36 protein-coding genes are annotated in these 41335 nt (G+C 69.3%); 13 read left to right on the top strand and 23 right to left on the bottom strand.

Going from position 1 to position 41335, the window contains the following annotated elements:
- Window positions 1–702 precede the first annotated feature (702 nt).
- The 14 genes from ABZ906_RS43295 to ABZ906_RS43230 form a co-directional block, all read right to left on the bottom strand.
- Window positions 703–1416, bottom strand: a complete 714-nt coding sequence (locus tag ABZ906_RS43295) for a hypothetical protein (protein WP_361392540.1) — start codon at window positions 1414–1416, stop codon at window positions 703–705.
- Window positions 1417–2446: 1030 nt separating this feature from the next.
- Window positions 2447–3256 (bottom strand): TIGR02391 family protein, encoded by an 810-nt coding sequence (locus ABZ906_RS43290; RefSeq protein WP_361392537.1) that lies wholly within the window; start codon window positions 3254–3256, stop codon window positions 2447–2449.
- A 121-nt stretch (window positions 3257–3377) separates the two neighbouring features.
- A complete protein-coding gene (locus ABZ906_RS43285; protein ID WP_361392534.1) occupies window positions 3378–3581 on the bottom strand; it encodes a hypothetical protein in 204 nt (67 codons plus the stop codon).
- 20 nt (window positions 3582–3601) lie between these two features.
- Window positions 3602–4168 carry a mobilome CxxCx(11)CxxC protein gene (locus ABZ906_RS43280; protein WP_361392531.1) on the bottom strand — a complete coding sequence of 189 codons (567 nt, stop codon included), beginning with the start codon at window positions 4166–4168 and terminating at the stop codon, window positions 3602–3604.
- 271 nt (window positions 4169–4439) lie between these two features.
- Window positions 4440–5849 (bottom strand): hypothetical protein, encoded by a 1410-nt coding sequence (locus ABZ906_RS43275; protein WP_361392529.1) that lies wholly within the window; start codon window positions 5847–5849, stop codon window positions 4440–4442.
- 878 nt (window positions 5850–6727) lie between these two features.
- On the bottom strand, window positions 6728–7117 hold the full coding sequence (locus ABZ906_RS43270) for a DUF6009 family protein (protein WP_361392526.1): 390 nt from the start codon (window positions 7115–7117) through the stop codon (window positions 6728–6730).
- A gap of 151 nt (window positions 7118–7268) precedes the next feature.
- Window positions 7269–8834 carry a phage/plasmid primase, P4 family gene (locus ABZ906_RS43265; RefSeq protein WP_361392523.1) on the bottom strand — a complete coding sequence of 522 codons (1566 nt, stop codon included), beginning with the start codon at window positions 8832–8834 and terminating at the stop codon, window positions 7269–7271.
- Entirely contained in the window at window positions 8831–9907 is a 1077-nt protein-coding gene (locus ABZ906_RS43260) for a bifunctional DNA primase/polymerase (protein WP_361392520.1), read from the bottom strand. The genes ABZ906_RS43265 and ABZ906_RS43260 overlap by 4 nt, the downstream gene beginning before the upstream one ends.
- 918 nt (window positions 9908–10825) lie before the next feature.
- Complete coding sequence (locus ABZ906_RS43255; protein WP_361392517.1) at window positions 10826–12325, bottom strand: hypothetical protein; 1500 nt, start codon at window positions 12323–12325, stop codon at window positions 10826–10828.
- A 229-nt stretch (window positions 12326–12554) separates the two neighbouring features.
- A complete protein-coding gene (locus ABZ906_RS43250) occupies window positions 12555–13124 on the bottom strand; it encodes a 3'-5' exonuclease (RefSeq protein ID WP_361392514.1) in 570 nt (189 codons plus the stop codon).
- Between the two features lie 2643 nt (window positions 13125–15767).
- On the bottom strand, window positions 15768–16535 hold the full coding sequence (locus ABZ906_RS43245) for a type I-E CRISPR-associated protein Cas6/Cse3/CasE (RefSeq protein ID WP_361392511.1): 768 nt from the start codon (window positions 16533–16535) through the stop codon (window positions 15768–15770).
- Complete coding sequence (gene cas5e, locus ABZ906_RS43240; protein WP_361392508.1) at window positions 16532–17380, bottom strand: type I-E CRISPR-associated protein Cas5/CasD; 849 nt, start codon at window positions 17378–17380, stop codon at window positions 16532–16534. Before cas5e ends, ABZ906_RS43245 begins: the two co-directional genes overlap by 4 nt.
- Entirely contained in the window at window positions 17377–18801 is a 1425-nt protein-coding gene (locus ABZ906_RS43235; RefSeq protein ID WP_361392505.1) for a type I-E CRISPR-associated protein Cas7/Cse4/CasC, read from the bottom strand. The genes cas5e and ABZ906_RS43235 overlap by 4 nt, the downstream gene beginning before the upstream one ends.
- A complete protein-coding gene (locus ABZ906_RS43230; protein WP_361392502.1) occupies window positions 18798–20849 on the bottom strand; it encodes a type I-E CRISPR-associated protein Cse1/CasA in 2052 nt (683 codons plus the stop codon). The genes ABZ906_RS43235 and ABZ906_RS43230 overlap by 4 nt, the downstream gene beginning before the upstream one ends.
- Window positions 20850–21075: 226 nt before the next feature.
- Here ABZ906_RS43230 and cas3 point away from each other — a divergent pair, with 226 nt between their 5' ends.
- On the top strand, window positions 21076–24060 hold the full coding sequence (gene cas3 / locus ABZ906_RS43225; RefSeq protein WP_361392499.1) for a CRISPR-associated helicase Cas3': 2985 nt from the start codon (window positions 21076–21078) through the stop codon (window positions 24058–24060).
- A gap of 148 nt (window positions 24061–24208) precedes the next feature.
- Here cas3 and ABZ906_RS43220 read toward each other — a convergent pair whose 3' ends face one another.
- A complete protein-coding gene (locus tag ABZ906_RS43220; RefSeq protein ID WP_361392496.1) occupies window positions 24209–24721 on the bottom strand; it encodes a hypothetical protein in 513 nt (170 codons plus the stop codon).
- Window positions 24722–25041: 320 nt separating this feature from the next.
- On the opposite strand from ABZ906_RS43220, the gene ABZ906_RS43215 reads away from it, so the two are divergent.
- Window positions 25042–25689 carry a hypothetical protein gene (locus ABZ906_RS43215; protein WP_361392493.1) on the top strand — a complete coding sequence of 216 codons (648 nt, stop codon included), beginning with the start codon at window positions 25042–25044 and terminating at the stop codon, window positions 25687–25689.
- Window positions 25690–26751: 1062 nt separating this feature from the next.
- Window positions 26752–27201: a hypothetical protein gene (locus ABZ906_RS43210; protein ID WP_361392490.1), complete on the top strand. Its 450-nt coding sequence runs from the start codon at window positions 26752–26754 to the stop codon at window positions 27199–27201.
- Between the two features lie 180 nt (window positions 27202–27381).
- Here the strand turns inward: ABZ906_RS43210 and ABZ906_RS43205 are convergent, their stop codons facing one another.
- Window positions 27382–27606 carry a DUF6207 family protein gene (locus ABZ906_RS43205; RefSeq protein WP_361392487.1) on the bottom strand — a complete coding sequence of 75 codons (225 nt, stop codon included), beginning with the start codon at window positions 27604–27606 and terminating at the stop codon, window positions 27382–27384.
- A 333-nt stretch (window positions 27607–27939) separates the two neighbouring features.
- Between ABZ906_RS43205 and ABZ906_RS43200 the strand changes: the two genes are divergently transcribed.
- Window positions 27940–28113, top strand: coding sequence for a hypothetical protein (locus tag ABZ906_RS43200; protein WP_361392484.1), 174 nt, complete (start codon window positions 27940–27942; stop codon window positions 28111–28113).
- A 458-nt stretch (window positions 28114–28571) separates the two neighbouring features.
- Here the strand turns inward: ABZ906_RS43200 and ABZ906_RS43195 are convergent, their stop codons facing one another.
- Genes ABZ906_RS43195 through ABZ906_RS43185 form a run of 3 tightly spaced genes read right to left on the bottom strand, consistent with a single transcriptional unit; the run spans window position 28572 to window position 30651 of the window.
- On the bottom strand, window positions 28572–29102 hold the full coding sequence (locus ABZ906_RS43195) for a hypothetical protein (protein ID WP_361392481.1): 531 nt from the start codon (window positions 29100–29102) through the stop codon (window positions 28572–28574).
- A gap of 8 nt (window positions 29103–29110) precedes the next feature.
- Window positions 29111–29683 (bottom strand): peptide deformylase, encoded by a 573-nt coding sequence (locus ABZ906_RS43190; protein ID WP_361392478.1) that lies wholly within the window; start codon window positions 29681–29683, stop codon window positions 29111–29113.
- Window positions 29680–30651, bottom strand: a complete 972-nt coding sequence (locus ABZ906_RS43185) for a helix-turn-helix transcriptional regulator (protein ID WP_361392475.1) — start codon at window positions 30649–30651, stop codon at window positions 29680–29682. Before ABZ906_RS43185 ends, ABZ906_RS43190 begins: the two co-directional genes overlap by 4 nt.
- A 152-nt stretch (window positions 30652–30803) precedes the next feature.
- On the opposite strand from ABZ906_RS43185, the gene ABZ906_RS43180 reads away from it, so the two are divergent.
- From ABZ906_RS43180 to ABZ906_RS43150, 7 genes are all read left to right on the top strand, one after another.
- Window positions 30804–31964: a glycosyltransferase gene (locus ABZ906_RS43180; RefSeq protein WP_361392472.1), complete on the top strand. Its 1161-nt coding sequence runs from the start codon at window positions 30804–30806 to the stop codon at window positions 31962–31964.
- Window positions 31961–32665, top strand: a complete 705-nt coding sequence (locus ABZ906_RS43175; RefSeq protein ID WP_361392469.1) for a hypothetical protein — start codon at window positions 31961–31963, stop codon at window positions 32663–32665. The genes ABZ906_RS43180 and ABZ906_RS43175 overlap by 4 nt, the downstream gene beginning before the upstream one ends.
- Window positions 32662–33891: a hypothetical protein gene (locus ABZ906_RS43170; RefSeq protein ID WP_361392466.1), complete on the top strand. Its 1230-nt coding sequence runs from the start codon at window positions 32662–32664 to the stop codon at window positions 33889–33891. The genes ABZ906_RS43175 and ABZ906_RS43170 overlap by 4 nt, the downstream gene beginning before the upstream one ends.
- Window positions 33891–34760 carry a glycosyltransferase family 2 protein gene (locus ABZ906_RS43165; RefSeq protein ID WP_361392463.1) on the top strand — a complete coding sequence of 290 codons (870 nt, stop codon included), beginning with the start codon at window positions 33891–33893 and terminating at the stop codon, window positions 34758–34760. The genes ABZ906_RS43170 and ABZ906_RS43165 overlap by 1 nt, the downstream gene beginning before the upstream one ends.
- A gap of 68 nt (window positions 34761–34828) precedes the next feature.
- Window positions 34829–35353 carry an ATP-binding protein gene (locus tag ABZ906_RS43160; RefSeq protein WP_361392460.1) on the top strand — a complete coding sequence of 175 codons (525 nt, stop codon included), beginning with the start codon at window positions 34829–34831 and terminating at the stop codon, window positions 35351–35353.
- Between the two features lie 132 nt (window positions 35354–35485).
- Entirely contained in the window at window positions 35486–36475 is a 990-nt protein-coding gene (locus tag ABZ906_RS43155) for a hypothetical protein (RefSeq protein ID WP_361392457.1), read from the top strand.
- 333 nt (window positions 36476–36808) lie between these two features.
- Window positions 36809–37447 carry an HNH endonuclease family protein gene (locus ABZ906_RS43150; protein ID WP_361392546.1) on the top strand — a complete coding sequence of 213 codons (639 nt, stop codon included), beginning with the start codon at window positions 36809–36811 and terminating at the stop codon, window positions 37445–37447.
- Between the two features lie 19 nt (window positions 37448–37466).
- On the opposite strand, the gene ABZ906_RS43145 is transcribed toward ABZ906_RS43150, so the two are convergent.
- The 3 genes from ABZ906_RS43145 to ABZ906_RS43135 all read right to left on the bottom strand — a co-directional run bounded on the left by ABZ906_RS43145 (window position 37467) and on the right by ABZ906_RS43135 (window position 38622).
- Window positions 37467–37841, bottom strand: a complete 375-nt coding sequence (locus ABZ906_RS43145; RefSeq protein ID WP_361392454.1) for a fic family toxin-antitoxin system, toxin component — start codon at window positions 37839–37841, stop codon at window positions 37467–37469.
- Window position 37842: 1 nt separating this feature from the next.
- On the bottom strand, window positions 37843–38070 hold the full coding sequence (locus ABZ906_RS43140) for a hypothetical protein (protein ID WP_361392451.1): 228 nt from the start codon (window positions 38068–38070) through the stop codon (window positions 37843–37845).
- 126 nt (window positions 38071–38196) lie between these two features.
- Entirely contained in the window at window positions 38197–38622 is a 426-nt protein-coding gene (locus ABZ906_RS43135) for a DUF6300 family protein (RefSeq protein WP_361392448.1), read from the bottom strand.
- A 100-nt stretch (window positions 38623–38722) separates the two neighbouring features.
- Here ABZ906_RS43135 and ABZ906_RS43130 point away from each other — a divergent pair, with 100 nt between their 5' ends.
- Window positions 38723–39688, top strand: coding sequence for an ATP-dependent DNA ligase (locus tag ABZ906_RS43130; protein WP_361392543.1), 966 nt, complete (start codon window positions 38723–38725; stop codon window positions 39686–39688).
- Window positions 39689–39774: 86 nt separating this feature from the next.
- A complete protein-coding gene (locus ABZ906_RS43125; protein ID WP_361392445.1) occupies window positions 39775–40533 on the top strand; it encodes a hypothetical protein in 759 nt (252 codons plus the stop codon).
- 131 nt (window positions 40534–40664) lie between these two features.
- Here ABZ906_RS43125 and ABZ906_RS43120 read toward each other — a convergent pair whose 3' ends face one another.
- Window positions 40665–41285, bottom strand: coding sequence for a hypothetical protein (locus ABZ906_RS43120; protein WP_361392442.1), 621 nt, complete (start codon window positions 41283–41285; stop codon window positions 40665–40667).
- Window positions 41286–41335 lie beyond the last annotated feature (50 nt).

Here is a 41335-nt window from a genome sequence, read left to right as displayed (position 1 = left end):
CCGGGCTGAGAGGGCGCTGAACTCCGTACGATGCCTCCGGCAGCCGAATACTCGAATCCTCCGGATTCTCCTTTCGCGCGTCCCCGCGCGAATTGCCGCCCTCCGGGCGGTAGTTATCGAATCGCCCTCCGGGCCATTCGATAACTACTACGACTTCCAGTCGAAAAGAATTCCACCCTCCGGGAGGAATTCCCAATACGCACTACGCGAAATTGAATTGAGGGCCCGTCACATTGTGTGCCCAAGTTGATCCGGTGGGGATTCCCTCCGGGAATCATCCGGGGAATTTCCAATTTCCCGACCCTGAAACCAGACTACTGCGTTTCCGGGAGAGAAAAGCCAACTCCCGGAAAGAGTACAGGGATTGGCCCTCCGGGCCAATCCCTGGCCAGAGGCCCGTGAGCCGCCCTCCGGGCGCACAGCGGACGCGAGCCCCACCGGCCCGCCGGACCCCTGAGAGGGCGCCGTAGCGGCCCTCTCGCGGCCCAGCCGGCCCAGGGCGAAGAGCCACAGATGCACGACATTGCCAAGCCAGCCAGACACATCAACCAGGACCGAGCGTGGGGTGAGTGAAGGGGTGCAGCAGCAGGGCGCCCTGCCCCGACTGGCCGCCCCAAACCACCAGATGTCCTCGCCTCCTCTGATACATCTCGGCTGATGGCAAGATCTCCGGGTGCAGTAGCAGGGCGCTCGTCCACCTGCTCACCTCCGGTGAGCATCCGCCACCGCCGGCACCTGGAGCTCGGTCTTGCACTTCAACCCAGAACCGCTGGGCACGCGGACCGAGACGACCAGTCCGGCAACACGGAGCCGTGCAAGGACCTTGGACGCACCGGACGCCGTACAGCCGAGCGCACGGGCAGCAGTGCTGTCACCTCTCCCACGTCCTTGTCCTCCTACCGAGCCGGCCACCATCCGCACCGTGCCGTCGGACCGGGCATGGAGCACCAGAAGCAGCAGGCAGAGGCGGTCCGTGGCAGCGCCGCGGCCCGTCCGCTCGGCACATAGGCCAGCTGGTGTCGGCGGGCCCTCCTTGTGACTCCAGCCAGGCCCGAACAGCGCCTCGATCAACCGCCACAGGGTGGCCAGTTCACGGCGGTCAAGGAAGAGCGCACCTTCCCGGTCTGCCTGCTGGCGGGCCAGGGTGACAGGGGTCAGTCGGCACGTCAGGCCGGTGGTCTGGCCCGTCGAATCAGTCGTCACATTGGTGGTCACGAGGTTCCGGTCACGGAGTGCAGGAAGCGCCGTGTGGTCGATGGAGGACTCCGACACTCCCAGCCACCTGCCAAGATCTACTGCTCGGATCCGGCCTGTTTGCCCGGAGTCGGCGTTCGTCTTGGCGAGAATGACGATGGCGGCAAGCCGTGCCGTGTCTGGCAGCCCGGTCATCGACGGGGCATCGAGCAGCGCCTGCACGGCGGTCAGGAGACGTCGGCGCATGGGCTCGCTGAGCTTCAGCGGGGGTACGGGCCCGGCGTTGGGCCGGCCGACCACAGCACGCGTGGTCTGTGCCCGAGGGCGGGGCACCAGAGTCCGCAGACTGGACTGCGGGATCGTCGGGGGTGGCACAGGGCGCTCCACGTCGAGAGGGACGGGCGCCGTGCCGGGCTCAGGTCAGCAACATGTTCCGATGACAGAGGTGCTGACCATGCGCGGACGCCCGCGGGATGGGGCTGTTCTTCGAGGCGAGAACAGCCCCCGGAGCGCGCGGGAGGAGAGGGACAGCACGTCGGGCCACGCCACAGGCCAGGGTGGTGACGGGAGACACCCTGTGGGCGGAGTTCAGCGCCGCCGTAGCGGCCAGATGCTGAACGACGAGGGCCAGAAGGGCAAGAAGCATCGCCAGGCCCTCAGGAGCGCTGAGGAAGGTCGCCAGCGCGCGCCTCAGCGGCGGCGGCTCAATGCCAATCGGTGACGGTCTGGGTGTGACCTCGCGGACCGTGCCGGTGCACCGCTCGGTATTCGGAACCTGTCGGGGATCCCCAGCCCCGCACAGACCTCCCCGCATGGCGTCCACCAACAGGCGTTGCGCGGCCCCCTGTTCGGGCGGCACCGGCCGGAATAGCTCTGCCCGGAGGAGAAAGAACGCGAGATGCCGAGAGAATTCTTCCATACCGCCGCTGCCGGCGGTGCTTTCAGTACCGGATTCGGTCCGCCTGCATGCTGCCGGGGCCGACTCCGACGCGTGCCTGTCACTCCGCGCCGACCACCAATTGGTGTGCAGACCAACATAATCGGCGGCCTGTGCACGCCGCGTGAGACGCCGGTACGACTTCGCCTGCGTAATCGTCACTGTGGAGCCCGAGACCACGACATAGTCAGCGGACACGTACAGAGACTCTTCAGAAGGCGTAAACCGCACCCCCAGACCCTATCGCCCACCGGCACTGACCGCGGGGCCGGAGGACATCCTCCTTGGAGCGGGCTGCTGGCGTGGCGGTACCTCTCAGGCCGGTCCCTCGCACTCGTCGATCCAGTGCGCAAGGAGACTTAGGGCTGCGAGGCGTTCCAGTGCCTGCTGGGCGGTCATCTCGTCGGAGGCCACGTGGGTGGCCGTGTTGCGGACGGTCATGTTGAGTCCGGGCGCGTACTTGGACAGGCCGCTCTGCATAGAGCTGACCGTCCGGTCGCTCGGGTCGCCGGGCCAGGTCAGCAATGGGCTTTTGGCGCTGAATACCTTCTCGTAGACGTTGGTGGCATCCATGTTGGCCAGCCCAGTGCGGGCCTTCACCTGGGAGGTGAGCGTCTCTGCTGCACTTTGGACGGCATGACGGAAATGACCGTCGAGCCAGAGCTTGCGGGCGGCTCCCCAAATCGTCGGGTGCATCGCTTCCACTCCGGTGGTCGGAGGGAGCTCAGCCTCCGCCTTGTCCGTCAGTGCCTCCAGGCGGCCCAGGATCTGCTCGGCGGAGTCCAGCACGTCGCCCGGTTCGAGCACCGGCTTCGGCAAAGTGACCGACCTCCAAGCCGCGATCGGGTCCACGGGCTCGGGGAGCGTGGATACGCCTATATACATTCGGGTCAGGCCGGGGGCCGCCGACGCGCGGCCGGCCGCGCGTGCAACCCGGTCCGTGGCAGCCTGCAACTCCTCCGGTGACACACCATCTCGGGCAATCGCGGCAGGCATGATGCCGCGCCCGACGCCGGCGTCCTTCGTCTCCACGTGGAGCTCCATGAACGCCTTGAAGGCGGATTTGAACTCAGCCACGGCATCGGTGGTCTTGCGGAGGTATTCGGGGTTCCGGGAAGCGTCCATGCTGTTGATCGTGTCACGGCCCGGCAGCTTGTTGCCCGGGCATCAGCCGATCCGGGGGCTCACTGAACAGCAAGCACAGCACCGGACACGACAGGACACCCGGCCTCCCTGAGACCGATGGCTATCGGCCGCAACGGGGGCAGACCTGGGTCGTCGGACCAAGGTCAACCTTGGTCACCCAGTCCCTCAGGGATTCCCTGCGAATGCGTTCCCGATCGGGCGCGCCGCCCTGGTTGTAACTGTTGACGAGGGCGATGAATTCGTTTTGCTGTGCCTGGGTCAGGGCAATGAATCCCTGCATCGCTACGGCTACCTTGTTGTCCATCTACTGGGTCCTTCCCGCAGTTAGAACTGTCCGCAGACGCCACAGTTCGACGCTTCCATGGTCGTCGGAACCTGGTGGCAGGCTGAGCACGGGCGTTGGTACTTCCGGAGGCTGGCGCGCATGCCCGTGCGGCGCTCCTTCTCCGTCACGTTCTTCTCGCTGTCCCTGTCCCGCCTGCCGGCGTCTTCGACGCTGAGCTTTTCTACCTGAGCACGCAGAGCCTGGAGCCCTGGAGGGTCCTCTGCCAGTGCAGCGAACCGGGCGGCCAGCGAGTCGTTGGCCGCAGCCGACGCAGAGGAGTAGGCGAGTTCCTCTGGCCAGCGCTTGACGACGGACCACAGACTGATGGCAAGCTGCACCGCCGCGATCACCGATCCGACAACGATGGCGGCACCCCAAAGCCTGTAGCTCCCGAGCGTTCCGACCAGAGCTCCGGTGAGCAGCGGGACCGCGAGGCCGACCCAGGTCAGCAGGTCGGTCTTACGCTTCAGACGAGCGGCCCGCTTCTGGAAGATGTAGCCGGTCCCAAAAGCGTGCAGCGCTGCGTCCCAGCACCTGCGTCGGTAGTCGTCGATATCTGCTGCCATACGCACTGCCCCCACTGCACTACTGCCAGCTGGCGGAAAGCCAGTGCCAGCAGAGTCTACTGGGGCGCCTGCGGCCAACCTGCGTCCCAGTGAGGGTTGTCAGCCGATGCTGCTGTGGATCGGACGCACCCAACGGGCAAGGGCATGGCGTCGTCGGCTCGACGTTGCCCGGCCCAGGAGGCCCTCTCCTCGCCCTCTACGGCTTCGACCCCACCCTGAAGAGAGCAGCCCTGCCTGGGACGGACCGGCCTGTATGGACCGAGAGGACCGATCATGATGCTGGGTGGATCCCTGTCAGCAGCCTGGCGAAGAAGTCGGTCACCACCGGCCGAGCGCTTTCGAGGTCGGCCAACTCATCGTGTCCGAAGCGGAAGACGTCGTAGCCGCGGAACTTCAGGTCACGGTCCGCAGCCATGGTGGCGGCGTACTTGCGGGAGCTGGGGACCCTCCCCCGGTTGTCGGTGTAGTGCTGCATCCCGTCGACTTCGAGGACGACTCGCCGTCGCCCGGGCAGGAGCATGAGGAAGTCCATGCGGATGCTCTGCTGAGCGTGATCGCGGCGCTGCCTGATGGTCCGGTGGTCCCAGTGCAGCCACACCTCGGGCAACAGAGCGGGCAGGTCATCTAATTTGTCTTGGTAGATGTCGTAATACAGGCGGCCGAGATTGTCCTGGCCACGTGATTCCCCGGGCACACTGGACCGCATCCGCTCCAGGAGCGTTTCCCGGGCCTCCCCGGCACTGGCGATGCTGCGCTTCGCCTGCCACCAGGCCATGAGGTCACGCCAGCGCAAACCCTCGTCACCCACAACACGGTCATAGACCAGGATCTCGCCGGCCCGTTCGGCACGGTCCAGGACCTCCAGGTCGCCGTCCAGAACGCTGCTGACGCGGATATCGGGCTTGGCGAGGGTGGCGAAGATGACCTGGCGCGGTCGCCGCGCCGCCGCCTGCCCGGTCGCGACCAGCGCGAAGAGAGGGTAGCCGTCCTCTTCGCCGACCTCCTGGAGCAGAGCGCCGATCGGCTGAAGGTGTTCATTGGCCATCTCTACGAACCGTCTTTGCGCCGGCTCGCTCTGGAGCGTCGCCGCGGCTGCCAGCGCCTCGAGGAAGCGTCCGAAGCGCGGGTGCGGCGCAGTGAAGCAGCCGAGTTCTCCGAACAGATGCTCGGCGTCCCAGTCATTGTGTCCGACCACATGCCGCACGATCTCGGCCCGCAGCGTGCGGTCAGGCCCTCCCCAGCCGCCCACACCGTCGTCATCGAGGATCCACAACGAGGCCAGCATGTCGAGGAACTGATCCGCGTAACGGACGTAGTCCTCCAAGGGCAGGGCGGCCGCCAGCTCCCGTCGGGTGCGGCCGGGTATCTCGATGCCGGCGGCTGCCTGCCACAGGATGTCCTGCAGACGATTGCGCTGGGCCGCACTGACCGGCTGGCCGGCCAGGACCGCTTTCGCCACGGCAGGCAGATCCTCATCACGCACCGCACGCAGGCTTGCCGCGAGCCGCTCATGCTTGGAATGGTCCTGCCCCGTGCGGGAATCGCTGCGCGGGGGCGGCGCCGGCATGCCCAGCGCCGCACAGAGCGCGGGAATGTCCCTGTGCCCGACCATTGCGTAGCACCGCACGACCGTCTCATCGATCAGTTCCCGCAACCCCGCCAGATCCACCTGCCCGCCCATCCCCCGATGATGAAGCAGCCCAAGCCGCCGAGCCAGAGCCCGGCAGTGCCCATCACCAACGTGCCGCGCCCCCGCCTGGCGCCCAGAAGCACACGGCAGCAGCGGCCGACACAGTGGAGCGCGCGCGGTGCAACACTCCGCGATCGTCGGGACCAGAAATCCGTTGAGGCGCGGCGGGTTTGAGGAATTCGGGAGAACAGCCCCGGACCGACAGGCTCTGTGAATAGGCTCCATTCCAGGCCCTTCCTCGGTCCTCCATCGGCAGTCATGCCTATGGCGGGCGCACAACTGCGTGTGCCTGTACTACCCATGGTGGATCGAGGAGGAAAACATGCGCGTGCGTGTGTGGCTTGCCCAAAGGTCGAGACGATGGCGCCACCTGGCCCATCGCCTCAAGGAATGGACATCGCAGCTCAAGGCCACGCACTACGGCCGCGGGAGGCGATGGCTGAGGAGTGTCGCCGTGCAGCTGCCGGTTGACATCTGCTCGGGGGTGATCCTCTACCTCATCTTCCGCGGCCGCTAGCAGGACGAACAGTCGCCTCAGTTCTTGGCCGGGCCGGGGCGGCTGTCTCGTCTGTTCCCGTCCGACTGTCAACCACCGATCCGGGAAGTAACGCAACATGCGTTGCGTTCAGATTCAGCGTAGCCCCAATTTTCCTTGTTGTGCGGAGTCTTTCGCGATTCACATCGCGAAACCAATTGGCGCCGTGTCCCCAAATTGTCGTGCACGAATTGCTTCGCCAGACGATTTGAAAACGTTCGCATGCCGCTGACCTGCGGGAACGACGGCACCGACGCCTGGCACGCAGCAGCCGCTGCAGCCCTCGTGCAGACCGCCGACGCTGCGGATGTTGATCTTCCCGGCGTCGTCCTCGCTACGAGCGGGCCGGCACTATCTCGCCCGTGCCCTGCGAGCGCGGCGTGGTCCGCCCCACCTTCCCCGCCGCCACCGTGCGCGGATCAACCGCCTCCAGCGGCGAGCCCACCCGGTAGGGACAGTCGGGGTCACCGGGCTGGTTGGGACGGTCGTGCGGCAGCAGGAAGAACGTGCGCCGGGAGAACAACCCGCTGTCGGCGCTGCGCGGCGCGTCCGGGGCCAGGTTGGAGTAGCCGACCATCCGTCCGTCGCGCTCGTAGCGCGGCTTGCCCTTGCGGGTGCCGACCTTGTCCAGGGCCTGGCGGACGTAGTCCATGTCCGCGGTGTCCTCCAGCCAGACGACCTCGGCTTCCTTGACGAGATCGCCTTCCTGCGGAATCGCGCTCATCAGGCCTCCTTGGTCTCATCGGCCGGGCACCGGCCTTCGGGTCTCGCATCCACGCTGTCCTGCTTCCCCGCTCCGTCAGGAGCAGGCAGGAGAAGCAGGCATCGTCCATCGTACGGTCGGCCCGCGCACTGCCGGGGCCTGCGGCGGTTCCTCACGGCGTATGGCCCCCGTCACCGGCCGGGCTGTCCTCGGCGAGCAGGGCCAGGCCGGGGTACAGCTTGGTCGCATTGTTCTTGATCATATCGGCGGGTGAGGCCAGACCCAGTTCCTGGCGGATGCGGCTGGCGAACGCGCGGCTGGTGGAGGGCCGGATGCCTTCGTCCGAGCACCAGCGTCCGTAGGTCTCGTACAGCAGCTTCTGCTCCACCCGCAGGTCCGGGCCGGCGCCCGCGTCGGTGCCCCTGGTGCAGCACTCGGTGAGGAAGCGGCCGATGTGGTCCTCGGTGGTCTGGTAGGCACTCGTCGCCACGCGGACGGAGGCCGGGCCGGTCAGCGGGTCGCGGGTGGCCAGGTAGCGCTGGGCGCCCTCGATCAGCCACTGCAGGATGCCCGGCCCCTCGTCGCGGACGAGTTCGGCGGCCAGGCTGCTGTTCTTGAGTTCGTCGGGCACCCGCCGCTCGAAGGGGATGATCCGCATGCGCCGCCAGAACGCGTAGCCGCCGGTACCGACTTCGGGCCGGTGGTTGCCCAGCAGCCACAGTTTGTGGGTGGGGGTGAAGGTGAAGAAGTTCTGCCGCATCCGCCGCGCGGTGATGGTGTCGCCGCCGGTCAGCAGCTTGACGCGGGCCTCGTTGAACTTGTCGTTGGGCTTGAGCTCGCTGCACACCACAATCCGCCTGCCGTGCAGTTCGGTCAGCTCGGTGGAGTGCTCGGTGAACTTGCCCTTCTCCATGAGGAAGCCGGGCGGGGCGGCGTTGGCGTAGTCGCCCAGGATCTGCATAGTCACTTCCAGCAGCACCGACTTGCCGTTGGCGCCCAGACCGTAGAGGAAGGGCAGCACCTGTGCGCCGACGTCCCCGGTGATGGAGTAGCCGAGCAGCAGATGCACGAAGCGGATGGTCTCCAGGCCCTTCGCGTCGTCCCCGAAGGTGTCGCGCAGGAAGCTCTCCCAGCGCGGGATGGGCATGGCGTGGGGGGCCGTGTGCGTGGCCCGCGAATGCATGTCGGTCAGCGGATTGGGCTTCCTCAGGATCCCGGTGCGCAGGTCGACGACTCCGCCGGGGGTGCACAGGGCGTAGATGTCGCCGTCCAGGACATCGGGGTCCAGGCGCAGCCCGGGCGCGGCCTGCGCCTGGTATAGGAGGGCCTTGATCCCGGCGGTGGACTCCGAGTGCCGCCGGTGCACGGCCATCTTGCGGTCGGTGAACCGGCCCGCGGGGTCTTGTTCGGGGATCTGTTCGGCCATCTCGCCGGCCGCCCACACCGCTGCCTCGTCCCCGCCGGTCAGCTTCCAGCGGTACTCGTCCCACGAGTGCCAGCCCATCCCGCTCACGTAGCGGAACTGATCGCGGTAGAGACGCGCGAACAGCTTCGCGTTACCGCGGTCAGTCAGGGAAGCGGGCATCAGCCCGGCCGGCTCGGCCGCGGGCGCATGGCGGGCGTCGGTCTGCTGGGCCGGCAGGCCGGGGTGTGGCTGGGGCAGTGTGAAGTCCAGGCTCTGCTGGTGGATTTGGGCGGCGGCCGCTTCGGCGTCGAAGCGGGCGGGCTCGGCGCTCATGAACGTCCTCGGGGGTGGAGTGGGCGCTGGGCGCCCGCAGACAGAGCGGACTCGATGATCGTGAGGTTGCGGTGTTCCTGAGCGGGGCGTGCGGAGCGCGCCGCTTCCAGGAGCAGGTCGCGTACCTCGGGCTCGGTGAGGTGGCCTGCCTGGACCAGGCCGCCGGCCGTGTAGGCGGCGCGGTTGAGTTTTTCCGTGAAGCTCGCTCCTTGGGGCACGGCCGCGCAGGCGGCGACTTCGGCCACCAGCGGGTCCAGGAGGCGTTCGGCGCTCTTGGCTGAGCGGCGCCGGCGCGGGGCGACGGGTACGGCAGCCGGCTGCGGGGGCGGGGCGGGGACGTGGTGGGTGCGGACGAGTTCGTCGGCCAGCCACTGCGGCAGCGGCGCCGGATAGCGGGCCTCTCCCACAGGTCGGTAACTGCCCGCAGTGGTCAGGGTCCCAGGGGCGACGATGTAGCCGTTGTCCGCGCGCACGTCCACCTGCCAGGCCAGGGCCGTTTTCGGGCTGGACCCGGTAGAGGAGCGGTAGCGGGTGGCGGGGTTCGGATTGCGGTACCAGATGTGCAGCCCGCCGGACGGGGTCCGCACGCGAAGTGTTGTGGTGTCCTCCACCGGGCTGGGCTGGCGGCGGAGAGCGGCCAGCAGCGCCAGGGTGTCGAAGCCCGTGGCCAGACCGTCGAGGTTGACCTGCGGTGCGATCGGGATGCCCGGCAGAAGCCTGGACCGGTCGGGCACCTGCGCTGCGTGCGCGTCGACGTCGAGAACGACCAAGTCCGCGGGACCGCAGGAGACACCGACGCCGAAGCGGGGCTGGGCGTGCCACCAGGCGTCGATGCGTTCGAGGTCGGTGGTCGCAGCGTGGAACCCGTGGCACCACCGGCCTGCCAGCCTGCACGGGCACGATGCGGGGGTGTGCCGGTCTTCCTTGCAGGACTGACAGTTAGCCGGCGGGACCTTCTCCAGCGGGGCCAGCGGGTGCACCGGCCAGCCCGCGCGGGCGCACCAACGGGCGATCGCGCTTCCGGGTACGGCCTCGTCCGGGACCAGCGGCGTGGTCGAGGGCTGGCGGGTCACCGGATCGTCCTTGTCACAGTTTGGGTCGGTTGCTGAAGGTCTTCGTCCTGCAGGGGGCTCCCTGGTCAGGGCCGGTCTCCAGCGGGACCAACGGGTCTGAAGGGACTCAAGATTCAGGATTGCGGCACGAGCGTAGCCCACGAGGGGTCGCAGCGAGGGAACACCCTGGCGTGTCGGCGATTTTGGGTCCCGTCAGTCCCGCAAGTGGACCAGACGCAGGGGCTCCGTGTCGCCAGTTCAGTCCCGCACCACGGCGCACGCTTCAGTCCCGCTCCGCAAAGGTGCTGGTCAGCAGCACGCCGGTACCTCATACGGGTCTGACGGGACCGAGACCGGCAGTTATCAGCTACTCAGGGGAATGTTCTTTCATCGTGGGCGCGCGCGTGTTGGTGGTGTTCTGGGCAGGTGATAACTGTCATGTTGGGTCCCGTCAGCCCCGTCCTTCCCGGGACCGGCCGTCTGACCTGCTCTTTTTCTACGGGGCTAAACGCGGGATCAAGAGAGAGCGGGACTCAGGGCCACGCCTGCTCCGGAGGCGGCTGCCATGTGGGATCGTCAGCCCCTTTAGCCCCGTGCGGGGCACTCCCAGCTGCAGGGTCCCCCGCGAGCGGCACACCGCTGCAAGGAAGGCCTGCCTGGGCCGCCCCAGGCAGGGGTGTGTCAGTCATTGCCTATGGCGAAAGGCCGCGCCTGACGCCGAGCTGGCTCTTCGGATCAACCCCCGCATGGAAGTTGCCCGCATCGCGATACTCCAGCTCCTATCCGGCTGTCTCAGTCCCGTCAGTCCCGTTGGTCAGTGACGCAGAGCATTAACCTGCTCGTTTCTGTACTGCCGATCACGGGACTGAGTTTTGCCGTGCTACTTGTGGCACCGACCATCTAGGCCGACGCGTTGGGCCTACCTCCTCGACCGGGTGGTCAGCGTTGGCGGGGAGGCGTCATCCGGGCATGGAGCAAGGTGCTTCGGGTGAGCTCGCTGCCCTGCTTGTGCTCGTCGTTGAACAGAGCGGTCAGACCTTTCGGCGCCATCCAGTGCTTGTCCAGGTTCACCGTGGCACCGAGGTTGTCGAGCAGCGTGTTGACGACTGTCGCGGCTTCGCTGGGCCGGTCGCCCCAGCCGTCGCCCCACCACAGGTGCGCTGAGGGCGTGCAGGGGGCGGGATGGACATGGCCGTCGCTGGTGGTGACCCACACGGTGTGGTGCAAGACCACTGAGGCGAGCTCTGCGCCGCCGGCGGGGAGCGAGAGCGGGGCGTAGAACCGCCAGAGTGGCTTGCGGTCCTGGTCTGAGGTTCGCAGCACTGGCATGTCCGTGAGCGGGTCGACGAAGAACGCGTCTGGGCTATCGCCTCGGGCGAGGACGGCGTGGGCGGCGGTCGGGTCGCACATCGTCAGGCGGCGGGCCCAGCGTTCGGCGATGTTTGCCGAGAGGGCGGGAACCTCGGTGACCGCTCCGTATGGCAGCAGGGCGGGTTCACGGCCGACGGCGACCTCGAGCGCTGCGACGGCGTCTGCGTGGTTGCTCAGGGCGAGTCTGTGCCAGCCCGACTTGAGGGTCTTGCGGTCGCCGTTGGTGGGCAGTGGGTGGTCGGTGGTGTCGGGTTCGGCAGCGATGATCACGGGGTGCTCTGTCTCGCCGAACGTCTCGTTCTCGTGCCGGATGTTGTCGGTCCGTTCGTTGCGGATCTGGTTGGCCATGTGTGTCGCGGCCAGGTGCGAGCTGGATTCGAAGATGGTGTTGGCTGCTACACGACGCAAGAGCACCTCGTTGTCGTTGGACGGCACCTTGGCGATGGTGGTTGCGGCGCCCGGCTGCCACTGGCGGATCACGTGTGGCAGGCGCAGCAGGTGGGGCCACCAGGGAAGTTCGTGGCCGGCGAGAGTTGCGGCGACGCCCCACCGGGCCTCGTACTCGATGCGTGGGCGGGTGACGTCGGTGGCGACCAGGGCGGGTCCGGTGATGCCGATGTCCCCGTACAGCGCGCACACCGTGCGTACCCCGTCGGGATTCCCGGCTTCTGCCAGAGCGGTGGCGACCTTGGTGGCGGTCTGGCTGTCGTCGTTGTGGACGAACCGGATCGTGCCGACGGCGGTGTGCCAGTCCGAGGCCGGCCCCCGTGTCGTGTCCTTGTATCCGCCCCACCGTCCGGGCGCCACCTCCTCGGGCAGCGGCCGCGCCAAGAGGGCGCCGCGGTGGGAGAACTCCGGAGTCCTGGCCGCCCACCGGTACAGCTGCGTGCCGTCCCACACCTCCTCTGCTGGCTTCTTGTCGCCGAACGCTCTGGCAGAGCCGTGAGGAGGCTGCGTGGGCTGGGGAAAGTCGTCGTACTTCCGAACCAGCCGCCACAGGCCGAAGGAAGTGATTCCCAGGATCTCCTGGACTTCCGCCTTGGACAGATGGCTGCTGCTCACGCCCATGCCGATGCTCCTCATCATCAGGGGCCGGTGGTGGCCATGCCCAGATCATGAGACGGACTGGGGATCAGCACACACGGAGGTCCGTGCCCCGCCCTGATTCCAACCCCGCATTGGCCGAGAAGAGGCTGTGCATTCCTGTTCCCAGTGTCCGGGGGAAGCCTCTGTCGAGGAATCGCCCCGGACCCCCTGACGGCCCCGGAGCCCCCCCGGAACGGAACGTGAACAGATGTCAGGAGGTGAGGAAGCTGCACCGGTACTGACTCCACGGACTGACGCGGTACTCGGTCATCGTCCGGACGTGGTCCAGCAGTTTCCGGCAGTTGGCCACCGCTTCATGGCGGCTTCCCAACGGCTGGGGCCGGTAGCCTTTGCGCTGGTCCGACCACAGCCCCTTCCAGGCGGCGTAGGGCGCTATGGCGTCCTCCCAGTGGCATTGTCTGATCCACCTGGCGACCGGTGGTGTCCGTCCGTGATGCCGGTGCAGTTCGCGCTCCAAGACACCGCGGTCAAAAGAGAGCGGGTAGGCCACGCACCGCCGGTCGTGGAAGACCGCCGTAAGCCGGTCCAGGAGTTCCGCGAAGGGCGCTGCTCCGGTGGCGAGTTCAGGGGTGATTCCGTGGAGTGCCACGGCTTGGGGCTCCATCGTGGCCTGGGGATCCAGGAACTCGTTGAAGAGGACCGCGCCCCTGAGGTCGAGAGCAGCGATCTGCACCGCCCATGGGGAGGCCAGGCCGGTGGTCTGCACGTCGAAGACCAGCAGCTCGGGATCGGCGAGAAGTCCTCGGGCCCACCGCGCCACGGCCTCCTGCTCAGCGCCCCAAGTGCGAGGCCGGCGCAGAGCCCGTACAGCGTCCTCCAGGTCCAGATAGCGCTCCTGCGTGGATTGAACATGCCACGCAGGCGCGCTGGCTGTGCACTGGATACGGACCGTCCCGAGATACCGTTCTCCATGATCGTAGACCGCCCAGACTGGGCCCTCGGTATCCGCGGGCCGAACGAACTCGACGGGCCTGTTGTCGACAGTCTGTTGAAACAAGTCGGCCCGACAGTCAAGCTCGGCCTCGCTCACTGCCCGTGGGGATGCGTCCACGATTCGCCTTCCTTCTGCCTGCCGTACGTAGGTCGCACGACCTCCACTTAGCCCGTGTGGTGCCAATTTCACCGACCGCGCGGGGCTGGAAGTCTGATGCGGTCGCCTGTCCAGAGCAGAACGCGAAATGACCTCGTGAGGTCCATACCCGGATGCGCGGGCGAGAGAAGACCGAGGAGCCCCCATCGCGGCTGACGAGCAGTTCATACCCGAGCGAGCGGGCGATCGCGGGATAGCTGCTCTCTGGCGCACCATCCGTACTGCGGCGGTCCATACCTGGGATGCGGCGAAGGCTGTGGGTGGGCATCTGGCTCGTCTCTGGGAACGGCTCATACCCGGGCGTGCGGGCGGGATTGCGCCGCGGTGTCGTTTTGCGCGGCGAGCTGCGATTCATACCCAGACGTGCGGGCGAGAGCCGACTCCCACCGCGCCCTTGCGAAGCGCCGGCGGTTCATACCTGGACCTACGGATGCGCACTACGCGACTGCTGTCCCTGGACAACGTTGGCTCATACCCGTGTGCGCGGGCGGGAGAACTGATCCTCGGGCACGATCACGATCTGGCCCGGTTGATACCCGGTGCGCGGGCTGGTGGCGGTGATATCCGCCTTTGTTCATAGGGCCACTCCCCGATGTGGGGGATCGTCTCTAACTCGCAACGATGTAGGGCTCATACCCGCGCACGCAGGCCAGAGATACGTGCCATCAGCGTGCGCCCGTAGCGGTCCGATCCATACCCGGACGTGCGGGCGAGAGAAGGCGTGGGCCATCATGCCCGTGTCCGTGGTCGGTTCATACCCGTGCGGTCGGGCGGAAGATCATCCCGGTCGTCGCGATGATGACCGCCACCGGTTCATACCCGTGCGCGCGGGCGAGAGATGCCAGGCCGCGTCCCGACCTTGATCAAGTACGGTTCATACCCGTGTGGTGCAGGCGGGAGTGCTCCAAGTCGAGCCCCTGGACGGTCACTGCCGGCTCAGACCCGGGCGTGCGGGTGGAGATGCGGTCGGCGGGGCCCTGCTTCCTCAGCGGCTCATACCCGTGCGTGCAGGAGCACACCAGGCGACTGCTGTCCCTGGACAACGTTGGTTCATGCCCGTGTATACGGGCTGGCGGCGGTGATAGTCCGCGTTTGGTCGTAGGTCTGCGGCTCATACCCGGTCGTGCGGGCGGGATCCAGGCCCACAGGCCGCCGCTCGCCGTCCGGTTCATTCCCGTACGTGCGGACGGAGTCACGGCTGGGCATAGTAGTGGGCGCTTCGGCAGGTTCATACCCGTACGTGCGGGCGGGAGACGCCGTAGAGCTGGGTCCACAGGTCATCGACCGGTTCATACCCCTACGTGCGGGCTGGAGTCCGCGGTCGACGGGGCGGAGACTGCCTCGTCCGGTATACCCCCCGTGCGGGCGGGCTGCCCCGCCAGGAACAGGCGTTGGACGAACGGTTCATACCCGAGCGTGCGGGCGGGAGTACAGCTCGCCGTCCAGCGGTGACCACAAAATCGTTTCATACCCGTGCGTGCGGGCGGGAGAAGGCCCTGCCTGTGCGTCGAACAGCAAGCACCGGTTCATGCCCGAGCATGCGGGCGGGAGGCGGCCGGGGACATCTTCGGGTCGCCCCATTTCCGCCTCATGCCCAGGCGTGCGGGCGGGAGTCCTTCCTTGCGGATGAATCGGGCGAAGGCGTGCGGTTCATACCCGTTCGCGCAGGTGGGAAATCGTCGTCAGCTTCGACATCCTTCACCCGATCGGTTCATACCTGTGTGTGCAAGCAGGAGTCGGCAAGTGCGTTCCGGTAGTCGTCTGTGTGCGCTTCATACCTGTGCGTGCGGGCGCGAGTTGATCACCCACTGGCGGTACTGCGTGGGGATCGGCTCATACCCAGGGGTGCAGGCGGGAGCGCCTGTTGGGCACGGGCAGCGCGGAGGGGCGCGGTTCATACCCGTGCGTACGGGCGGAAGGGCGAGAAGCTGGCGGGTACGGGCCCAACGTTCGTGCATACCCGGTTGGGCGGGCTGGAGGGCGTGTGTTCGGAGGAGCACCGCGGGGCGGATCATGCCCGGGCGTGCAGGTTCAAGGACGGCTTCACCGACATCAAATGACGGACCTTCGGCCCATGTCCGTACGTGCGGGCGGGTGAGAGACTCGATCATCGGGGCGAGCTTGATGGGCGGTTCATGCCCGACCGTGCGGGCGAGAGAAGGCGTGGGCCACCATGCCCGTGTCCGTAGTCGGTTCATACCCAGGCGTGCGGGAGGTTCAGGACGTGGACCTCGGGCATGGCCACCACTGGTTCATACCCGGGCGTGCGGGCGGGAGGAGGCAACGCAGTCCTCGCTGTACCGCTTCGGCGGTTCATACCCGTGCGTGCGGGCGGGAGGCTTCCTGAGCTTGGGTTTCGTCGCGGCTTTGCTCTTTCGTGATCTGGAGTGTCTTGGTGAGCATGAGTCCGCATCCGTAGGGGCGGGAGCGGCCGAGCCCCTGGGTGAGAGTAGTGGCGAAGGCCTGGGGGTCGGTGACAGTCAGTTGGCCTTGGACTTCTGCACGGTTGATGCGGATTCCCGGTCGACGTGCGCTGGTGAGAGCTACCAGGGCCTTGGCTTTCAGGGTGGTCGGGTCGGTGTCGGCTCCGATGCGTGGCCAGCGGTCGAAGGCGGGGGTGGCGTGGGGCTGGAGGCGGGAGGTGAACCATTCCAGAGCTTTTGCTGGTGAGGCGTCGGCGGGTCGGGAGCGGGTGCGTGGGCCGGCGGGTGTGGGTGCGTAGCGGGCGGGGTTGATCACGGTGCGGAAGCGGAATGTCTGCCCTTCGTGGATGGTGAGGTCGATGGTCTGGGTGCTGGGGGCTGTGGTTTTGGCGCGTGCGGGCAGGGCGTGCCAGTCGCCGGGCACGCGGGATTGGACGATGAGGGTGAGGGTGTTGGCGGCGAGGTTGACGGCGTAGGTGTGCAGGATGCCCATCTGTGCGCGGGGGTCGGGAGCGCCGTCGGGGACCCAGTGATGGAAGGGGCGCATGACCAGCCGGTGCATGTCGTGGGGGTCGAGGAGAGCTTGGGCGATCAGGGGGTGGGTGAGGTCGAGTTCGCACAGGGTGTGGTGGGCGATGACGCGTGTGGGGGTGCTCATGCGGGGGCTCCGGGCGGGGTGAGGGTGTGGCGGGTTTCGAAGCGGGGTGCGTGGCTGCGGGTGCGGGAGGCGTAGGAGAGGGGCTGGTCGTTGACGGGAGTGGCATTGGGGGTGTGGTGGGGCGCTTCGATCCATGCGGTGCAGGTGGGGTGGGGGGAGCGGGGCAGGAGCGGAATGGTGGCGAGCACGGTTTCGATGTCGCCGCGGTGCAGGCCGTGGTGGAGGTCGTGGTGGGGGACGCAGTTTTTGCGGCCGAGCCATAGCAGGCGGTGGGGTGCGTTGAGGCGGCGGGCGAGGCGTTTGAGGAGTGCGGTGTCCTCGGACTGGACGGCGGCGAGGAACGCGGCGTCGGCGAGGTACCAGTGGGCGGCGACCAGGGGGTGGCGGCGGTTGTTGCCGGCGGTCAGCGCTCCGGTGTCGCGGTCCGGTGCGATGTTCTTGGGTGCGCCGTACCAGTCGGCGAGGGTTTCGCCGGCGCGGCGGGTGAAGGCGCGGCTGGTGGCGGGGACGGGTGCGGTGGTGGCGTGTTGGGCCCGGTAGGGGTCGGTGATGATGTCGCGGGGGCGCACAGGGTAGGTGCCGCCGCCGGCGGTGTGGAAGTCGCGGACCAGGGTGCCGGGCCGGTCGGCGCGGACGCCGAAGCGCAGGTTCGCGAGGGTGCTCAGGGGCAGGAAGTCGTCGTCTGCGGTGCGGTGTTCGTCGCGGTCGTGGCCGTCGGCGGCAGCCAGCAGGCCGATGACGCCGCTCTTGGTGGGGTGGCTGGCGCTGTCGCGGTCGGCGAAGCGGGAGTGGGTCCCCCACGCCTGGAGGATGCCTTCCAGGCGCAGGAGGAGGGTGTGGGTCATGCGGGGGCTCCGGCCGGTGCGGGCACGGGCGTGGTCGTTGCGAGGTCGCGCGGGGTGTCGACTTCGGTGGGCTGCAGGCGGCCCTGGTCGCGCAGGTCCTGCAGGAGCTGGGTGACGGCCAGGTCGTAGGTCAGGACGGCGCCGGGTTCGACGCCGTTCTTGCGGCTGATCAGGGCGTGCTGGTCCAGGAGGCGGCGGGTGGCCTGGAGGCTGGCGGGCCCGTTCTTCTCGTCGACGGCGTCCTCGAAGCAGGACACATAGTTGTAGGGGCGCGCGCTGGTGAAGGCGTGGACGAGCTTGCGCATCGTGCCGGGGGCCGCGGTGTTGTTCTTCTTCGCGGCGGGCACCGCATTGCAGAACGCCTCGATGAAGGCGGCCTCGGCCGCCCGGGCCGCGGTCTCGGCGGCCTCTTCGCTCATACCGGCCTCGGTGAGGTTGCGGCGCAGCTGGTGGCGGTCCAGGACGGTGTGGCTGAGGAAGGTGCCGGACGTCAGGCTTTGGTAGCCGGTCAGGCCTGCGCCGCGTTCCTCGCGCACCTGCTCTTCCTCGCCCTCGGCTGCCTGGTTGAGGGCGTCGATTTCCTCGAGGGCATCCAGCGCGCCGACGTTCGGGCTGGGGGTGCGGTGGGTGCGGCGGCGCAGCTTGCTGTCATCGGCCGCCGAGTAGAAGTCCTCGACCCCGGAGGCCGGGTGCACGGTGATGGAGTTCATGCTCTGCAGGGCGCCGTCGACGTCGGGGCTTTCGGCGACCTCGGCCAGGAAGCGGCCGAAGAGGGCGATGTCGATGGCGTCGGCGGGGGCGAGCGCGGTCAGCAGCTTCTTCTTGAGGCGGCGCGGCAGCGGCGGCACCTTGACTCCGGCCTTGCCCGGGCCGCCGGAGCCGGCGGACTCTGCCGGCCCGTCGGCTTCGGCGTCCGTCTTCTTCTTGCCCTTCTTGTTCTTCTGCTTCTCCATCTCCTCACGCGCCCGTGCGACGTCGGCGAGCCAGGCGGTCAGCTCGGTGCGGTGTTCGTCCAGGGCGTCGGCGATCTGCTCGGCGGCCGTGTCCGGAGCGAAGATCAAAACCTTGGTCAGGTCCGCGGTGGAATCCTTCGTGCCGAAGTTGATGCCCAGCGCCTGCAGGGACTCCTTCGTCGCGCCCATCGCCTCGGGATAGGTCCAGTCCCGGCAGGCCAGGATGTCGGCGGCCAGGCGGCCCCACTCGCGGGTGCGGGTGCCGAACGCGTAGGGGGCCAGGGCGCCTTCGGCGAGGTTGGCCTGGTCGCGCAGGTAGGTGCGCTCCGCGCGGCGCTGGCAGAACGAGGTGACCATGTGCCGCGGTGCGGTGCCGAACGGGGTCTGTTTGGCCTGTCCGTTCTCGTCGCGGACCAGGAGCACGCTGTTGAAGGTCGTCAGGGCGTGGAGGTTGAGGTACTGGTTCATGCGGTGGCTCCTTGCCGGGTGCGGGAGGTGGGGGTGTAGAAGCTGCGGGCCCAGGTGTCGGCGACGACGTCGCCGCTCTGGGTCGATTTGGAGAGCGCGGCGAGGTCGAGGGCGAGCTGACCCCAGTGCGGGGGGAAGCGGTTGTCGGCGCGCAGCCGGGCGATGGCGTGCTCCAGGGCGCGCTCGGGCAGCGGACCGTTCGCGGTGATGTTCTTGAACAGTCGCTTGACGCCGGGGTCCTTGGGGCCGCGGCCCGCCGGGCTGCCCAGATGGCGCAGGGCGCTGCCCAGATTTCCCGTCCCGTACTGGCGCACGGGCTCTTGGTAGGGCAGGCCGACGTGATAGCGGGCAAAGAGGCGGGCGGTCAGGGCGAACGCCTCCTCCTGGTCTTCGCGGTCGGCGAAGGAGGTGGCGATCGAGCGGGCCTGCAGTGCGTCGCGGGAGTGCGGGCGGCGCAACTCCCCCAGCAGCCGCTGGTCGTGGGTGCGCACCAGGCGGGCGAGCCAGTGGGCCAGCTTGGTGTGGGGTTCGCGCTCGTCGCTCTCCTGACCGGGTGTCGTGCTAGGTGCGGGCAAGGCTGCGGGGGCGTGCTGTGGCGTTGACGGCATGGCGTCCTTGAGGTCGCGGGGCGTTTTGGGTCTGTGCAGTTCGCTGTTGAGGCGGTGCTCGGCCAGCACCTTCGCCTCGCGGCCGGCCCCGGATCGCGGGAGGCAGCCCAGGCGTTGGCCGAGCGCGTCGCGGGTCCGGGCGAGGAAAGCGGCGGCGCAGTCGGCCTGGGCTTGCGGCAGGGGTACGCCGGCGGTGACGGCGTCGAGCAGAGCGTGGAAGGGGGCTTCGAATCCGGCCCACATCTGCGGTGCGGGGTCCAGGCGTTTGAGGAGTGAGGCGCGCTCCTCGGGCCGGGCCCGGGGGTAGGCGGCGTCCCGGGCGACGGCAGCTGCCGAGCTGGCGGCCCGGGTGAGGTAGTCCGCCCAGACGACGGCGGCGCTCGCCGCGTGGTGCAGCTGGCGCTGGCTGGAGCGGTGGTAGGGGAAGGTGTCGGACACCCAGCCCAGCGGTTTGCGCTGTTTGGCCAGCAGGGCCACCGACCAGATCTGCACCGGACGGTCCAGGCGGGCCAGCCGGCTCAGGAGGCCGGTGCCCTTGGTGTCGGGGGTGGCCGCGGCGTACAGGGCGTGGGACTGGCGCCACAGGGCCTTGTCCGGTCGGGCCTGCTGGGGGTAGTCGCCGTCCATGACCGCGTCCTGGAGCTCGTCCTCGCCGGGCGGGTTGAGGAGTTCGCCGGCGCCGATCAGGACGCGGTCGATGACCGTCTCGCCCTGTTCGGTGCGGGTGGGGTGCAGCAGGATCGAGCGGCCCAGCACGCTGTGCAGGTCCGCGGGCCCGCCGGGGGTGCGGCGGTAGTTGGCGCCGGGGGTGCCGAAGCGGCGGGGTTTGCCGCGGGTCCAGGAGAAGTTGAAGTCGCCGGGCCGGGTGGTGGGTACCAGGTTCAGGCGCAGGGTGTCGGCGAGGTTCTCGCCCAGGGCGAGGTTGCGCACGCGGGCGCCCAGACGACCGACGGCGGCGAAGGTGAAGGGTCGGCCGAACCAGCTGGTCTTGGCCATCGCCCGGCCGCCCAGGCCGTAGCAGTTCTGCACCAGGACCCCGTGGAAGGCCTCGTGCAGCGGCAGCGGGCGCGGGTCGTGGAGGTGGACGTGGTCGGCGAATTGCGCGTAGTCCCCGGCCCGTTCGATCTCTAGTTGGGCCGTGCCGTAGCCGTGCTCGGCCATGTGCGGGTCCAACAGCTTGTTCTGGCCGAAGGGGTGCTCGGGGTGGGTGAGGTCGAGCAGGCCGTCGAAGCGGGGGTCCCGCAGTTGCTCGGCGACGTCGGCAAGGGAGTGCCGGGAGGCGACCCACTGGTCCCACTCCCGCTCGCTGCGCGGGTGAACGCCCGTGGCGTAGCAGAGACCGAGCAGCAGTTCGTGCAGAGCTACGCGGACACCGGGCGAGGCGTGCACGAGGGCCTGGATGTTCTCGGCCTGCTCGAAGACCTCAACGAGCGATAGCAACCGCATTGTCGGTGGTTTTTGCAGGTCAGGGCCGATTGTCAGTGCCGGGGTGCATGATCCGTAGCGCAAATCGTACTCAATCACCTCATTTCTTAGGTGAGCTGACGGAGGGGCTGGCGTCATGCGACGTTCTCCTTGGCCGATGGTGAGCGGGGACGGGAGGGGTGTTCCCTCACCTTTCGCGCACCTCTCGGTTCGAACACGCTTTTCACCCGCGTGGCTCTGGGTGTGGGGCAAGACGGACCTCAACGGTCTGAGCCGGGCCCGCGGCGGCCCGGCCTGGAATCCCCTGCTGGCGCACTGTCTCGATGCGGCCGCCGTCTGCGGGGAGCTCTTCGACCGTTACCTGAGCGCTCCCGTACGGGCCCGGCTCGCCGACGACTTCGGCGGCGGGGACGTGCGCACCGCCCGGAAGGTGCTGATGCTGCTGGTCGCCCTGCACGACATGCCCGGCAAGGCCTGGGCCGGCTTCCAGATCCAGTTCTCCGAACTCGGCGACCGCCGCGATCCCCGCCTGCGCGCGGCGGGCCTGCGGTGGCTGGCGGCGGCCCGCGCCGCCGGTCTGCCGGTGGACGACTGGATCCCCACCCCCGCGCCCCCGCATGCGCACGTCACCGCCCGCTACCTGCCCGCCCTGCTCGGCTGCCCCGGCTCCCGCTGCACCGGAACAGGCCGCGGCACGCACGAGGCATCCGCACCAACTCTCTGCCACCCGGGCCTGCACACGGCAGCGGCCATTCTCGGCGGCCACCACGGCCATGTCCCGCCCGCCGGCCGCATCAAGGACGGCGACGTCGAACTCTCCCCCGCCTGGCAGCGCCTGCATGCCGACCTGCTGCAGGAACTGGCCCGCCTCCTGGACATCGACCTGCAGCGCCTTACGGAACTGGTCCATCCGCAGCGTCCCTCGGCCATGGCCTGTATGGCCGGGCTGACCGTGCTGAGCGACTGGGTCTCCTCCGACGAATCACGCTTCGCCTACCGCACCCACGCCACCGCCACCGACCACTGGTGGGAAGCCTCGAAGAGCGACGCAGCACGCGCCGTTGCGCAACTGCGCCTGACAGCCTGGAAGCCCCAACCCGCGACGTGGGCGCACCTGTTCCCGGGCACGCCCCTGCCGCGCCCGGCCCAGCGCGCCGTCCTTGAGGCGGCCCCCGGCGAACAGAGCCTGACGATCCTGGAACTGGACACCGGATCCGGCAAGACCGAGCTCGCCCTCTACCTCGCCCACGCCCTCGCCGTGCGCTGCGAATACCACGGCATCTACTTCGCCCAGCCCACCCGCGCCGCAAGCGAACAGGGCGCCCGCCGCTTCCGCGACTTCCTCGGCCGGGCTCTGGGCGACGAAGCCGAGGCCAACCTCGCCGTCGTCCACGGCTCCGCCTTCGCCTCCGGCGTCAACGAAGAACTCCTCGAATCCAACGAGGACGGACCGGCCGCGCTGCCGGCGCGCATCAACCTGACGAGCTGCTCCGAGGACGCGTGCGAAGACGCCGTCCGGGGGACGCGGGTGCTGCTGGACGAATGGTTCCTGGCCGCCCGCCGGGGCCTGCTCTCCTGCTTCGGGATCGGCACCGTCGATCAGATCGTGCTGGCCGCCCAGCGCTCACGGCACTGGTTCCTGCGGCTGTTCGGCCTGGCCAACAAAGTCGTCGTCATCGACGAAGCCCACGCCTACGAGTGGTTCCAGCAGCGCCTTCTCGGCGACGCGATCGGCTGGCTCGCCGATGCCGGCGCCAGCGTCATCGTCCTGTCCGCCACCCTGCCCGACGTCATCCGCAAAGATCTCGTCACCGCCTGGACCAAGGGCTGCCAGACCACACCCGACACCCCCCAACCCGCCGGCCCGGTCACCTTCGTCACCACCACCGGCCACGTGAGCACCCTCGCGCTCCCCGCGTCGCGCCGCACCCCCAGACAGCGCACGCGACTACTCCTGCAGACCGATCCCGGACCCGAGGACCTCGCCCGCACCCTCCTGCGACAGCACTCGACCGGCATCACCGGCGTTATCCGCAACCGCGTTGCCCGCGCCACCGACCTGTACCGGGCCGCCCGCACTCACGCCCGCGAACTCGGCTGGGAGCCCGACGAGATCCTCCTGCTGCACGCCTGCTTCTTCGAACGAGACCGGCTGCGCCAACAGCAGCGCGCCCTCCGCCTCCTGGGGCCGCACCCGGACCCCCGCCTACGCACCACACACCCCAATCCGCACCGGCCCCGACGCCTGCTCCTCATCGGCACCCAGGTCCTCGAACAGAGTCTGGACTACTGCCTCGACGACCTCTACACCGACCTGTGCCCCTTCGACCTGCTGATCCAACGCCGCGGCCGCCTGTGGCGGCACTGGTGCAACCGCCCCCACCTGCGGCGCTCCACCCCCCTGATGCGCGTCCTGACCCCCGCGTCCTGCGACGACGGCTGGCCGGACTTCTCCCCCGCAGCTTCCCCGCCCTACGACCCCTACCTCCTGGCCGCGACGTGGCATGCCCTCAACCAGCGCGCCCCCTCCAGCGGTGCACCCCTGCACCTGCGCACCCCCGAGGACACGCATCCGATCCTGCAGAGCATCTACGCCTCTGCCGACGGGCCGGAGCCGATCCACGCCCGTTTGCGTCAGCTGTCCGCCGCGTGGCAGCTGAAGCTCGACGGCGAGGACGAGCAGGCCCGGAAGCATTCACTTCCCCCCTACACCAACGGAGTCCCGTGCACGGCAGAGGAACTCGCCTCCGGTTCCGCGCACGACGACGGTGACGACCCCGGCCAGGCCGGCTACCTCGCCGCCCGCTCCCGCCTGGGAACACCGGGCCTCCACGTGGTCGGCCTCTACCAGCACCCCGACCGGAACCAGCTCACGTGGGATGCTCAGGGCCTAGAACCCGCCGACCTCACCCGCTGCCACCCACGCACCCAGGCAACTGCTCACCGCAGGCAACAGCGCCAGATCCTCCTCAACACCGTGCGCGTCCCCCACGCTTGGCTCTCCCAGCTGCCCCACCCGAGCCAGTGGACCATGCCCGAACCCGGCGCTCTGCGCGGCAAACCCGTGCTGCTCCTGGACCCCAGCGGACGCCCTCTCAACCCCTCCCTGCGCGAACACTTGATCTACCAGCCCGACACCGGCCTGTCCCGCACGACACGAGAGCAGCACCCCGCTAGCGTCAGCACCTCCCGCACGACCGGGAATGAACCGGAGAAGGTGGCTTGACGTAGGCACCAGATCCCTCACTCCGCACGCCCGGAGACTGCTGGCCTTGCGGCCTCAGCGACTACGGCCTGAGGGGGGACACCGGGTGAGAAGCACCGGGGCCCGGGACAACAACGCTGAGGGCGACGGCCGGTGCGACGTCAGCGTTTCAGCACAACCGGCTCCGGTCTATCGCGTACTCGCTGATCAGCCACCGCTCCCCCACGGCAACCGCCTTGGCGGTCACCGGCTTGCGGCGCGGCTCCTTCGCGTCCTTCTTGATGGCTGACTTGCCTGTCTTCTTGTAGACGGTGTCCGACTTGCGGGTGTCGAGGCAGTCCGCCACAACCGCGGTCTTCGTCTTGCCCTTCAAGGAGACCTGGGTGACTTCGGGCTTCAGTTGAGGCTTGCCGACGACTTTCAGCCCTCGTTCCTCGTACCAGGCCACGGCCACCACCACTCCGCTGGCTGCCTTGTCCCGCGCATACTGCTGCAGCTTTGCGTTGTCGACTTTGCCGGAGCTGTACGCCCGGGCGCGGACCTCGCTCAGCCCGCGATACGCGGCCAGGACCCGGCTCTTGGCTATGTCCTCGGCGGACTTGGAGGGTGTTGCCTGCGGCGATGCGGTCTTTCCGGGGGCGGACTTGGCTGGTTCGTCTCCGGAGGAGCATCCTGCTGTCACGCCCAGGAGCAGCGCTGCGACGGCAGCCGCTGCTGCTCGTCGCGTGCGTGATGGCGGCCTGTCGTACGCCAGGTGCATCCGTGGTCCCCGATCTGGTCTGTCAGTTGACGCCACACACTAGATCGATTCCGTCCGCGCAGGCGGATCACGGTCGGCTAGTTCGTGCCGACCGCGGTTGGTTTCGCAGAAGCGCATAAGCAGGACCCGACGGTGATTGCCACACCCGCCGCAGTCGCTGCCGCCGGAAACCGGGCGATCTTCACACCGGGCGCCGCGCAACTCGGGACGCCCCCTCTGCCGAGTGCTGTTAGAACGAGCGCATGGGTATATGGGTCGACACCTTCATCGCGCCGCAATCTCCCGCGCTGCTGTCGCGGGAGGACTTCGAACGCCTGGTCGTGGACCTCGGCCGGGAGCGGCTGGTGCGCACGCCGTGGATGCTGTTCACCGGTTCGCTGTGCGTCAACGCCGGTCTGGGCTGGGGCGGCGTTTTGGGGCGGGCCCGGTTCGAGCCGCCCGCGATCGGAACGGAGCTCGTCTTCGACGACGACGGTGTGCCCGGCCCGGACAGCGAACCGCCGCCGTGGGGTGCCTCGGTCGAGCGGGCGGTCCTCCTGGCCCGCGGCGAGCGTCTCGAGGACGTGGGGCCCGCCCTGCGCAACGCCCCCTATGGGCGGCAGGACATCGCCATCACCTTCCACAGCCTCGACTTCACCCATCCCGCGATCCTGGACCACTACTGGTACGAGGATGAGCGCACCATGCTGGCCTGCTACGCCCTGGCCGCCCCGCAGGACCGGCCACTGGAAGCCGACACCGGCGGCCGCTCCGGGGGCCCCGTACACCCCGTCCAGACGTGCATCGTCAACACCTGGAAACACGGCGACGGCCCCGCCTGCCCCGCCATCACAGCGGTAGCCGCCCGCCGCTTCGGCCCTGACCTGGTCACCGGCGAGACCTGGGGGTGAAGCGCACCGTCAACACCCGGGCGCGCGCCCTTGGTTGCTCCTCAGCCTGTCAGGAAGGCCTCCCGCGATACTTCTCAACAAGTTAGCAAGTATCGCGGTGGCCTCCGCCGAAGCGACCGGCCGGAAGCGCCGTCCGACCGAGGACACGCCGAGCTGCTCGCTCATGCGAGACCCCCGCGGAAGGCTTCCATGGTCACAGTTCCTCCGCGATCGCTACATACGGCTGGACATGCCCGCAGTAAGTACAAGAGGGGCCCGCGGGGAGATCCAGAGTCTGCCCGCCGCACTGCGGGCACTCCCCTCTCTCCGGTACCGGGCCGGTCCCCCGCGCGCACGCCGGGCAGGTGTACCCGGTGCCATCACGCGTCCACCCGGCCCGGCGGATGACGTCCGCGAACCCGTGAGCCTCCGGCGGGTCCGGTTCAAGCATGACCGCGAGACAGAGAGGACGGTCACACGTCACGGCGCTGCGGATCACGGGCTCACCTCGGCGGCGTCCGTCTCGGTGCTCATGTCGCGCCGCCTTTCAGGCTGGATTCTTGGACCGCAGCGTATTGCGGCGGTGGAGGGGAGGAGCCCGGCTTTGGTCGCGGTGCCTTGCCCGCCTGCGGTGCGACGCGCATTCGCCCCGGAGGCCAGTGGCGGCCTACTGTCCGTAGGCCCAGCCGCGGCCGGTCTGGCGGGTGCGGGTCCTGGCTGCGTCGTAGTCGCACCACCGGTGCCAGATTGCCTTGCCCGCGCCCTGACCGATGCGACGATTCGGAAGGTGGAGCACGTCGCCGAAAAGATCGGCGCAACCTTCGAGCTCCGCTTCGAAGACGGTTCCGTCACCTTCCCGCCCAACGGACAGATCTACCCGTAAGGAATCGCATGTCCATGTTGATGCGAGCCCCCCGCGAGTGCGCCTCGTGGGAGTGGGAGCCTGACGATTTCGCTCCGCCGGGTCTCGACTCAGCGCTGATGACTGCGTCTCGGATGTCGGCCGTTCTGCGAGAACACGGCCTACTGGAGCCCCACAGCATCGAGTGGTTGTGGTTCGTCCAAGGCGTCGGTGGAACCGGCGTGACCACCCGGCTTTCGGTGAACAGACGCCTGGATCATGCGGAACTCGTGGACAGAGTCCGGCAGAGCAGGCCAGCAGGATTCCCTGACGCCCGGGTCGGAGCCATCAGCGTCGTCGGCCCGGGCATGTGGTTCGACGCCGAAGGCACAGAACGCCTCGAGCCAGATCTCGTTTCGTTGTCGGTCAGTCCTGACGACCTCTACCTGGCTGCGGATGTCTCCCTGCACCATGACATCTGGGGCTACTGCAACTTCAAGGGCGTTCCACATCCAGACATCCAGAGGCGCAACGCCCCCCGCCTGGCAGCCGCGTTGCAGGCTCTCGACGAACTACTCGGCACGACGGCCCAACCTGGCGAGCCCACGTACTTCGGGCATGCCGACGGGTATGGGGCCTCGATGCCCGACCTGATCGACGGACTGGGGCCAGACCTCACAGACAAGCTCTAGCTGCCAGCCCCGCCATCGAAACAGTGGCCGCCGGCACGCGTCCACCAGTTACACGTCAACGCGCGAGGGACCGCGACGATCCGTTGCAACAAGTCAAAAGGGTATCCGGCCGGCGTCCGCGCCGAAGACGCCTGCCAGAAGGTCCCGTTCACGATCGGCACGCCGACACGCAGCCACGACCTACCGACCACCGCCCGGGGCGTCAGGGGCAGGCGGCGGCTGGGCGTAGCCGTACTGGCTGACGCACACCCCCGCCTCGCCCGGAACGCGGTAGGGCTCGCTGGGGCCGGTGGCGTTCAGGTGCGCGGCGATCGCGTACGCCACGGCATTGGCCGTCTCGGCGTCCGCGGAGTGGACGGTGATACGGGCCAGGCCCGGCTGGGTCAAATGCGCGCTGTGGCTCATGCCCCTGGCGACGCGCACGATCCGGGCCCGGTTCGGCCCGGCCGGCGGATTCACCCTGACGGACGCCGACACGGACGAGTGGTGGGTGTGAGGGGCGCTCCGGGAAGCGCGTGTGGCCGGTGCGGCGCAGCAGGTAGTTACTGTGACCCCCTCGCAGGCAGCCACCGCACGCACAGGCAGCACCCCGCAGGAAGGTGAATGATCGCTAGCGGCCTCTGCGGGGCACACATCTGACAGGCCACCTCCACACCGCTGACTCCTTCTGGGGCAGAGCTCTGCCTACCCGCATACGTAACGTGCCGCCCGCGCCTTGCTACGTAGAAACGGTTCAGAGTGAAAGTTCCGAATGCCTGGGATGTCGTCCAGGACCTCTCGACTGGCTGCATGCTCGTCGAGTTCGCCCTGTGGAAGGTCCGCAGCGTACTGGTCTCCCTGGCGGAGACCGGCGAAGTCCTGTCCTCCAACCGGGACAAGCTGCGCAGTCTGATCGGCCGACGAGGCCGATAGCCCCGCTGGCTGCAGAGCCCCACCCGATACACCGGGTGGGGCTCTGTACTGCGTCTGAGGGGTGTCGCCTTCGGCCGGTGGGGCGAGGACGGGGCGCCCGCCGCCTGCCGGGTCCGGGCCCTCGTTCCCGGCACGGCAACGTCGGCCAGCTCGTGCCGTCGTTGACCGGCGGGCAGGTGGTTGCGGTGGACGATGCCGGCGGTCCGCTCGCCTGACCGGACGAGGGTCAGCTAGTTCGTACTGACCGCGGTTTTACAAAAGCGCAGAAGCGGGACCCGACGGTGATCGTCGTCGTACCCTTCGAGCGCCTGGCGGTAAACCTTGGATGGGAGCGGCTGGCGCGTACGACGCGGGCGGTGTTCTTCGGCGCGCTGTGCGTGCAGACCGGTCCGGGCCCGGGGCGGCCTCCCTGGGCCCGGACCGGTCTGCACGTCGCGAGACGATTCTTTCGCGTGCCTTCACAGAGAACCTGTCACGAACGCGATCGCGATGCCGACCACCATGGCGATCGCGATGGCCGCACCCAGGAGGGCAGGCCCCCGGGCCGCGTATACAGCAGCAGGCATCAGTTCTTCCCAGCCCGATTCCTCTGCGGCAGCCCTGATCAGACGGTGGCCATCGGCGGAGGAGAAGGAATAGCGAGCCGAGCCGTCGAGGGCTCGGCTAGAGATACGGGTCACCTTCCGGCCCGCTACCGTCTCGCTCATCAGCGGCCGCCCGTCGAGCGCCCGGCGCTCAGTACGAACAACGTCGGTCATCGTGAATGTCCTGGTTTCCGGATCCAACGCGACATCGTATGTCCACAGCTGCGTAGAGCCACTGCGTCGACGGCCTGGCTGATGAACGTCGACGGTCAGCTCAAATCCCTGCTCCGTCCGGAGCAACCGGTACTCCGTGCCCGCGGTCACCGCTTCGATCCGGGCATACAACTCCGCTGCTACTTCCATGTCGTTACCATTGTTCACGTTGGCGCCGGGTCCTTCCTTCATCGGGCTGCCTACTGCCCGTAGGCCCAGCCGCGGCCGGTCTGCCGGTACTGCGCGACGGGGATGGGTTCGATGCCGCGGCGCATGCGCGCGGTGTAGAGCATGCCGTTGAGGTGGTCGATCTCGTGTGCCACGAGGCGGGCGAGCCCGCGTTCGTACACCGTGGTCACGGTGCTGCCGTCCAGCGCGGTGGTCTCCACCGTGATCGTCAGGGGGCGGGGGACCATGCCGCGGACGTCGAAGAAGGACAGGCAACCCTCGTACTGCTCGTCGGCTTCTTCGGAGGAGGCGGTGATGCGGGGGTTGAGCAGCACGATGGCGGGATGGCCCGGTCCGGGAGGCTGGACGGCGGCCGCGGCCCGGCCGATGGCGATCTGCGGTGCGGCCAGCCCCATGCCCTTGGCGAAGGGGTGGGCGCGGGCGATGCGCTCCATCGCGGCGTACAGATCATCGATGCACCGCTCGGCGCTCTCCCGCTCGGCGGGCAGGCTGAAGGGGCGGGCCACGTCGGCAAGGAGGGGTGCGCCTTTTTGGACCACGCCGATCTCGCGCATCCGCTCGCTGGGCTGCTGCACGTCGGTCACCTGGACTCCCCGTGGGTCGTGTTGAGTTCGGTCCGTGCCCGGAACCTCCACGCCAGACGGTAGCGGGCGTGCAGCGCGGGAGCCGCCGTGGCCCAGGTGAAGATCCGCAGCCGGGTGTCCTCGGTGCGTACGGGCGCCGTGCGCAGGGGTGCGGCCTGGGCCGTCATGGAGGTCTCGGTGCCCCACACGACGGGGTCCAGCGCGCGGGGGAAGGCGAGTTGGACCTCGAGGTGTTCGGTGGGCAGGCGCACGGCGCGCTGGAACCACTGGCCCCATTTGTCGTCGCTGACCGTGTAGGCGTACTGGATCCACACCGAGTCGCCCGGGTAGAGCGGGTAGCTGCCATGGGCGTTTTCGAAGGCCAGCCAGATTTCTTTGAACGCGTCGCGGTCGTGGGTGGCTTGCCAGTGCATGGCCTCGCCCTGGCAGGTTGCCGACAGCCCCAGTTCGTCCCAGGTCAGGGGGCGTTGGCGGTAGTGGGCGTTGGAGCGTTCGGGTTCTCCGGGGTATCGGTCGACGCTGATGCGGATCAGGTAGCGGGTGACGGGTTCGGTGCCGGTGTTGCGCAGGCGTCGGCGCATCGTGAGGCGGTAGTGGGTGCCGTCGTAGTCCAGGCGGGCCTGGTCGTGCTCGACGACCAGGGCGGAGCCGATGGCGTAGGGCTCGGCCCCTCGCGGGGCCGGCGGGGCGGCGGGCTGGCGGGTGCGGGTCCTGGCGGCGTCGTAGTCGCACCACCGGTGCCAGATCGCCTTGCCGGCGTTCAGGGTTTCCTCGGCGAGGCGGGCGAACTCCTCGGTGGGCTTGGCCCGGCCCGATTCGATGTGACTGACGTAGGAGGGGTCGAAGCCCATCCGTGCGGCGAGGGTGCGTTTGGGCAGGCCCCGTACTTCGCGCCAGTAGGAGACCTCGGCGGCGAAGGCCCCGGCCTGGCTGGTGGGCTCCTGCTGCTCATCCGTATGCGTGTCCACCTGAAGTGCCCCCGGCTGGCTGGTTGTCACGGTGATGATGAATGAGCGGTGCGTGACTTCAGTTCATCATTCCGTCACTGTCTGCGCTGCCGGTTTCCTTCCCCTATCCGGCCTGCCCCGACCCTGCAGGCCCCAGCGGACGGAAGACCTCGATGAGTCAGCGTGTGCTGTATCTGCTCAACATCTCCAACCCTGACCGGCTGGCATCCGACTCGGGCTGGATCTTCGCGGACCTGCTCGCCCCGGCGCTGGCGGATGCCGGGGCGCAGGTCACCGTCGCAGCTCCGGCCGCGGCCGGGGACGGGCGGGCCGCCTTCTGGCGTACCGCGGTGCCGGGCACGAAGTACCGGGCCCGCTTCGCACCCGACCTGGACGAACTGGTCGCCATGATCCGTGAAGTGCGTCCGGACATGGTGGTAGCCAACCAGATCGAGGCCGCGCCCGCGGTGCGCACCGCTCTGCTGGAAGCGGGCAGCGGAGCGGTGTTGGCGGGATACTGCCACTACCTGCCGTTCTCCTTCACCGCCGGACAGCAGCTGCGGGTGGATCCTGCCTTCGACGACGCGGGGCTGGGGCGCAGTGTGCTGCTGGCCTTCGCCGCCGGGCTGGCCGCCTGCGATCGTGTCCTGGTGCACTCGGGCACCGCGGCCTCCTGGACGGCGGCGGGCGCCTCCCGGATGTCCCTGGATCTGGGCGAGAAGCTGCGGGTGGTGCCCGCACCGCGCGACGAACGCCTGGTCCGCGATCCCGCCGAAGCCGCCGCGCCCGCCGGAGGCGGGGCGGTCGGCATCTACAACCATCGCTTGTATGCGCACTACGGCACCGCCCGGTTCGTCGACGTCGCCCGGCAGATGACCGGGCCGCTGGTCCGGCTGCGGGTCATGGACCTGTTCGGGGACCGTGGCAGCGGCCGCACCCGCCTGGACTCCAGCCCCGAGCGGCACCGCTCCGAACTGGCCGCGCTGCCCGGCGTGGAGGTGGTCTCCGACCGGGGCGACCGGGTCCGCTACCGCCAGCAGCTGGCCGGCGCGCACTTTGGCATCGCGCCGTTCCGCGCGGGCTGCCCGTGGTCGATGTCGGTGATCGACTGCCAGGGCATGGGCCTGCCGGTCATCGCACCGCGCTGGGGCTGGCTCGCCGAGCACATCGACGACGAGCTGCTTTTCGACACCAACGCCGAGGCCGTCGCCCTGGCTCACCGGCTCGCCAGCGACGCCGAGTTCTATGCCGTGCACGCCAAGCGGGCCCACGCATCGACCGCCGACCTCACTCCCGCCCTGGTCGCGGCCCGCTACCTGGAGGCGATCTCATGACCGGGTTCGATGCGCTGATGCTCTCCTTCGACGAACCGCTGGCAGACAAGCTGCACGCCCGCCTGCAGCGGGTGCTGGGGCTGCAGGCCAAACGGCTGCACGGCGTGCACGGGATGCGCCGCGCCTACCGGCTGGCCGCCGAAGTCGTCGATGCCGAGCAGTTCCTCCTCGCGGACGGCGACTTCGTCATCGACGCCGAGTTCCCTGCCGGCGCGATCGAGCCGCTGGCCGAGGGGGTGTCGCTGCGGGTGTGGCGTGCGGTGAATCCGCTCAACGGGCTGGTCTACGGCTACGGCGGCCTCAAGCTGGTGCGCCGCAGCGCGCTGCGGGAGCTCGGCGAGGCCGTCGATGTGCTGGCCGCGCTCCCGGGAAGGATCGAGTTCTCCGCGGAGGTCGCGGGGACGACGCGGATCAACCAGAGCCCCTACCACGCGTGGAAGGCCGGTTTCCGGGAGTGCGCGATGCTCGCACGCGGCAGCGAGTACGGGATGAGCGACAGCCAGAGCGCCGCGCGGATCGCGGCCTGGACCTCCGCCGGGCAGGGCGAGTTCGCCGCCTACGCCACCGCCGGTGCCCGGGAAGGTGTCGCCTTCGCGGGCGAGGCGGCCCGGGACGTGGGCCGGTTCGAGGCGCTCAACGATCCGTCCTGGCTGTCCGAGCGGTTCGCCGCCGCGCACGGCGAGCAGGCGGTCGCCGGATGAAACACCCCCTCGTACTGATCGAGTTGTACGCCCACCGGCTCGGCGGGCACCACCAACACGCTCTGGTGGCGCTCGCCGGCACCAGAGCTGACACGGTGGTCATCGCCCCGTACGGGGTCGCCGCCGAGGCGGCGGCCGCGCTGCGCGCCTCCGGTGCGCGGGTGAGCGGCCCGGTCGGCCCGGCAGCCCGGATGCTGTCCCTCGCGGCCGGCGCCGCAGCGGCCCTCTCGGCTGCCGGGCAGCGCCTCTTCGCCGCCCGGCGCTGGCCCACCGGCGTGCGGCGGGCCCCGCACCAGATCACCCTGCTCGCCCGCTGCCTGAATGAAGCCGCTTGCCTGCGCACCGCCCGCCGGCTCGCGCCGGACGCGGCCGCGGTAGTGGTGCTCAGCGCGAGCGAAGCCCTGCACGGCGCCGCGGCCCTGCTGGGCGGACATCCGCATCTGCGGTTCGTCCACGAGAAGGTCACCACCGAGGACGCGCCCGCCCGGCTGATCGGGCGCCTGGCCCGCCGCGGCGAGCAGCACGTACGCGCGCTCTGCCCCACCAGAGCCGTACGCGACCAGATCGCCGCCGGATTCCCTCAACTGGACGCAGAGGTGCGCACGTTCGCCGTGGACGACGGCCGACGGCTGAGCCGGGCCGAGCGCGAGGGGGCCCGCACGGCCTTTGCCATCCCGCCCGGCGAGCAGGCGGTGTGCCTGGTCGGCGGATGGTGGCCGCACAAGGACATCGGCGTCATCGACGCCGCCCTGCCCCGCTTGACGAAGGACCTGCACCTGGTGGTCAGCGGCCACCCCTGGGACGAATCGACGCTGCAGCGGTGGCAGGGCCTGCCGCAGGTGACCCTCCACACCGTCCCCGGACCGGTGAGCGAGGAGGTGCTGCGGATCATCCTCGGTGCCGCCGACGCCGTTGTGGTCACCCGCCACCCAGGTGTCGGCAAAGAATCCGGCCTGGTCATGGGAGCCGTCCGGCACGGCGTCCCCCTCATCGTCTCCGACCACGATCCGGACCTCAACGCCCGTCTCACCGGCCAGGACTGGGCCCTGACGTTTCCCGCCGGGGACCCGGCCGCCCTCGCCGCAGTCCTGGACCATCTCCGCGTCGAGCATCTGCCGAGACCCGGCCCCGGCGCCGCCCACGCAGTGGGCCAGCCCGCCGCGGACGAGCAGACCGCCTTCCTCATCGACGCCTACCGCCGCCTGCTCGCCAAGGAGGAGTCCTGATGTCCGTCAACCCCGCACTGATCGCGGTGATCGGCCCCGTGGAACCCGCGCTGCTGGCCGCCTGGACCGCCCACTACCGGCACCTGGGCATCGAGCGGTTCCACCTCGCCTTCCACTTCCCCGAGCACGTGCCCGACGCCCGGCGCCACCAGCTCATCGCCGCCGGCCGGGAGCTCGGTCTCCCGCCCGCCGCCGTCAGTACCGGTCCGTGGCACGAGCACACCAACACCGACCTGCGCGACGCCCTGCGCGAGCAGGCCGGCCACGGCTGGCATCTGCTCGCCGACGCCGACGAGTTCCAGACCTACCCGGCCCCGCTCGCCGACATGATCCACGCCGCCGACGACGCCGGACAGCCTGTGCTGGGCGGCCTCATGCTCGACCGCGTCGCCGCCGACGGCCGCCTCGCCCACTGGCGGCCCGAGCAAGGGGTGGATGGCGCGTTCCCGCTCGGCGGACACCTCACCCACCGTCTCCTGCAGGGCGACCCCCGCAAAATCGTCCTCGCCCGGTCCGGGATCACGGTGGCCTCCGGGAACCACCGGGCACCCGGCCACCAACCCGACCTCACAGCGCTGGCCTGCGTCCATCACTTCAAATGGCGCTCGGGCGTGCTGGAGGACCTGCGGCGACGGGCGGACCGGTTCGGCTGCGGCGCCTGGCAGGAACACACCCCGGCCGTACGCGAGGAAGCCGCCCGCCTGCTGGAGCACACCGCCCGCCACGACGGCCTCATCGACATCGCCGACCCCCGCCTGGCCTTCCGCCGTGTGACCCTCGACCAAATGCCCGCCGGGTGGCAGCACGAAGCCCGCACGATCACCACGGCATGGCACCCGCCCCAAGCACGCACCAACGCCCGCCGGTGATCCTGCACCCGCAGGACCGGGGCGAGCAGCCACAATGACAGCAGCGCCTGCCCGTCGAAGGGATCACCGTGAGCACGTCCACGTCCACGCCGCTTGCCGTGCTGCTGGCCGGCATCACCGGCTCCGGCAAGACCGTGCTCGCCCAGTCCCTGGCCGCCACCCGGGGCCTGGTCCGCCTCTCGGTCGACGAAGAAGTCCACCGCCTCCACGGCCGCTACGGCGTCGACTATCCCGAGCACGAGTACTTCGCCCGCCAGCGCCCCGCCCTGGACGCCGTGCACCAGCGGCTGGCCGATGAACTGGCCGCCGGCCACGACGTCGTCCTCGACCACGGCCTGTGGCTGCGCACGGACCGGGACTTGTGGAAGAAGACCGTCGAAAGCGCAGGCGGCCGCTGGATCCTGGTATATCTCCCGGTCGCGAAGGAAGAACTGCTGCGGCGCCTGGCCGAACGCAACGAGCGCGCCGATGCCAACGCCCTCACCGTCACCCCCTCCGCACTGGACGACTTCTTCGCCCGCTTCGAGGCCCCGGCACCCGACGAGAACGCCATCAGCGCCGATGACCTGGACCGGATGCTGAAGGGCCACTGACCAGCCCGCACCGAACGCGACGCTCCTACGGGTTGGTGCGCGGCTATGTAGAGGATTGCGTCGGCCACCTTGGTCCACAGCTGTCCCCTGGCTAGTCTCACCGTGATCTCGGCAGCCGATTCGAGGGGGCGCATGACAGCGGCACGAGGGCCCGAGGACCTGCACCGCCGGGCGGAAGAGGGGGACGAGTACGCACAGCTCAGGCTCGGCGATTGGTTTGCCCGGAACGGGTACCTGCGCGAGGCGCTGAAGTGCTTTGAGCCGCTGGCCGAAGCGGGCGACCGCCACGCCCTGATGATGGTCACCGCCGTGGTGCTCTCACTGGCCCGCGCCAGCTCACGCTACCGGCCATCGGCCGAAGCCGTGCTGCGCAGCCAGGGGAAGCTGGTCAAGCTGGCGTGCGAGATGCGGCGCTGGAAGGGCAGAGAGGCCGACGCGCGCGAACTCCTGGTGCGGCTGGCGGTGGAGGAAGGAGATCGGGAAGCGGTCTCGGTATTGATCGACATCGATCACGACAGCCCTGAAGCCGTGATCCAATGGCACTGCCTGGACCTCGAGCTGGGGTCCACGAGCTGGCGCGAGCTTGACGAACTCATGCAGGCACTGCACCACCAGGACGGGACTGCCAAGCTGCGAGACCGCGCCCGTCATGCCGTGCGTACCGCTCAGAGGCGGGAAGCGCTGCTGGAAGCGCAGGCAGCGCTGGCAGCGGCCTACACCCCGGTCCGTCATCACCCCCCGGCTATGAGCCGGGCGAGCGACGCGGCGATCATCGTGGGGGCCGCGGCCGCCGTTCCCTTCGCCCAGGCCATCGCGACGCAGGCGGGCAGTGATTTCTATGCCTGGGTGCGGCAGCTCTTCAGTCGCGCTGCGGGGCGCAACAGCGAGGAGCTGACCGAGAGAATTGCTACCGAAGCGGCCCTGTACGTGGTGGGGGAGCCCCAGACCAACACCTGGCTGGAGATGCGCGGTCGCCCCACTGATGAGGCCCTGGCCAAGCTTGCGGAGACCGATCTGGAAACCCTCGCCGCCCCCGACCCGCAGGGGCGGGCCGTCACTGTCTGCTGGGTGCCCGCGGCCGGGCAGTGGCAGCGACGGGTCCAGGAGCCCGGCGGGCGCTAGCTTCCCAGTGGTCACGGCCAACGCCTGCAGTCAGCCTTCCATGACACAAGGTCAAATTCGCTGGCGCAGGACATCTGTCGACAACCCGAATGCTCCAACGCCGTCGTCGCTGCGTCAGCCGGAGGGCAGGCTGCAGTTGGCTCCGCCGCCGGGCGGGCTCCTCATACGCCGATGACACTTACCGCTCGTGCGGGTGACACCAACGCCTTGTACGGCGCGGCGGGCAGGGGCAACTCGCTACGAAGACCACGAACCGTTTTGTGCTCTTCGAGGAGACCCGTGCCTGCTATCACCCGTGCTGCCGTCCTGCTCACCACCGCAGTCGCCCTTGTCATCCCGGCCGCCCCTGCCCAGGCCGCCCCTGCCGCCGGCTCCACTGCGGCGCCGAAGGCCGGCGAAACGGTCACGCGGCCGCTGCTGACCGCGCTCAAGTCCCTGCCGGTCCGGGAAGAGGACCGCACCGGCTACCAGCGCACCTCCTTCAAGCACTGGGTGGACGCCGACAAGGACGGCTGTTCTACCCGGGCCGAGGTCCTCAAGGCCGAGGCGCTGACCGCCCCTGACCAGGGCGCCAAGTGCAAGCTGAGCGGCGGTCGCTGGTACTCCGAGTACGACGACCGGTACGTCGAAGGCCCCTCCGGTCTCGATATCGACCACCGGGTGCCGCTCGCCGAATCCTGGGATTCCGGGGCCAAGGACTGGAGTGCGGACGAGCGCCGCGCGTACGCGAACGACCTCGGCGACGAGCGGGCATTGATCGCTGTCACGGCGAAGTCCAACCGGAGCAAGTCCGACCAGGACCCCTCGACCTGGATGCCTCCGGCCGAGGGCAACCGCTGCGAGTACGTGAGCCAGTGGGTTGCCGTCAAGACCCGCTGGAAGCTTGCCATCGACCCCAGCGAGGAATCCGCGCTGGCCGAGAACGCCACCCGCTGCCCCAACACCCCGATCACCGTGCGGCTCGCGCGGTAGCCGGCGGGGCGGGCCCGGTTCAGGTCCAGGTCCTCAGCGCGGCCGCCACGTCGCGTACGTCCAGGCGGCCCTCGATGACCCCGGCCACCAGGGCGACGGCGTCCTTGCTGCTGACCTTGGCCTCGATGCCGCTGGCGTGGAGGTAGGCGTAGGCGACCTGCGCGGCGAACAGCTCGTTGGAGTGCTCCAGGGCCGGGACCCGGGCCAGCGAATGCAGGAGGGCCGCGGCCCGGTGGTGCGGGGCGTCGTAGACCAGGGTGCCCATGACGGTATGCCGGTGGCGGGCGACCGCAGCGCCGATCGCGCCGTGATCGGTAACGTCGGGATCTCCGGGAACCAGGGTCTGCGCCGCCTCCAGCAGCCACCGCTCGTCGATGATCAGGACGAAGGACATCTCAGGCCGCGTGGCCGGCGGAGCCCGCGCCGAATTCGTCGGCGAAAGCCCGGCCGTGCTCGTCGGCAAAGGCCTTGGCCGCCGCGGTGAACCGGGGGCGCGCGAGATCGGCGGTCAGCAGCTGCTGGGCGTAGCGGTCGGGCTCGGCCTGGCCGCCGTCGGCCGCGGCCTGGCGCACCAGCTCCGCGTATGTCTCATCGTCGATCTGCAGACGGATCTCCTTGGCCATGCCTCTACGGTAGCCGCACCGGCCGCCCGGCAGACAGGGAACGGGCCGGCGCTCGACATCCCAGGGCTCCGTCGCCGGGGCGCGGCAGCTGTTTGCGGGCTGCCGCCCGGCCCGGTGTCGTGCCGCTCAGCCTCTCCCGCGGGGTGTGAGGCCGGGGCGGGCCTGCGGGCCCGGAGGCGGCGCGGTGCGGGGCGCGCGGGCCCAGCCGTGCGTGTGCATGGTTTCGTCCTCCCAGTCTTCGAACAGCCGGGGCAGGCGGGCGGCGCTGCGCTGGGGGTCGCGGTGCCAGCGGATGAACGCCCCGGCGGCCGGCTTGTGGGCGTCGCAGGCCGGACAGAGCTCCATCCACACGCCGGTCATCAGAGGCCCGTGCCAGTGCAGCAGGAGATCGGTGCCGCAGCGCGAGCAGGGCCGGGCCGGCTGGTCGTCGCCGTCAGCATCGGAGGTGCGGGCCAGTTCGTCGTCGGTGACGTGGTCGAGAGCCCCGTCGATGTTGGCGACGCGGGAGAAGGAGCCGTCGGGGCGCAGGAGGTAGCGCCAGATGAGGGCCATGCCGGCCTCCGTAAAGGTGTGCGGTGACACGGATGGCCACGATCCGCCCGATTCGCGATCGCGGTCAAGAGGCGGGTGGAAGGCATGTGGTGTGACGTGGATGCTTCCCGAGCCGATGCTCGCCGAGCCGGTGGCCAGCCCGCTCCTGCGGCCCGGTTGGGCGGGCGAGCCCAAGTGGGACGGATTCCGGGCCGGACTGTCCCTCGACGGCGGACAGGTGCTGTTGCGCTCGAGGCGCGGCACCCAGATGGCGGCGGCGTTCCCGGAGGTGGTGGCCGGGGCCGTGCAGCTGCCGGATGCGACGGCGTTGGACGGGGAGCTGGTCGTGTGGGAGGCGGGCCGGCTCGCGTTCGAGCGGCTGCAGAACCGGCTGCACCGCCGCGGCGCCGGAGCGGCGGCGGCCGCGGCCCAGTGGCCGGCGCACTACGTGGCCTTCGACGTGACACGTCTGTCAGGCACCGACACCACAGCCTGGCCCTATCGCCGGCGGAGGGCGGCGTTGGAGGATCTCTTCGTTGCCTACGGCCTGACGGCGCCCTGGGCGCTGTGTCCCTCGACCACTGACCCGGCCACCGTGCGCGAGTGGCTGACCTGGACAGCGGTCGGCATGGAGGGTCTCGTTTTCAAGAGTTTGGATGCCCCCTACCGGCCCGGGGCGCGCGGCTGGCAGAAGTACAAGGTCCGCGACACTGCTGAAGCCCTAGTCGGCGCCGTCACCGGAAGTCCTGCCGCTCCGGGCACCCTTCTGCTCGGCCGGTACGACGCGACCGGGCGCCTGCAGTACACGGGACGTACCGCCCCGCTCGCCCGGGCGGCCCGCGGCGCGCTGTCCGGCCTGCTGGAACCCGCCTCCCGAGAGCATCCCTGGACCGGTTGGTCGTTCTCCGCAGGATGGGGGACCACGAAGCCGTTGCAGGTCACGCTGGTGCGACCTGAGTTGGTGGTGGAGGTGGACGTCGATGTGGCCAGGGACGCGGCCGGACGGTGGCGCCACCCCGCACGCCTGCACCGGCCCCGCCCCGATCTGCGGCCCTCCGACGTTCCGCTGCTGCCGTCCCCGCCCTGACCTTCCCGGCACGGTCCAGCTGCATGCAGGCCGGCACCGCCAGCCGGTGTCCCGGGCAGAGACGGGGCGCTGGCTAGGCTGGCACGGTGAGCGTGTCCCTTCGCCGGCTTCCCGGTGACCCTTCCGATCTGTACCTGCGTATCGCCTTTCGCGACGACCTGGAGGACACGCCGAGCAGCGAGACGCTCGAACGCTGGGAGGTCACCATCCACCAGCGCGGGGCCCATGACGGCCCCGGCGCCGGCCGGGCCGCGCGCGGCGAACGGGCGCAGGAACACTCTGCCGCCGTGGACCGTGATGACGGCACGGTGGGCCAGATGACCTTTTACCGCGTCCATCCGGACCGGGGCATGAATGCCTGGCTGGCTTTGACGGAGGCCTCCGAAGACCTCGCAGAGATCGCCCGGGCGGTGCTTGACCCGGACACCGGCAACTTCACCACCGCCACCTCCCACCTCCTGGAGTACGCGGGTGTCGACCTGTTGGTCATGGACCGGGTCCACCTGGCGAGGGATCTGAGGGGACACGGTCTGGGGGCGATGCTGGCCTGTGAGGCGATCTACCGCCTGATGCCGGGGTGCCGCGCCGTGGCCTGCTCCCCCGGCCTCTCCGACCACGACCGGGAGCATCGGATCGATCAGTCCGAGTGGGACCGCGTCCTGGCACAGATCGCCAAAGGGTGGGAGCGGGTCGGCTTCCGGCACTACGAGGACAACGTCTATCTGCTTTCCCCGGCCTCCGAGCTCGTGGAGGAGCAGCGGTCGGTGCTGCGGCGCGAGTTCGCGGAACTCGGCGCTGCCTGGCGTGCGAGCGCGGCCCGGGGGCAGGCGGCCCCCAGGACGTAGGGGTGCCGCGTCGCGGCCGGCGGGCTCCGCAGCACCAGGCCCTGCCGATCGCCCGGTAATCCGGTCGCCGAATTCAGCTGCCGAGCTGATCCGGTGCTGCAGAGTCCCCTCGCCCTCACGGTGCAGGTGGCTCAGAATCCCCAGGGGTCGGGGTGCGCGGTGCGCTTCGGATCCTGCGACCAGACAAGCCGGGTCTCCAACTGGTCTCCCAGAAACTCGGCCAGGCGCTCCACCATCCAGCCGTTCCAGCAGACAGCGGTGGGAAATTGCGTCGGCCTGAAGGCCGGGAGCTCAGTCGGAACCGCATCCGGTCGGAAGACCGACGTGCGGATGCGGCCGAGCTGGTCGGGAGGCGACGACTTCTCCTGGTCGAGGCAGTCGACCGCGCGCTCCACGAGGTAGAGGAAGTACTCGTCCCCCCGGGCGTCCCGGCCCCGCGGGCGGGTGTCGGCAGCGTCGATGTGCACCGGCAACAGGCGGCCGCCCGCACGGAGATCGTCCCCCAGTCGGTCGGCCAGGCGGCGGCTGAGAGCGGGCGAACTCGGGTTCCCGCTGGGGAAGTCGCTCTTCCGCCACCGCGTATCGCCTCCCCATGCAGCGCTGAAAACGGTGGGGTGCGGCCCCCGGGAGCCACCCAGTTGCCAGCGCATGACATCCACCAGGGAATTGTCGAAGCAGAGCAGCTGGAACTCCCGCATGCTCGGCAGCAGGCGGTACACACTGAGGGGCTTGTTCTGCTCTTCCGGCGTCATCCGCGCGTCGCCTTCTGCCTTCCGCTGTCTGTCACGGGAGACCACCCGCG

This window comes from Streptomyces sp. NPDC046925, from assembly GCF_040644915.1.
Lineage (GTDB): Bacteria > Actinomycetota > Actinomycetes > Streptomycetales > Streptomycetaceae > Streptomyces.
This window is presented reverse-complemented; position numbering and strand designations above follow the sequence as displayed.

Bases quoted from the DNA above. Each gene is read 5' to 3' on its own strand.
- ABZ906_RS43255 (WP_361392517.1), bottom strand. From the start codon at position 12,325: ATGGGCGTGAGCAGCAGCCATCTGTCCAAGGCGGAAGTCCAGGAGATC.
- ABZ906_RS43205 (WP_361392487.1), bottom strand. From the start codon at position 27,606: ATGAGCCACAGCGCGCATTTGACCCAGCCGGGCCTGGCCCGTATCACC.
- ABZ906_RS43265 (WP_361392523.1), bottom strand. From the start codon at position 8,834: ATGAGCGCCGAGCCCGCCCGCTTCGACGCCGAAGCGGCCGCCGCCCAA.
- ABZ906_RS43145 (WP_361392454.1), bottom strand. From the start codon at position 37,841: ATGTCCTTCGTCCTGATCATCGACGAGCGGTGGCTGCTGGAGGCGGCG.
- ABZ906_RS43170 (WP_361392466.1), top strand. From the start codon at position 32,662: ATGAAACACCCCCTCGTACTGATCGAGTTGTACGCCCACCGGCTCGGC.
- ABZ906_RS43135 (WP_361392448.1), bottom strand. From the start codon at position 38,622: ATGGCCCTCATCTGGCGCTACCTCCTGCGCCCCGACGGCTCCTTCTCC.
- ABZ906_RS43290 (WP_361392537.1), bottom strand. From the start codon at position 3,256: ATGGACGCTTCCCGGAACCCCGAATACCTCCGCAAGACCACCGATGCC.
- cas5e (WP_361392508.1), bottom strand. From the start codon at position 17,380: ATGACCCACACCCTCCTCCTGCGCCTGGAAGGCATCCTCCAGGCGTGG.
- ABZ906_RS43175 (WP_361392469.1), top strand. From the start codon at position 31,961: ATGACCGGGTTCGATGCGCTGATGCTCTCCTTCGACGAACCGCTGGCA.
- ABZ906_RS43155 (WP_361392457.1), top strand. From the start codon at position 35,486: ATGACAGCGGCACGAGGGCCCGAGGACCTGCACCGCCGGGCGGAAGAG.
- ABZ906_RS43235 (WP_361392505.1), bottom strand. From the start codon at position 18,801: ATGAACCAGTACCTCAACCTCCACGCCCTGACGACCTTCAACAGCGTG.
- ABZ906_RS43120 (WP_361392442.1), bottom strand. From the start codon at position 41,285: ATGACGCCGGAAGAGCAGAACAAGCCCCTCAGTGTGTACCGCCTGCTG.
- ABZ906_RS43165 (WP_361392463.1), top strand. From the start codon at position 33,891: ATGTCCGTCAACCCCGCACTGATCGCGGTGATCGGCCCCGTGGAACCC.
- ABZ906_RS43285 (WP_361392534.1), bottom strand. From the start codon at position 3,581: ATGGACAACAAGGTAGCCGTAGCGATGCAGGGATTCATTGCCCTGACC.
- ABZ906_RS43195 (WP_361392481.1), bottom strand. From the start codon at position 29,102: ATGAAGGAAGGACCCGGCGCCAACGTGAACAATGGTAACGACATGGAA.
- ABZ906_RS43180 (WP_361392472.1), top strand. From the start codon at position 30,804: ATGAGTCAGCGTGTGCTGTATCTGCTCAACATCTCCAACCCTGACCGG.
- ABZ906_RS43275 (WP_361392529.1), bottom strand. From the start codon at position 5,849: ATGGGCGGGCAGGTGGATCTGGCGGGGTTGCGGGAACTGATCGATGAG.
- ABZ906_RS43130 (WP_361392543.1), top strand. From the start codon at position 38,723: ATGCTTCCCGAGCCGATGCTCGCCGAGCCGGTGGCCAGCCCGCTCCTG.
- ABZ906_RS43245 (WP_361392511.1), bottom strand. From the start codon at position 16,535: ATGAGCACCCCCACACGCGTCATCGCCCACCACACCCTGTGCGAACTC.
- ABZ906_RS43140 (WP_361392451.1), bottom strand. From the start codon at position 38,070: ATGGCCAAGGAGATCCGTCTGCAGATCGACGATGAGACATACGCGGAG.
- ABZ906_RS43215 (WP_361392493.1), top strand. From the start codon at position 25,042: ATGGGTATATGGGTCGACACCTTCATCGCGCCGCAATCTCCCGCGCTG.
- ABZ906_RS43280 (WP_361392531.1), bottom strand. From the start codon at position 4,168: ATGGCAGCAGATATCGACGACTACCGACGCAGGTGCTGGGACGCAGCG.
- ABZ906_RS43270 (WP_361392526.1), bottom strand. From the start codon at position 7,117: ATGAGCGCGATTCCGCAGGAAGGCGATCTCGTCAAGGAAGCCGAGGTC.